Below are 57,671 nucleotides of genomic sequence, written 5' to 3'. Positions count from 1 at the left end.
GCTTGTTTTTATGCGGTAGTTGGCAGTCAATAACAAGAAATAATACATATCGTTGTGTTTGGAGCCTTTTAACTGGCTATAGCCTTCGATATAATCGTTCATCGCCCAGCGGTATCCAAACTCGGCTCCGATAAACCAACGCTTGTCGATTACATACTTTACGCCAACACCAAAGGGTATTACAGGTGCGAGGTTTGTTTCTTTGTAGCTGTCGGCATCGGGCATGTATGTTCCTTTTTCGTGGCTGGCCATGGAATAAGTAAGACCCAAACCTGCAAAACCATAAGCGCTGATAGTAGAAAAGTTATTTATCATCCCCTTTTTGTCGAACACCGCTGCACTGCGCAAGCGAGGATCTTCGGAAAGAAAATAATATTCGGCCTGGCCACTGAATTCAATAAAATTCACCTTATAGCTCCGCCCACGTTCGTTGGGTGTTCCTGCATCAGAGCCTTTGCCGCTGGCATAGGTCAGGTTCGATTTGACTGCGAAACGATTATCGATTTTAAATCCCGCATTGATATGATAGGCTAAACTGGTTTCGTCTATACTAAGGTCTTTTAAACCATACCAGTTGTTTTCGTCAGCAGCTCCTCCTATATCTCCAAAAACTTGTGTGGGGCCAAAACCTGCACCTACATGATAGCGCATAAGCTTCCAACGCTGTGCATCGGCATTTTGAGTAGCCAATAACAAGCCTAAAAATAAAATCGCCAATAGGTTTTTAAAATGCATGCGCATAATTTCAACGGCAGTTTGAATGGTTAAAAATAGTTTATACACATTGATTTTCAAAAAAATACCCAAATATAGCTGCATTAACCTGCATAATTGCGCTTGTCGGCTCCCCACATCAGCTTGTTACGCAGGGTTGAATAGTAATTATTAAAGGGCAAACGTAACATTTGCAATTCGAATTTCGATTTACGCACTATTATGCTTGCCTGGTCTGAGGTCATTTTTTGTATACGATTGTCCACCGTAACCAGAAACGAATTTCCCCGGGTTTTTACATTCAGCCTTATAAGTGTGCTGTCGTGAAACACTATAGGCCTCACTGTAAGGTTGTGCGAGGCAATGGGTGCAATAATGAAGTTATCTGAACCTGGCACTACAACAGGACCGCCCACACTTAATGAATAAGCTGTTGATCCGGTAGGTGTTGCAACAATAAGGCCGTCGGTCCAGTAGGTGTTTAAAAACTCATCGTCGAGCCATGCATCGATAGAAATAAGCGAGGAGTCGTTTTTCTGGATGGTGACCTCGTTGAGGGCAAAATTATAGCCGCCAAATAATTCCATTTCCGATTCAACCCTCAGTAAACTTCGGTATTCTATTTTATATTCGCCATTTAAAATACAATCGAGGGCTTTGCTAATCTCGTCTTTACTAATGTTGGCAAGAAAACCCAACCGGCCGGAATTAAGCCCGATTACCGGAATGGTAGAACTTTTCAGGTAGAGCATACTTTCAAGAAAAGTACCATCGCCTCCAATACTGATAAAAAAATCAACTTCATTCGGAGACTCTTCAGGCCTGGAAAATAAAGAGCAAGGTATATTCAAACCCTTGTCGTGCTGTAAGATAAATTGATAAAAGGGTTCGTAAACTGAAATTTCAACTCCGTTGTGCTGCAATCTTTGGAGCAATTCGCAAATAGTCTGATGAAAGGAGGGTTCGTATTGTTTTCCAAATAGGGCAATCTTCATGAGTCTGAAAAAAAATGTTAAATACTCAGGTATTTCATAAAAAGGTTGTAACGGCTCTCATAAAGACTATTCAAATCGTTCTCGTCTGTAAAGGAAGCTTTTACTTCGTAATTATAGCGGAAAAATGTTTGCAGAATGGCCCCTATTTCTTTTCGGTTAATTTTTAATGTTACTTCCATACGGGTCGATTGAATGGAACTTGTAATGTAACAGCTAAGTATCTTTGCATCGTTACCTTCTACAATCTGAGCTATTTGCGAAAGTGAGTAATCGTTCGCATTCAACTCCAGCACAATAATGCCTCCAGGCTGTTTAAGTGCTGAAACATCGGCAAAATAATGCAGCAGATCGGTAAGGGTAATTAACCCCAGAAATTTATTCTGCTCATCGAGCACTGGAATCACTGTCAATTGCAATTCCGAGGCCAGTTCCATTACTTCGTAAATATGCTGACCCGCCAACACAAAGGGACTGAATAAGGAAAGACTGTGATTGCCAATTGGCTCCTCGGCCATGTTATGGTCGTAAATATCTTTGTCAGAAATGAGCCCTAAAAAATCCTGGTTGTTGACTATGGGCAAATGCGAAATACGGAAAATATCCATCCAATACAATGCTTTCTGTCCACTGTCGGAGGTTTTAAGGGCGGGAACAATATCGGATATTAAATCTTTTGCCAGCATGTACCGAAGTTATCAAAAAAAATACTAGTACTTTTACAAATTCTTCACAATCTATTCCTATGACCCGATTAAGTGTAAATATAAACAAAATTGCCACAATCCGGAATGCCAGAGGGGGTAACATACCCAATGTAGTAGAAGCAGCTATCAATTGCGAAAAATTTGGTGCTCAGGGAATCACAGTGCACCCCAGGCCAGATGGCCGGCATATTACCAGGCAAGATGTGTTGGATTTAAAAAAAGTGGTCCTTACCGAATTCAATATAGAAGGTTACCCCTCGCGCGATTTTATTGAAATGGTCACAAAGGTAAAACCCACGCAAGTTACACTTGTACCCGATCCGCCTGAAGCACTTACGTCTAACCAGGGATGGGATACGATAAAAAACAAAGAGTTTCTTCGGGAAGTTATTGAAGAATTTCAGCGCAACCAGATACGTACTTCTATTTTTATTGGCACCGAACCTGAAATGATAGAAGGAGCTGCTCTAACAGGCACCCAAAGGGTTGAACTTTATACCGAACCTTATGTATCGCATTTCGATAAGAACAAGGAATGGGCAGTGGCACCCTTTATCAATGCAGCCCAAATAGCCCGCGAATTTGGCCTGGGCTTAAATGCAGGCCATGATCTGAGTCTGATTAACCTGAAATATTTTCGCGAGCAGATTTCTGGTCTACTTGAGGTTTCGATCGGGCATGCGCTCATTTCCGATGCTTTGTACTACGGGCTCGAAAAAACTATTCAACTCTATTTGCAGCAGCTGAAATAATGGAGCTTTCTTATAAATCCATTGGCCAGGGGCCACCCCTTGTGATACTGCACGGGCTTTATGGCATGGGCGACAACTGGATGAACATTGCCCAGGCGCTATCGCAGCAATTTACTGTTTACCTGGTCGATCAGCGCAACCATGGTAACTCAGCGCACACTCCCTTGCACAACTACGATGCCATGTCGGCCGACCTGAAAGAATTTACGGACAAACTGAAGTTCGAAAATTTTGTACTGATTGGTCATTCCATGGGTGGCAAAACTGCCATTACTTTTACCCTGCAACATGGCTTGTTGGTAAAAAAACTAATTTGTGTCGATATCTCTCCCTATTCTTATCTTGGACTCGAAGCCTTCCAAAAGAATGTTTCCTTTCATCAAATGGTACTGGAGCGCTACCTCACTGCCCCCATCGACAAAGCAACACGACGCGATGAGATTGAAGCCTATTTTGCTGAAAAAATTACCGACACCTCCATACGCCGATTTCTCCTTAAAAACCTCGCGCGTGGTAAAAACCATTCGTTTTTCTGGAGACACAATGTAAAAACCCTAGCCGATGCTCTTGAAAGCATTATCGATGCAGCACCACCAGTGAAAATGGGGGCGCAGAGCTATGTTCCAACCCTGTTTCTTCGGGGAGGTAAATCGGATTATATTTCGCAGGAAGATGTAGAAAGCATACGCGATGTATTTCCCCGTTCGCAAATAATTACTTATGAAAATTGCGGGCATTGGCTTCATTCCGAGGAGCCGGAAAGATTTATTCAGGATGTGCTGAATTTCCTTCAATGACCTCGATATTGCTTCGCTGAATAAACTCCGGAGCTATTAAAGGCCTGCCCTGGTATCGCATCATAATCTGCATCAGGGCTATTACATCGTTTTCGCAATACCTTTTTATTTTTTCAATATCTTTTTCGATATAAAATACGCGCGCTACCTGACTTCCATCAATTTCGGCCTTGGGACTATCGATATTAAATACATAGGTAAGCAGGTCGAGCGAGGTGTAATGCTTATAATCGCCAAATTTCCACAATTCCAAGGTGTCGAGATGTTTTATTTCCCATGGTTTTTTACCGCCATTGTTGAGTGTTTCGGGCAAAGGCAGGGCGTTGATAAGCAGGCGCCTGGAAAGATAGGGGTAATCGAACTCCTTGCCATTGTGCGCACACAGATACACCGGATGTTTTTTTTCCAGGCGCAGGAGTAAATCGATAAATGAACTGAGAATATCTACCTCATTATCGCCGGCAAAAGACTTTAGTTTGAATCCTGGATTTTGAGTTTCGCCGGTAACAATGCCGACTGAGATACACACAATTTTCCCAAACTCGGCAAATATACCGGCACGGGCATAGACCGTTTCCGGCGATTCGTCTCCACGGAATTGATTCGATTTCTTCTCCCAGAATTCCTTGTAGCGGGCAGGTGCTTCGGAATAATTTTCGTAAAGTGGTACAGTTTCGATGTCAATGAAAAGAATTTGCTTAAGCGGAATGGATTGGTACATGAAATTAAAGGGTTTGGTTTGGTCTATTTTAGCTATTTTTGAGCAAATTTACAGAAAACGATAACATGAACTTTCTCAGTAAAACCTTGAAAAAATACAAATGAATGAATTATACCCATTAAGGTTTCGCCCCATTATTAAAGACAAGATATGGGGAGGATCAAAATTAAAAAACTTATTGCATAAAAAGGAGGCTACTGAAAAATCGGGCGAAAGCTGGGAAATTTCTGGTGTGGAAGGCGATATATCGGAGGTAGCTAACGGTTTTCTGGCCGGCAACAGCCTCGATGAACTAATTGATGTGTATATGGGCGACCTGGTAGGCCAGAGGGTTTTTGAGGAATTCGGCAACCAGTTTCCATTACTGATTAAATACATCGATGCCAGTGACGATTTATCGATTCAAGTGCATCCCAACGATGCCCTGGCAGCCGAAAGGCATCAATCGTTTGGAAAAACAGAGATGTGGTATGTGGTTCAGGCCGACAGCGATGCACGTATGCTGGTAGGATTTAACCAGGCGGTCGATAAAACCATCTACCTCGATAAGCTTCAAAACAACCAGGTACTCGATATTATGAATCGTGACAGTGTGCAGCTGGGCGATGTGTATTTTATACCCGCCGGACGTATTCATGCAATAGGCAAGGGCTGTCTGGTAGCCGAGATACAGCAGACCTCCGATATCACCTATCGTATTTACGATTTCGATCGGCGCGACGAAAAAGGCATTGCACGCGAACTCCATACTGCTCAGGCATTGGATGCCATCGATTTTTCGTTTTCGAAGGAATACAAAACACCTTATAAAAAGAAGTCAAACACTGCCACAGAACTTGTTGATTGCACCTATTTCCAAACTAATCTGCTTCAACTGAACGATGCCCTTGAGCGCGACATGCACGAAATAGACTCTTTTGTTATTTACCTTTGTGTGTCGGGCAAGGCCGAAATTGTAACCGATAACAAAGTACGCACCCCAATAGAAAAAGGCGAGACCGTGATGGTGCCAGCCGAAATTGGCCACTATTATATTTATGCTTCTCCGGCAGCCGAGTTGCTGGAGGTTTATATCGGAAATCCTGGAGAATGAAAATAAACAGTGTTGAGTTCCTGAAAAGCAGTTCGAAAACCGAACAATGCCCCGAAGACGGTAAACCCGAGTATGCTTTTGTGGGCCGGTCAAACGTTGGTAAGTCCTCATTAATCAATGCGCTTACCGGACGAAAAAATCTTGCCCTTACCTCAGCAAAACCAGGAAAAACAAGACTTATCAACCATTACAATGTCGACAACACCTGGTACCTGGTCGATTTACCTGGCTATGGTTATGCACAGGTATCGAAAAAAGACCGCGAAGCATTCGACAAGCTCATTCGCCATTACCTGCTCGAACGTGCCAGCCTGATGTGCCTCTTTTTGCTGATCGATAGCAGGCACCCGCCCTTAAAGCCCGATACGGAGTTCATTACATGGCTTGCTGAAACAGGAGTTCCATTTGTATTGGTGTTTACCAAATCAGATAAATTATCAGCCAACCAGCTTGAAATAGCCTTGACTGAATACAAAGCGCAGTTAACAGAAAACTGGGAGGAATTACCTCGGATTTTTGTTACCTCAGCCGAAAAGGGAACCGGCCTTTCAGAAATTCTTGATTTTATCGGACAAGCCAATCAAACCCACTTTACGAGCGGGGCATAAATATTATGCTGTATTTTTAATCTTAACTTTAGATTTTGATAAGATATTTTTTACTTTTGCTGCGCCAAAAAAGCTTGTCGTAAATTCACTTCGCGAAATGAAAAACAAAGCCCCTATTAAGTTCTTTGCCGGTCGTTCCTCAGCATACCTGGCAGAAAAAATCGCCAATAGTTTCGGATCAGAACTTGGAAAAAGTTCAGTGCTGGAATTCAGCGACGGTGAGTTTCAACCTGCTTATGATGAGTCGGTAAGGGGGTGTATTGTGTTTATTGTGCAATCAACTTTTCCACCTCAGGACAACCTGATGGAATTACTATTGATGATTGATGCCGCCAAAAGGGCCTCCGCTTACAAAGTAGTAGCTGTAATGCCTTATCTTGGATTGGCACGTCAGGATAGAAAAGACCGCCCTCGCTGTTCGATTGGGGCCAAATTAGCTGCCGACCTCCTTACCAGTGCCGGCGTAGACCGCATTATGACTATGGACTTGCATGCCGACCAAATACAAGGATTCTTTAATGTGCCGGTAGATCACCTTTATGCCTCCTCTTTGTTTGTGCCCTATTTGAAAAGCCTTGAGCAAGACCTTGTAATTGCAGCACCTGATATGGGTGGCTCGAAAAGGGCCAATGCTTATGCCCGCTTTCTGAACAGCGACATGGTTATTTGCTACAAATCGCGCAAAAAAGCCAATGTCATTGGCGAAATGCGTATTATTGGCGATGTGGCTGGCCGGAATATTGTAATAGTTGACGATATGATTGACACAGCCGGAACAGTATGCCTTGCGGCCGACATGATGATGAACGAAGGTGCAGCCAGTGTGCGTGTGATGGCTACCCACCCTGTATTATCTGGCCCCGCCTATGAACGCATCGATAAATCGGTTATCAAAGAAGTAGTGGTTTCCGATACCATTCCACTTCGTGGACACTCCGACAAAGTAAAAGTGATTTCGGTGGCAGACCTTTTTGCCGATGTCATTAACAAGGTTTACAAGTACAAATCGATAAGTTCAAATTTTATTTTTTAAACATTTATTAATCATTATATTTGCAGCCCTTTTCACGCAGGGAATTGTTCTAAACAATAGTGTGATGGGGAATTCAATTCCAAGTAGCACAATTTAAATTGTTTTAAAATGAAGACATTTACAATTATTTCAAAAAAAAGAACCGATCTAGGTAAAGCCAGTACAAAAACGCTTCGCAGCCAGGGACTGATTCCCTGTGTAATGTATGGTGGAGAAGAAACCATCCATTTTACTGCCGACGAAGCCGAAGTAAAAAAGTTAATCTACAGCAGCGAAGTATTTCTAATCGAACTTGACTTAGATGGTAAAAAGTATAAGGCTGTAATGCACGAACTTCAGTTTCACCCTGTTACAGATAAGGTTTTACATATCGACTTTATTCAGGTATTCGCAGACCGTCCGGCAGTGGTTTCATTGCCTATAAGACTTACCGGAAGCTCAAAAGGTATTCTGGCAGGTGGAAAACTACGTCTGAAAAAACGCTACCTGAAAGTACAAGGTTTAATCAACAATTTACCCGAAGAGCTCGTTATTGATATTACCGAATTAAAAATTGGTGAAGTTATTAAAGTGAGCAACCTCAAATTCGATAAGCTTGAAATTCTCGAGCCAGGACAATCGATGGTAGTTGGTATCGTAACTTCGAGGGTTGCTGCCAAAGGCACTACAGCTGCTGAGGGAGCTGAAGAAACTGCAGAAAATGAAGCTGCTGAACCTGCTAAAGCCGAGGCATAAACCAGAAGATCCTTTGAAATTCCTGATTGCAGGCCTGGGAAACATTGGTGCAGAGTACCAAAATACCCGGCACAACATAGGATTTAATGTATTGGATGCACTAGCGAGTGCATCCAATATTTCTTTTATAGAGAAGCGATACGCTTCTTATGCCGAATATAAGTTCAAAGGGCGAACCTTTATCCTTATCAAGCCCACCACTTATATGAACCGCAGTGGTCTGGCCATAAACTACTGGTTAAGGCAATCCAATATACCACTCGAAAACTTACTAGTGATTGTTGATGACCTGGCCCTACCTTTTGGCAGTATTCGCATCAGACCAAAAGGCAACCATGGCGGCCACAATGGGTTAAGCCATATTCAACAAACACTCGAAACAACTGATTATCCAAGACTAAGATTTGGTATCGGAAGCGATTTTTCCAAAGGCCAGCAGATCGATTATGTACTTGGAAAGTGGTCGGGTGAAGAAAACAAAGAACTCCCTTTTCTTATAGATCACTGCATTGAGATTATAAAAAGCTTTGGCACACAGGGTCTGGAATTGACCATGACTAAGCTTAACAAAAAATAGAACCTACCCTCTTTTTTATCAAATTACTTATTGTCAAGGAAATTTGAAACCGCCATCCTCCACTTTTTTTTAAAAAATCATCCCGATTGTAGTCCTCTCTTTTTTCAACTTGTCCGTGACACAAAACAATCGTACCATAAAGATTGTTACTGACATAGATTGTAAAAAAATGACCAACAAAGCACTCCATACAATTAGTATCGCAGCCGGAATATCACTTCTAGGAATTCTGATTACACAGGCAACCTGGCTCAAGAAGACTCACGATGCAGCCCAAAAACAATTCAACCACAGGGCTAATCAAATGCTCGAAGATGTAGTCAACGAGCTTCAAACCTATGCCGATACTTCTTCGGTAATTGCTATTCACAACCAGACTGGAAACCTTCATTTTTACGATGTTGTTGACACCCTTTTACTAAAAAATCTGATACAAAAATACGCCATCTATCACACCCTCGATACGGTGTTTCATTATGCCCTGGTAATAACGGAATCTACAGAAATTATACATCGTTCGGAAGGGTTCGAAGATTGGCACGAAAATGAGTCCTACATGGTATGCTTATCGTGTATATGGAAGAAAGAATACATTCATCTTTCAGTGTTTTTTCCGAATAAAGACAAAAGTATACTTAGCAGCTTGATTATTTGGATGTTGCTTTCAGTCGTTTTTACACTGGCCACAATAGGTGCGCTGATTTTAATACTCTTTACGGTTTTTAGACAAAAGAAAATTGCGGAAATAAAAAACGACTTTGTCAACAACATGACGCATGAGCTAAAGACACCCATATCGACCATTTCTGTTGCCTCTGAAGTGCTCATGCAGTTAGAAGAAACTAATCTGGATAAGCGTCTGAAAAAATACAGCAAAATAATTTTTGATGAGAATCAACGTATGCGAAAGTTGGTGGATAAAGTGCTTAACATTGCCACCCTCGATAAAACTCAGCCAAACCTCGACATAGAGGAGGTTAACATGCACACTATTATTTGTAAAACTGTGAACAGCTTTTGCCTTGAGGCTAATAAACAAGATGTCAAGATCGATTATCAGCTTATGGCTGATCGGCCTATTGTATTGGCAGATACTTTGCACATGCGAAATGTGATTAACAACCTCCTGGACAATGCTATCAAATATTCTGTTGATGCCCCGGAAATTACCATTTCTACCCAAAATTCTGAAGGCTATCTGCTCATAAAAGTGGCCGATAAGGGAATTGGCATAGCCAAAGAATCAATCAACAAGGTGTTTGATAAGTTTTATAGAGTACCTGAAGGTAATGTGCATAATGTAAAAGGCTTTGGCCTCGGCCTTTTTTATGTAAAAGCAATTGTAGAGGCACATCAGGGTATGGTGACTGTTCATAGCACTCCCGGAAGTGGATCGGTGATGGAAATTTACATACCCCAATAAATAGTATCTACGGTAAATAACTGAAATATGAAAGATAAAATATTGCTGGTAGAAGATGATGAGAATCTCGGTTTAGTTACCAAAGATTTTCTGGAAATGGCAAATTACGAGGTTACCCTCACCACCAATGGGCACATGGGTCTTGAACTTTTTGCCGAGAACAATTACGATATGGTTATTCTGGACGTGATGCTTCCGCAGGTCGATGGGTTTTCGGTGGCAGAAAAGATAAGAAAATCCAACAAAGATATTCCGCTCATTTTCCTCACAGCCCGATCGATGAAAGAAGACCGTATTAAAGGTTTCAACCTGGGGGCTGACGATTACATTACAAAACCTTTTAGTACCGAAGAATTACGATTAAGGGTTGATGCCATTTTACGTCGGGTAAAATCAGGTTTAAATAAACCCAAAGAAATGGCTATTTACACCATTGGCCCATTCACCTTCAATTACGACGAATACGAATTAAGTTCGCCAGTTCTTGGAAAAAAACGACTTACTAAGCGGGAGGCAGATGTGTTGCGTATGTTATGCCACTATAAAAACAAAACCCTCAAACGCGAAGTTGCCCTTAACGAAATTTGGGGAGAGAATGACTATTTCATGGGGCGCAGCATGGATGTGTACATTACTAAACTCAGAAAACTGCTCAAAGCAGAACCGGGAGTGACCATAAGCAATGTACACAATATAGGCTTTAAACTTCAGGTAGATGAATAAGATGCAAACAGCTTAACCCGGAAAAATTAGTGAGATGCCTTTTGTGGAACCTGAGTAATACTTTTCTTATTACGCAGATAATGATTTAGCTTGCTGAGAATTTCATCGATCTGCACAGGTTTTGAGAGGTAATCGTCGCAACCTGCCGCGATGCAGTTTTCCTCGTCCTGAGGCATAGCAAACGCAGTTTGGGCAATAATAGGAAGGGTATTATTCTTTTTACGAATCTGTTTGGTGGCATCCAGACCATTCATGTCCGGCATTTTAATATCCATAAGTACCAGATCGATATTGGCATTCGTCAGGCATTGATCCACAGCTTCTACTCCATTTCGCACCCACAACACTTTTGCCTTGGTGGGTAAAATGATGCTCTCTAACAAAGTATAATTCGCCACCTCATCTTCAGCAATAAGAATAGTAGAACCCTCCCAGTTGTAGGTAGTATCGAAGGCTATTTTTTCCGGCTTCACTACGTTGCCCGATTTAAGCGGCAATGTAAAATAAAAGGTAGAACCCTTGTTAAGTTCTGATTGCAGCCGAATACTCCCGCCCATAAGCTTTGCCAGGCCTTTTGAGATAGAAAGTCCCAAACCTGTACCGCCATAAAGTTTATTGTACGAGCTGCTTACCTGCCTGAATCGGTCGAAAATAATCTTTTGCTCCTCGTTCGATATTCCAATTCCGGTATCACTCACAAAAAATACTATCTCTTGCTTCTCCGAGTTACAGGTATAACCAAACTGTACCTGTCCGCTTTCCGTAAATTTAATAGCATTACTTAGCAAATTGGAAAGCACTTGCTCCAGCCTGGCTTTATCGCTAATTATCAGATCATTCTCGTCGGACAATTCAATTACCTCTTGAAAATCGATATCCTTATTTTGCTGCTTAATGGCATTTTCGAAATTCTGCTTCAGACTGCGAATTGTTCGGTTAACGTGGAAACTTTTGTTGAAAAGGCTTATTTGGTCAGACTCAATTTTGGAAATATCGATGATGTCAGAAATAATATGCAGCAATTGTCTACAATTGGAATTTATCAGGTTGATAAACTCAACTTGTTTGGATTCTGAGATTTTCCTGTCGCGCAATAAACTGGCAAATCCCAGAATAGCATTCATCGGTGTTCTGATTTCGTGGCTCATGTTAGCCAGAAATGCAGTTTTCAGATGATCTGCTTCTTCGGCCTTGTCCTTTGCCAGTTTTAATTCGTCGTTGATAAGCTTTAACTTTACGTTCTGAACAGCGAGTTTCTCGCTGAAAGCCTTCACCGTTTCTTCTTTCTTTTTGTGCTCGGTAACATCCAGTGCTACACCTGTAACGCCGATTACTACCCCAGAATTATCGAAAATTGGCGCCTTGATTGTTTCCCAGTATGTGTCGTCTGTTTTTTCCTCGACCTGCAATTGATTTTTATTCACTACCACATAAAGGTCGCCATCGCGGTATTGTTGTGCCAAGTCGTATGGATAAAGATCGTAATCGGTACGACCGATAATCTCTTCGACAGATCTTTTGTACCTGCGTGCAAAAGATTCATTCACCGACACATACACTCCATTTAAATCCTTCATCCAGGCCAAATGAGGCAAGTTGTTGAGAATAGCCTTTTTTTGGGCCTCGCTTTCTATTAAAGCCTGCTCAGTAATTTTCCGCTCGGTGATGTCAGTTATGATTCCTTCAATGGCTATTATTTCTTTGCGTTCGTTATAAATGGCCAGGTTTTTTTGCAATACCCAACGTTCTTCGCCGTTTTTCCGAATAATTTTCATTTCGAAATATTCCGGAATCCTGCCAACAATGATATTACGCCAGTGAAAAAAATAATCTTTAATGCTATCGGGATGAATCAGGTGACGAATAATGGCGGGATTTTTATAGAAATCGTCTGGTGTATAACCAAATAGCTTCTGAACTTGAGGTGAAATGTACTCGTATTGCCTTTCCTTGAATCGAAACCGGTACACCACATCGTTCACATTCTCATTGATTCGATAAAACCGGTCTTTGTAAAAATTCTCACCCGGCAGAAAGGATTTGCGTAGCAACTCTATTTCGTGCTGCAATGCCTCTACCTTTGCCTGCAAGGCTGTGTTTTCCTGTTTCAGATTTTCGTAACCGGCATCGCTTGACATGGAAGAAAATTCAAATGTGCGGGTGTAAGATAAATAAAAATTCTATTTGCCTACAATCTGCATTTTCAATTTTTACCAATAGATGCATTTATTTTTCTGATTCACAGCCAGATTGGACGAACGTTGTATTTTCGAAAAAATGCCCTAAACTAAAAAACAGAACCTTTATAAGTAAATTGATGGGGAATTAAGACTTTATTCTTTGTACCAGTCCGCATACATCTTATAGTTCCGGGCTATGCCTTCGATCATTTCGCTGGCTTGCCGGGGATCGACATCCTTAAGGCGTTTTGCCGGGTTGCCACCATAAATGCTGCCGGGTTCTATTTTTGTGCCCGACAACACGATAGCGCCAGCAGCTATAATGGAGTTTTCTCCAATTTCGACATAATCGAGAATTACTGCGCCAATACCGATTAATACATTGTGGTGAATTTTAGCCCCATGAATCACAGCATTATGTGCTATGGTTACATTGTCGCCAATCTCAATGGTTGATTTCTGATAAAGGGTATGCAACACGGCGCCATCCTGCACATTTACATTGTTACCCATTCGTATGGAATTGACATCGCCCCGCAATACCGCACCATACCATATGCTGCACCCATCTCCCATTACTACATCGCCTACTACCACTGCTGTTTCGGCAAAGAAACAATCTTTTCCATATTGAGGTGTAAAACCCCGCACCGGACGAATAACTGCCATATCATTACTTTTTGGTAAAGATATACCAGCCATCTGGTTTGGAAAAATAAAATGCTTTTTTTACCGACTTCTATTATCTCAACAATATTACTTTGGAGGAGCCAATTATGGATGACTATTTGGTTTATCCGATCCTTCGGGCCTGATATACACAAAAGAATAGCGGCGTACAGAGGCTCCGTAAAAATAACCCAGGGCATCGCCCGACAGGTTCGTGAGTATATCGGCTTTGTTGGCATCGAAGGGGCTGCCTGTCCAGTAAGTCATTTGCATATAGGTTGTCCAGAATTCGTAATATGGCTTTGGCAGCGATTCCATTTCTACCAATACCCTGTTTGTATCTCTTTTAATTTCTTCCGGTTCTAACATATAAACAGCAAACGTACTTTCTAGGTATTCATTTCCATCTTTATCAGTTAATGGTGTGGCACCAATGTAATTGCCATTTACAAATTCATCGTCCACAAAGTTGGTTTTAAAGATCGAATCGTTGTACAAGCTGTCGTTGATGTAGAGGTTCCAGAGATAGGCATTGCCCGGCTCTTCAAGTTCCCAACCGTGGTAATAGAGGTTATGGCTGAAAATTTCATAGTTTTCAAATTCCTCGTAAATAAATTTCACCGAATCGATTTCGGGTATATTGGCAATAAAAGTTTCGGCATGGTAGGTTTCACCGCTAGTTAATGTGATGTGCAAGGTGTAATTTGCACCAATTATGCCATAGACATCGGGGTTGGTATAATAATGTCCTGGAACTTCTTCTTGCAGGATAAACTCTCCTCCCGGATGTTCTATGCGCACATCGGCACCTGTTTCCCAAAGAATATCCGATTTATCTATAGTTTGGGTTCTGGAAAGCAGCACATAATGCCGGGTTGTATCGGTAGTAATTTTACCTTCTACCACTAATAGGTTTTCAAGCTCACCCTTAAATTCCGTCTCGAGTGGCTCCTGGCAGGAATTAAGAAAAAACAGAACCGGAACAGAAAGCAGCAAGAATGGAACAAAAGGGCTGCTTAAATTTTGAAAGTATTTTTTGATGCTGGTATACATGATTACTTATGAATTAAAAGGTGAAATTATAGGTTATGGCCGGTATCACTTTAAAGAGGTACATTTTATTCATTTGAATTCCGGAAACACTTTCAGGATCATCGACATAAAGCACAGAATAAAGATTATGCCTGTTGTAGGCATTGTACACCGAGAGCGTAAGGCTTTGCTGGTACTTCCGGTTGGGCACCTTGTTAAGGTCAATGGTGGCAGCCAGGTCGAGCCGGTGGTAATCGGTACCCGGAAAGCGATAGGCATTCCGGTCGGAGAATTTCGGGAGATAATAATTCTGGTAGCGACTGTAAGAAGTGGCTACTGTAAAAGGCATGGCAGTATAATACACCCAGTTGGCCGACACATTCAAACGGCGGGTTGCATCGTAAGAAAGTACTATTTTAATATCGTTGGGCCGGTCGTAGTTGGTAGGGTATTCGTTGTCGTGGTTGATGTCTTCAATTTTTCGACGTGTGAGCGACCATGTATAGCTTACCCACCCTGTTAGTTTGCCCTGACTTTTACGCACATAAAACTCAGCCCCGTAAGCATATCCCACTCCCTGCCTCACTTCTCCATCGAGTTGCTCATTGCCAAAAATCACCGAATGGTCTTTAAAATCGATGGTATTGTTGAGCCATTTGTAATACCCCTCCACCGAAGCTTCGAACATGTTGTTGTTAAAATTCCTAAAATACCCCACAGCTATCTGGTCGGTAAGCTGGGGCTGAATATTCTGGTTGCTGGTAAACCAGATATCGAATGGGGTTGGGGCTTGGCTGTTGGTGGCCAGATGCAGGTATTGAATCATGCGGTTGTAACTGGCCTTTACCGAATTTTTTTCGTTGAGTGTATACCTTGCTCCGATGCGGGGCTCAAAACCATAATAAGTATTGTAAATATTACCTTGCTCATACACTAAACTATCCAGAAATTCACCTTCCTCGTTGTACCTGTTAGCTACTCCGCCGGCATTATTAAACATACTAAAACGCAAACCATATTGAAGCGAAAAACGGTCGCTTATATTTTGTTCGTTGCACACATACACAGCACTTTCGTAGGAATATTCGGTAGGAATCTCCATTTCGTTGAAGGTACTTTCGCCCAGTGGTTCAAACTTACCGGGTAACAGTTTATGGTACATCAACTGCACTCCAAAGCACACCGAGTTGTTGGGGTTGAGGTAGTATGTATAGTCGTTTTTAAAGCTATAATCGTCGATGCGTGAAGTCCAGTCGAAAGCAAAACCACCTGTAGGCTGACCAAGGGAATAATTGTACCGGCTCCCGATAAACATAAAGTTCGAAAACAAGCGGCTATTAAATACATGGTTCCAGCGCAGGGTGCCGGTAGCATTTCCATAGCCCATCTGAAAAAAGCTTCCGAGTTTCACCACATCTTTGCCCGAATAAAGTGAGAGAAAAACACGGTTATTTTCATTAATGTGGTAATTGCCTTTCACATTGACATCCCAAAAAAATACTTTAGTGTCCTGCAATACGGGCTCGTTGAAGAGAGGGAAGAACATATCATAATAGGTTCTTCGTCCCGATACCAGGAAGGAAGATTTTTCATTAATGGGGGCTTCAAGCGTAACGCGGCTGGCAAGCGTACCTACACCGCCTTTGGCAGCAAAACGTTGAGCATTGCCGTCCCGCATTTGTACATCGAGTACAGAAGACTGTCTGCCACCATACTTGGCAGGTATTCCACCCTTAAAGAGTTCCACGCTTTTTATGGCATCGGGATTAAACACCGAGAAGAAGCCGCCAAAGTGCGAGGGATTGTAAACCACTGCCTCGTCGAGCAAAATCAGGTTTTGGTCTACCGCCCCACCGCGCACATAGAAACCAGAGGTGCCTTCGCCTACCACAGAAACGCCGGGTTGCAATTGTATAGCCTTTATCACATCGGCTTCGCCCATAAAAGTGGGTATGCGTTCGATGGTTTTTATGTCGAGTTTTTCGGAACTCATCGATACATCGCGTATATTCACATCGCGCCGCTCGGCGGTAACAGTTACCGATTCGATCATTTCAGAGGTTTCTTTAAGATTGAAAACCAGTTTGGTATCTTTTGAGAGATCGACAACCTGATTCTGCTGCCCATAGCCCATGTAGCTGATTTCAAGGGTATAAGTTCCCTTCGGTAGCGTAATGGAATAAAAACCATAGGGGTTGGTGACAGTGCCAAGAGTTAATTCTTTTACAATTACATTGGCACCCACAAGGCTTTCGCCGGCCTCATCGAACACATGTCCGCTGATGGTAAATTTCTGCGCCTGCACAATCCATGCAAAAAGCAGAAGGAAGAGCACTAAAACAATTTTTTTCATGAGTAAGGAAAGGTGTTAAAAGGTTTCAATTGGTATTTAACGTAATAAAAACAACACAAACTTATACAACCTATCTATCGGGGTATAGGTGAAATCGGTAAACAAGCTTTATCTGTCGGTAACTATAAAGTATTGCCCAATGAAGCCCAGGGTAAATAATGACCGATGTTTCTATTGAGCTTTTAAGTCAGTTAAAACTTGCCAAACTTAAAAATTAATCCTGCCGAATAACTGGTAAGCGCATTTGGAGATACGAGCGCTATATTCTCTCCGTTGTAAAGCTTTGTAAGGCTTATGGTACTGGTATATCGGTAATTGAGAAAGGCTGCGATCCTAAAAAAATGGGTAAGGTTAAATTCCAGCTCAACGCCTGGTTCCAGCACGCCAAAAGTGGCTGTTTGCTCTACCATATTTTCCTGCTCATAGTCGGTTCCTTCATCTTCCCAGGTAGAATAGGCTGCCCCGCCCACACCCACTAAAACCGGAAAGGAAAGGTGCACTGGGCTTCGTCCAAAAGCTATTAGTTCGAGAAAAACACCGCCATAGCCGCCGGCAAGTCCGGCCTTTTTCTGAAAAATCGGGTCGTATTGATATTCGGTTACAAATCCGGCCCCGCCAATGCCCATGGCAAAGGTGTGCCCGAGTATAATACCCCCGCGACCATTGAAAACCATTGCGTTGTCGTAATTAATGGGTGAGTACCCCCCACCAAAGGCTCCATATCCGCCAATGGTACGGCCCTCGAATATGGTTTTAAACTCCTGTTCCTCCTGTCCGGAAAGGGTGATCGCCCAGAGGATACTTAAAATGGCAAGTATTTTTTTCATACAAATAGGATTAGAATCGGTATTTCACAGAAATCGACATGTTAGCCGGACGCAATAAGAATATCCGGTTAATAGAAAACTCAAAAAAAGGTTTTAATTCGCTTGAAACCATAATGGGTACTTCCGGAAAATAATATTCCAGACCAATTATCCCATCCATCCCGAATAAGGGAGAGAGCGTCCAATTGTAATAATAAGTTCGGTTAAGCAGCTGGTGCTTATTGGTGTAAGAAATTCCAGTATGCACGCCATAACCATAATAAAGCCTGAAATTTTCGGAGTATTGTTCAAAAGCAGGTTTGAAATGCTGCTTCATTCCACCAACGCGGAAACCTCTATCCTGAAAAACCAGAAAAAGTTCAAGGGCTAAATCATCCTTCACAAACTGCCGGTAAGCAAATACGGTTCCATCGCCAAAACGTATGCCCGCATCGCGTGTGTAATTTTGTGCGTGAAGCAAACTGCCGGAAAACAACATGCCAATCAGGCACAGCATTCTTATCGCCATCCGCCTTGTCTTTCCCCTTGCTTTCATTGGTTCTGTGCGCTATATGTTTGATCGATTACCTGACCTGAACCTGTAATGCTGGTATTGACCGTGTCCGGATTTCCATAGTAATACACAAAACCAGAACCGCTTAAAATCACATCGAGTGTATCGTAAACATAGGTATGAATATTGCCTGAGCCAGAATGATTGATGGAACAGGAATTTACCCGCATCGATTCGGCATTGATAACTCCCGAACCCGAAAGGTTGATGTTAGCATATTCGGAACGACCTCCTAACCAGATATTTCCTGAACCAATAAGACTTACATCGAGGGTGTTTGCTACCGATAGGTTACGGATGGTGATATTGCCCGAGGCAGAATGCACCACATTGAAATACTCCGAGGTAAAACCATTGACTTCGATGTTGCCTGTACTATTCAGCGAGATATAGTTTAATGCCGGACAGCTAACCACAATCTGGGTCTGATTGCTAAAATTGATGCATCCATCGTGTTCGTTACTAATTACCAATTTCTGGTCTTTTACGATGGTTTTAATGTATTGCTGCAAGTTTTCGTCTGTGGTAACTTTTACCGATGTAGTGGGGCCAAACTCTACAATTACTTTAAACTCGCCGTCGACCTGAATTCCGTTAAAGGAGCCTCCTAATCTTTCTTCGGTTACAACCGCACCACTGCCATCAAGGCAAGGCAACCAGGCTTCGCAGGAATAGAACCATATTGCAACAAAAAGAATGACAAGCCTGGTAAGAATAGAGTTGTTTTGTAAAGTTTTCATTGCTCTGTTACTTGTGTTAACTTTCATTTTTGTATGATGTTAATGTAACACTTACGTTCGGCTAAAATCTTAACTTTTGGCAGATTCTCCGAAGTGCTGGTACCAAGGGTTCCATAAGTTAGCAATAATTTCTCTTCTCCGCCCAGTTCCTTGGTCTGAAGTTTCGAGTTAATTGTAGGCACTGTAAGGTATACTTCCGGATGATGGGTTACATCGAGGTTAAAAGATGATCCCCTGGCAAAACGTAACTCTACATCGGTAAGATCCGAAACTACATTCACCAGACTAAACTGGGTATTGATGTCTTCCACCACCAGGCTATAATATTTATTGGAAAAATTCATCTCGCGCTGCAGGGCGCCAACCCTGAGCTTGGTAAAGTCGCCTGTACCAGACAATACATTTACCTGTCCGATTTTATAATTGTCGCGACGCGAAATTACCTTCATTTGATTCACCTTTTCAAGGGTAATGTTGGAATACTTGGTATCGAGGTCGAGCCGGTTGGCACTGGCAAGTTCAAAATCGGAATACCTTAAGGTGATGGTGCCATTGACAATGCTTTTAATCAGTGCATCGGCCGAGCTTAATTGAATGGAGGTATTGCCTTCGAGCCGGTTCGACTTTAATGCTCCGTTCGAAAGTATTAAACCAAGGTTACCACTAAAATCGTCGATGTACACATCGCCAAATTTATTGTCAATTTTCAGATTGGCATTGGCCGGCAGGTAGACGGTATAATTGATACTCACATTGTTCGAGGGTACCACCGTTTCCACCATATCCGAAAAAATACCCCCCGACTTCGAAAACAAAGTCCGGGCCACTATGTAATAATTTGTGCTGGTAAAGTCGAAAGTGATACTTGATTTCAGTTTCTCCAGTTTTTGCTGGTCGGAGGCTGATACCCGCATATCGACCACAAATTTTACAGAGTCTTTGCTCCAGGTAACCACATGCACCTTGCCATATTTATTGTTTACCTCTATGGTCGATTTGCTTGAGATTGCGAAATTCCTGACCATTTGCTCGGAGTAAACCTGCGCCCCAAGGTAAAGCGGGACTAGCGCGAGAATCCAGACGAACAAGTGTGTCCTATAATTCATATTCTGTTTTATTATTGCTCTTACTATCATCCTGTTCAACATCTAAATAAATTACCATTTCTTCCAGAATATCAATGCGGAGGCGGTAGTTTTCTATCATGGCCTCCAACACATCCTGGTTGGCGATATTGTCTTTAAGGTCTTCTTTTAAACTGGAATAAATACTGTCCAGTTCCATCATATCGGTTTTTAGCTCTTTTTCAAGCTCCGGATTAGCCGAAAGTCCCGATTGGAGTTGCTCCATTTTCATGTGAATTAACCCCGAATAGTAGACCTCTGCTTCCTGTAATTCAGGTATCACTACCTCATTATTTGTAAAGAAGTACTTTTGAATCGTGAAGGAAAGAATAAAAATTGCGGCCACTGCGGCTACCCTTGTAAGAATGTAAGTCAGACGAGTTCTTTTCCGCAGTACTATTTGTCGCTCGATGCCTTTCCATACCGATTCGCCGGGTTCGAATACATCGAACTCTTGCCGGTGATCGCGCACGAAGTTTTCAAGTCGTTTGTTCATCTTTATGGTGTATTTAGCATTTCTTTTACTTTTTGTCTTGCCCTGGAAAACTGCGATTTTGAAGTCGATTCGCTGATCCCCATTATCTGGGCTATTTCTGAGTGGTCGTAACCCTCAATAAGATAGAGTGAGAAGATAACCCTGTATCCATCGGGTAATTTCTCCATGGCCCCAAGTATTTTATTGACTTCGTATTGTATGTCTGTTGGATCGTCTTCATCGTTTTCAGAACTTTCGGGTAATTCTTCCCTGTAATTCAGCTCTACTCGTCGTTTTTTCAAGTGATTAATGCACCTGTTGATGACGATGCGTTTTAACCAGGCGCCGAAAGAAGATTCAAACCTGAAACTGTCGAGCCGGAGAAAGGCTTCCGCAAAAGCCTCCTGGAGTATGTCTTCCGCTTCTTCCCGGCTGTTAAGCATACGGCAGCATATATTGTACATGGCTTTGGAGTAGAGCTTATACAGCTGGAATTGCGCCTTACGGTTTCCGGCTATACTAAGCTCTACTATTTCGCGATGTATGTCTTGATAGGCTACCTCCAATTTGGTTCAGTTTTCGTCCTTAATGACAAGCGGTCGATAGCAGGGTTGCATGGTGCAGCTACTTTTTGAATTTTCAACCTTTAATCATGACTTTTTATTGTCTAATCCAAGCCAGGCTTTCATTCTAAAGCTTAAGAGTAAAACAACCAGTAAAATACCTGTAAAGAATGCCATTCGGCCCAGGTAATCGCCATAGCGAACATAAAAGGTTATTTTATCGTTGGCATTGAGCGTGTCGACAAGTGCACCGCGTTTCCACCAACCTAGTTGCTGCAATACATCGCCCCGCTGATTAATAAATGATGAAATGCCGGTGTTTGCTGAGCGGGCAATGCTTCTTCGGGTTTCGATGGCTCTTATTGAGGAAAGGCTGTTGTGCTGGCGATGACCGGGTGTATTGCCCCACCATCCATCGTTGGTAATCACAAAAATGTAGTTCGCTCCAAGTTTTACATAATCGGTAACGTATTCACCAAAAACCGATTCCCAGCAAATAACCGGGGCAATTCGAATGCTGTCGTTTTTGGCCAGTAAAACTGAACGCTCTGGTTGGGTGGCGTTGCTCCTGAAGGTTCCACCAAGGTTCAACATAATTTTCTTCAGAAACTTAAGCTGGTTGGAATATGGCATTTTTTCGATCCCTGTAACCAGTTGCGATTTATGATAAATCTGAATTTCCCGGGTTGTATCGACCAGAATAGCCGAGTTGAAATAATCGTAATAAAAGCCTTGTTGTGCCAAAGGACGCGCTGTGGTGGGTATGTTATCGCCAGGGCCATACTGCTTGCGGCACACGATGCCGGCTACATAATTACACTGGGGATATTGAGTTAATAGCTGCCTGATGAGTTGTACATCCTCTACCTGCTCAAATTCGCCAATCCAAAAGTTACCTAATAGCGAAGTCTCGGGTGTCACCACAAAATCGGTTTCGCCATCGATATGCTTAGTTGCCTCCTGAATCTGAACCATGGCATGCTCAATGGGTGCAATATCGTTGAATTTGAGATAAGGATCCATATTAGGCTGCACCACCACAATGCGGCGTGGGTTTTCCTTTTCGGTATAAATGTAATACCAAACAAGAGAAACCAGCAGAGGTAGGATAAAAACAAGTACCGCGGCTATTGTGTAGTTTTTTGATTTTACTTTCTGTAGGGTTGATTGCTGAATGGCACTAAAAACAAACACATTCACCAGCAAAATCCAGAGTGAGCCACCCAGCACACCGGTTAGTTCGTACCACTGAATAAGCTTTACTTCGTAGGCAAAGCCATGACCCAGTGTGAGCCAGGGCCACGATATTTCGCCATGCAAATAGGCAAATTCAAAGGCTATCCAGAATACTACAAATGCAAAAAGACCCGCCTTTATTCCCCAGGCGGTGCGCACCTTATAGGTGAGCCACATGGGTATACTCATAAAAAATGTCGATACAAAAACGGCTGCCAGCATTCCGGGGAAGGAAGCATTTTTAACCCACCAGGTTGTAGCAAGGTTCCACACCAAAAATGCCAGCGTAGATAAAAGAAATACCCTTCGCCCGCCATTCTTTTGAGTTACCATTTTTTCGATAAGCCATAACAAGGGAACAAAGGCTATCATGGCAACAATGCCGCTTCCCCATTCGAACCATCCCGGAATGAGCAAAAGACCACTAAACAGAGCCAAAACGAAGTTGTTTGAGAATATCTTTTTCATACAATGCGTATTATTTTTCAATTTGAGCGTAAAACTATAACCTTCGCTACGATTTACAAAACAATAAGTATAGCTCTGAAGAAGAATATTTCAAGGTCACTAAAATCATTTAATTTTTTAATGAACATTCATCAGTATTGTCCGTTCTTGCAAAAGTCTTTTCGATATTTTTGCACCACATAATATTTGCACCATTATTAGTATGAGCAATCCACTCCTTCAGGTTTTCAGCACTCCTTACCAGTGCATTCCTTTCGACCAAATCAAGCCCCTTCATTTCGAATCAGCATTTGAAGAACTGCTCAAAGAAGCACGCGATGAAATAATACAAATTGCAGAAAATCAATCGCCTCCAACCTTCGAAAACACAGTTGTCATGCTTGAGCGCTCAGCTGAAAAGCTTGGCAGGGCATCGACCATTTTGTTTAACCTGAATGTGGCCGAAACCAACAAAGAAATACAGCATATTGCCCGCAATGTATCTCCTTTGCTGGCAGAATACCGGAATGATATCATCCTTAATTCCAGGCTTTTTGCCCGGATAAAAGCCGTGCATGAACAGGCAACTGCCGGTAAATACGACACCGAAGATTGGCGATTACTCGATAAAACTTATAAAAATTTTGTGCGTAACGGGGCTATTCTCGGGGAGGAAAAGAAAGACCGCTACCGCGAAATTACACGTACCCTTTCCAGCCAAACTGTGGACTTTGGTGAGAATGTGCTGGCAGAAACCAACAACTATACATTGCATATAATCAATAAAGACGATTTGGCCGGCCTGCCTGCCGACCTGATTACCCAGGCACGTATGGATGCCGAAAGCCGCCAACTCGAAGGCTGGATTTTTACACTGCAATTTCCGAGTTTCGGTCCCTTTATGAAGCATGCCGAAAACCGCACACTGCGTCGCGAAATGTATATGGCCTATCAGACCCGATGTTTAAAAGACAATACACATAACAATACGGGCATTATTAAGCAAATAGTAAGCCTTCGCTCGGAACTGGCCATGATGCTGGGCTTTAAGCACTATGCCGATTTTGTGTTGAGCAACCGAATGGCCGAAAATACCGAAAATGTCGAGTCGTTTCTTCAAAAACTACTCGAGGCCACCATGCCGGTAGCCCGCAGAGAGTTTGACGAAATGAAACAATTTGCTGCTGCGCAAGGATTGCAGGACGAACTTCAGGCGTGGGACTGGTCGTTCTACTCCGAAAAATTACGTAAACAAAATTTCGACATCGACGACGAAATGACCCGGCCTTACTTTCAACTCGATAAAGTAGAAAAGGGAGTATTTGAACTGGCAACAGTGTTATTTGGTCTCAGCTTTAAAAGAAACCAAAAGATTCCTGTTTACCATGCAGATGTAATAGCTTATGAAGTGTTCGACCGCGATGGTTCTTTTCTTTCGCTGCTTTATATGGATTATTTTCCGCGCGAAAGCAAAAAAGGAGGTGCCTGGATGACTGAATATGTGCAACAACACATCGATGCCATTGGGAACAATATCCGCCCTCATGTTTCGCTGGTATTCAATTTTACAAAACCTACCCCTTCAAAACCTTCCCTGCTTACTTTTAACGAAGTAACAACTCTCTTGCACGAATTTGGTCATGCCCTGCATGGTATGCTGAGTAACTGCAAATACGAAGGACTAGCCGGCACCAATGTCTACCGCGACTTTGTAGAGCTTCCCTCACAGCTTCTCGAAAACTGGGCTACCCAGAAAGAATGGCTCGATAAAATTGCATCGCACTACCAGACAGGTGAAAAAATTCCGAACGAACTCATTGATAAGCTTATTGCTGCCCGCAATTTCCAGACAGGCTATTTTTCTGCACGCCAGTTAAGTTTTGCAATTTCCGATTTGAGGTGGCACACCCTTACTAGCCCTTTTGAAGGTAGCGTGGAAGATTTTGAAAAACAAGCCACTCACACCACCAGGCTGCTGCCTGCAATAGAAGGTACGGCAATGAGCCCGGCTTTTAGTCATATTTTCTCCGGCGGTTATGCAGCTGGTTATTATAGCTACAAATGGGCCGAAGTATTGGATGCCGATGCCTTTGCCCTGTTTGTGGAAAAAGGAATCTTTGACACTGATACTGCAACAAGTTTGCGTGAAAATATCCTTTCGAGAGGTGGAACCGAGCATCCGATGGATTTGTATATCCGTTTCAAAGGCAAACAACCCGACATTGAAGCCTTGCTGGAAAGAAGCGGATTGAAAGCATAATCTGATGGCCCTGGTAAAAAAGGGGCTTAGTTTTGTTGTTCCCTTTCTGCCTCGGCTTGTTGACGCAGATTAATCGAAAAGTCCCAGATAAAAATTAAACTAAATAAATCAGCAAGCTGTTCCTCTGTAGCTGTTTGATGCACATATATTGCGGTGCGATCCGGCAAATAATTGAGCAGGGCTATCATTTGGTTACCCGAGTAAACTTCGGAGCAAAAGTATAAGGTATTAAATTGCACCCGATACTCTTTCGACCGCAACCGACCAGTAAGGGCTTCGTCCCAGTTAAAGGTAAAATTTCCGATTTCTGTTTTTTCCATATCCCGGAATATCACTTCCACAGAGGAGACTGCTGTAGCAAAGTTGAAGAAAGTGGTTTCTCCACCCTTTAACTTTACCAAATACTCCTCATTGTTTAAATGATTTATCATGTGGTATCCTTCTTTAAGCCAATTGCCACTTACAACCCCCTCGAAATTGTAACTACTTCCGCTGGTATTCCAAAAATTGTTTTTAAATGTTAGCACATCCTTCATTTCGACCATATCCCGACCATAGGCATAGCCCTTCGGAATGCGGACCATATAGAATTTCTCGGTGGCTGAGACAAAATCTTTGTAATACCCTGCAGTTGGTTTCATTACAAATCGTTTCTCTATCTTTTTGTCTTCATGTGCAAATGCTTGTTCCAATCCTTCGAAATAAAATGCATAAAAATCTTCCTCGCCCATCATTACCTGGTCGGCAATTTCTTCTCCGCGCATGGTTTCGAAAGGAATGGTAATTTTCGATTGATAAATCTCTTTCCCCTTGAAGTTAAAGGCTTTTACAAAAGTATGAAAACCATATACCGGGATGTCATTGGTAATATGCCTCAGGTTAAGAAAAGTTAGCACTTCGATGTAAACTGTTTCCGGATTTTTCTCAGTCAGAGCAATTTCCTTGGCGTTTAAAGAAGGACGAAAAGAATTGAAACTAGTTTGCACCTGCATCGGTTCGGAAAAAACAACTGTATCGACATTAAACTTCGATTGGGTATATTTTTCAATGTCACTAAAAATGTCTTGTGTAAACTCCTTGTGTTGAAAATAAAAAGGAAAGGCTTCTCCCATGGATGCCTCAGAACTTTGCTGCACACTATAATGTACTGCGGTAATTACAGCTTTTTTGTAGGTTTGCGATGACAATTGACCAACAAGGCACAAGGAGAATAGCACGAGATAAATCTTTTTCATAGGGTTTATTTTTTGCATCCTTAAGCAAAGTTGGTGCCAGACTAGCCTTATATCGAATTTACTACAAAAAAGATTTATTATTATTGGCCTATTGCCCGGCCACAACAAACAATACACTTGTCGCCACTATTCCTCCCAATAAAAAATAAAAACGCGATTTTCTTAGCTGCATGTTTTCGTAATGCAAAGTTTCTTTATCAATGCGCACTTTTTCCAGTTCGCGGTCGTTGTTTTCGAGTTGCATTTTCCAATAACTGGCTTCATAATTTCGTAAGCTCACTGCACTGTCAGTTTCAACAATTCTAAGCTGCATGTTTTTAACCAGTTCTTTGTATTGTTCCACGCGCATGGAGTCGAACTCTGCTTTGGTTTGGTAATCGAGCAACTTAATAACCTTAGCCCGTGGCATGTAAAAAACTACCTCGCCCGACTGGTTTGTATATGTCTCGCCCGGATTAAGCTTACCCGTAGTGGGTTGCTGCGCATTTAAGCTCCATAAGGGTAATAGAAGGAAAAACAGAATAAAATTTCTCATTGAAATGAATTTATAGGTTATTCAGGCGGTCGAGTATTTCGGCATCGGATAGGTTGCTGTTCTTCTTAAGTGCTTCCCTTTCCGATTCGTCCAGTTTGCTAATCTGCTCGGTAAGTTTGGCCGAGCGGTAATCGAGGTAATCCATGCGGGCTTTCATGGCCCGGAACTGATTATCAAAATCAGCTTTTACCTGGTCCCAATCGGCCCGCTTTACAGCATGCTCCGATTCTATGCTCTGGATACGTTGCGAGAGAGGTTCGGTCTGAAACAGCTTGGCTTTTACAGCAGCAAAGAAACCAGCTGCACCAGCCACAATTGACCCCAGCCCAATTTTGTCGCTAAAAACTAAAAGCGACATAGCCCCCAGAATCAGGGCAATTATAAGTATATACTTTACGGTTTTCGACATGGCTTTGCTCCTTATTATTTGCTGTCGGGTTCGTCACCTACAACTTCGGTTCCATCGGGCCTAAACCTCGAATTGTTTGTTGTTGCATTCTTCGAATCGGCCAAAATGGTTGTAAGTACTTGTTTGCTCTGTGCTTGTTTGTCCAGAGCTTCTATTTCGGCTTTGTCTTTTCGTTCTGTAATACGGTATACTTCTTTCATGCCAAAAATAAGGGCCCAAATGGTGGTATTAAAAGTAACCCATTGCGCACCGTTAATACCACGCTCAAACACATTTTCGCCTATCTCGTAAGGTACATTGTTTTTATGAATAAGTAAGAGCCAGGTAGAAATTCCCATACTGGTAACCAGACCCCATACTTTCACACTGATAATGCTAAACAGGAATTTCGACAAAAATTTGTTCCAGAAGCCCTGTTCTCCAAGGGTATAAAACTCTTTCTCTTGTTGCATGTTGGTTGATTTAGTTGTTTTAATATCGATTCGATCTGCAGGTCCTTTTCATTCGCTCAGGCTGTGAGGACTAAAAGGCGTTTCCAGGTTTGGGGCCCTACAATGCCATCTACCTCCAATTGATTATCGGACTGAAATTTACGGATAGCAGCAAGGGTATTCACTCCAATAACTCCATCGGCCTTGCCACTTGCATAGCCCAGCTGGTTGAGACGTTTCTGTATTTCTTTCACTGTTTTGTCCACTTGTGGGGTCGAGTTCGTTTCAGCTATGTTGTTGCGGTAGCTCTCAATCCATTCCTGTACGATATAACCCGGGCAGGCAGGCTTTCCGAAGTGGTAGTGCCCGTACACATCCTGATTCGTTAGTTTAAAGGCATTTTGAAGGTAACTCACAAGTTCAGCAAGAGCATTCATTTGCTCCGGTTTGGGTTCAGAAGTACCCACCGAGTGGCCGGGTCCTGCAAAGTTTCCAACTAACATAATACCGATTGAAACTGCATTTTGCCCACTGGTATGCCAGGTAATGGCCGAAAGCTCATTCGCCTGAGTCACTTCGCCTTCTTTGCTGATACCATAATGGTAGCAGAAATGCGGGCAACCTTGCGGCGAAATGTGGTTGGGCCGGATGTGGTAGCGGTTTACTGCCTCGATGGGGCTTTCGCCCAGCTCCTGGTGAATGATTATTTTATTCACACGGCTGAGCTCTCTGACCGACCAACGGCGTGTAGCATGCCATTCAAGGTCGGCAATCATGTTTTTAATGTTCATTTTTTTTGAAGTAGGTTTGTGTTGGTAAGATTCCTTAAGGTGTGGTAAGTTAGATAATTATAGTTTTTATTACAACAGCTTTTTGATGATTGGAAATAAAATCCGGAAAGAAAAATAGAAAACTACTTAAGCAATCAACCTATTCGTTGTATTTTTTGTTAATGTATTGGCAAATAAATCTAAATGTACCAGAACAACCAGATTTCGATTCCGGCTTTCGACTTACAGCACGAAAACCATAAAGTAGACTTTGCCCTGCGGACAATGGAAGAAATTCATGCGCGCCAGGGGAATAAACCAGACTTACCTCACCGGCACAACTATTTCACCATTCTTTGGGCCAGCAAAGCCTGCGGCCAGCATTTTATCGACTACCGCGAACACTTGATTACCCCTCACCTAATTTTTTTTGTGAACCCCGGACAGGTTCACCAGGTAATTACCTTTGGTGAGCCGGAAGGATTGGTAATTATGTTCACTCGCGAATTTTTACAACAAAATAACATACCCGAAGAATTTATATCAAACCTGGGTTTGTTTTCCGAAACTGCCGATACTCCGCCACTTAAGCTGGATAAAAATTCTTCCAACCGATTGCATGAGATTGCCAGCCAAATGAGAAATTCTTTTAACAGCGATGACCGTTACAAATCAGAAAGTCTTGGCGCCTATCTTAAGCTATTTCTGATTGAATGCAATAAAATGGCACCACAACTGGCTACTAACAATACACAAACCCTGCAATCAGGGCGTATCATTCTAAAATCGTTTAAAGCTTTGGTCGAGCAATACTTTCATCAATGGCACAAAGTTTCGGAATATGCTTCAAAGCTCCACATCACTTCTGACTACCTGAATAATGTGGTAAAAGCATCGATTGGCAAAACTGCCAAAGAGTTTATTCAGGAAAGAATTATTCTTGAAGCCAAACGCATGGGTCTGCATACCGACCTAAGTAACAAAGAAATTGCTTTCAGACTAGGTTTCGATGACCCTTCACATTTTAGTAAATTTTTCAGTACCAGCCATGGGGAGTCTTTTTCCGATTTCCGTAGTTCGCTCGAAAAAAGCATGGCAGGCACCAATTAAAAGAATGATTCAATTCAAGTTGTCGGGGTTTTTACATCTATTGTTCCGATTTTTCCATTGATGCCATTTGGTTTTGGCTATACCTTTGTTCTGAAAGAAAAATGAAAATGAAACATGTATTTCACAAATCGGACAGCAGAGGCCACTTTAATTACGGATGGCTCGATACGAGGCATACGTTTAGTTTTGCCCGTTATTATAATCCCGACCGCATTAGCTTCGGAGCCCTGAGGGTGCTCAACGATGACATTGTTCAACCCTCGGAAGGATTTGGAAAACACCCGCATGACAACATGGAGATTATTACCATTCCTATTACGGGATACCTGCTTCACCGCGATTCAATGGGTCACGAGCAAGTGTTGCATGCCGGCGAAGTTCAGGTAATGAGCGCAGGGAAAGGATTGTTTCATGAAGAATACAACGGTAGTTCCGAATCAGCATCCAACTTTTTGCAGCTTTGGATTCACCCCAATAAATATCACATAGCTCCACGCTATGACCAACGTGCTTTTAATCCAGAATTGGCAAAAAACACCTGGCAAAGTCTTGTAGGACCCATGGGGTCAGAATCCTTAAATATTTATCAAAATGCGTATATATCGCGCACATTTCTGTCGGCAGGAAAATCTTCTGAATATAAATTAAACAGTTCGCGAAATGGCTGTTACCTTTTTATCGTGGAAGGTAATGTAAGGCTTGGAGAAATTCCTCTTGAAAGCCGCGATGGATTAGGATTATGGGATACCGGAAGCTTCAGGATCGAGGCCGAAACAGATGCATATATTATCAACATGGAAATACCGATGAAATCGGACTGATATACACTTTTTATAAATAAAAACCAAAAATTAAAGAACATGAAAACATTTGCAAATTCAATCTTATTGGCAGCATTCCTGATCGGAACCAGCGCATTTGCCCAGGACCTGAAAGTTGACCTCTCCAAATCGAGTCTGAAATGGACCGGTAAAAAGATTGGTGGTGCCCACAATGGGCAAATCAGCCTGAAAGATGGCAGTATGAAAATTGCCGAAAATCAGATTACCAGTGGCACATTTGTCATTGATATGACCACAATTACCTGTACCGACCTTACTGGCGAATGGAACGAAAAACTGGTTGGTCACCTCAATTCCGATGATTTCTTCAGCACAAGCAATTTTAAAACTGCTACTCTTGTAATATCCAGTGCAACAAAATTTAGCAATGGTGTTGCTCAGGTAAAAGGAAAACTCACCATAAAAGGAATGACACACCCAGTAAGTTTTGATGTAAAGCAATCGGGAAAGACCTATACCGCAACTGTGAATGTAGACCGCACACTGTATGATATCCGCTATGGATCGGGAAAATTTTTCGATAACCTTGGCGACAATACCATCGACGATATATTTACCCTCGATGTAGCCATTACAACACTCTAACAGCCAGTACATAAACTTTTAGTTTTGCGAAAAGCAAGATTTGGAACAGCTTGTTCCGGTCTTGCTTTTTTATTTATCACAAGCCGATAGGCAGAGATATGAATCGGTCACTTTTCATTCTTTTTTAAGACGAATCTGTATTCAGCAGATAAATAATTGAATCTTTTATGCCATTATGGCGTTATTTTAAATATTTATATGCCATAATGACTTGTTTTGTAGAGTGGTATACAAATTGAAAAATGTTTGTCACGAAACAAAAAACAAATTACAAACAAAATAATAGGAGGAAAGAACCATGTTAGCCACACGAAAAAACACCACCATGCCGGCAAACTTTCTGAATAGCTTTTTCAACGATAGTTTCTGGCCAATGCACACAAGCTGGAACAATGAGCAGAAGCATAGCAACATGCCAGCTGTGAACGTGGAAGAAACCGAACGTGAATACCTTATTGAAGTAGCCGCACCCGGTTTAGACAAAAAAGATTTTAAGGTAAGTGTAGACAAAGACGTACTTACCATTGCATCGACTCTTGAGGGAAAAAGGGAAGAAAAGAATGCTGATTTCATTCGCAGAGAATTTAACTATTCATCGTTCAGCCGTTCTTTCAGACTCCCCGAAGGCACCAATGCAGAGAAAATCAAAGCTGTTCATAAAAATGGCGTGCTCACTATCAGCCTCCCTAAAAGCGAGGAAAAAGTAAAAAAAGCCATTGAAATAAAAGTTAACTAACCAACAAGCCAATAAGAGGTGCGTCAGATTAAAAACAAACAATTTTAATAACAATTTAATACATATACACATGATACCAATTGTAAGAACTTACCGTAGTAACCCCGTTTTCCTGAGCAACATTTACCGCGATGAATATTGCGGAGGGAAGACTGAAAACTTTACTCAAAAAGTAAATATCAGCGAAACCGAAAAAAATTATCTTATCGAAATCCTTGTTCCTGGATTTGAAAAATCAGAAATAAAGGTTTCGGTAGATAAAAATGAACTCACTATAGCCTCTTTGGATAACAAAGAACAAAACACAGAAAATAAGTTGAACTATTTACGCCACGAGTACCAAAAAGGAACTTTTAGTCGCAGCTTTCTTTTGCCAGAACACGTTGAAACTGACAAAATAGAAGCACTGCACCAGAATGGAATTCTTAGTATTTCAATTCCGAAAAAAGCCAAAGTTGAAATTCCGGTACAGGAAATCGAAATCGCATAAACACAAGGCCCTTGCCAATCGAAACACCCGCCTGATCTTTAAATAGGCGGGTGTTTTTTATAATGCCCGGCACATCAACATGCCTCTCTCAAAATTGCAGAAGGAATCTTCTTTTATCTTCGAACTACTTTTCTACCTTTGCAACCTTAATATATAACCATAAAAATATGAAGGCATATGTTTTTCCCGGACAGGGAGCGCAATTTGTAGGTATGGGAAAAGATTTGTACGAATCTTCACCTTTAGCCAAAAAATTGTTTGATCAGGCCAACTCAATTTTAGGATTTAACATTACCGACCTTATGTTTGCCGGTACCGACGAAGACCTCAAACAAACCAAGGTAACACAACCTGCAATCTTTCTTCATTCAGTAATTCTGGCTAAAACGCTAGGCGACAGCTTTCGGCCCGAAATGGTGGCAGGACACTCCCTGGGCGAATTTTCTGCCCTGGTAGCCGCAGGAGCACTTTCTTTCGAAGATGGATTAAAACTGGTGGCCGCCCGTGCTTATGCCATGCAAAAAGCCTGCGAATTAAACCCATCTACAATGGCAGCGATTTTAGGTCTCGATGACGAAATTGTTGAAAAAGTATGTGAAGAAATTGACGAGGTGGTTGTATGTGCCAATTACAACAGTCCGGGTCAGCTTGTAATTTCGGGTACCAATGCGGGCATAGACATTGCATGTGAAAAACTTACAGCTCTGGGGGCAAAAAGGGCATTGAAATTACCCGTAGGTGGTGCTTTCCATTCACCCTTAATGGACCCTGCAAAAGTGGAACTTGCTGCAGCCATTGACAATACAGAATTTAAAAAACCTGTATGCCCCATTTACCAAAACGTAACAGCTACGGCCGTTTCGGAGCGGGAAGCTATTAAGGAAAACCTAAAAACTCAGCTTACAGCGCCGGTAAAATGGACACAAACAGTAAAAAACATGTTATCCGATGGAGCTACTTCGTTCACGGAGGTGGGACCTGGAAAAGTCTTACAAGGCCTCATTAAAAAAGTAGACCGTAACATCCCGGCCGAAAGCGCTTAGCAAACTTTAGAATTGAAAAGCATGAAATGGGGGCCAATGTCCCCATTTTTCATTTAGACTGGGCGTTTTTTGGCAATATTGTGTATTTTCGCAGCTTTATGATAAATATCAATTATAGCCTTTTCGATACCAATCCATATTAACAGCGCACATCATGATTGTACTTAAGTTCGGTGGTTCATCGGTCGAGTCGCCGGAAGGTCTCAGGCAAATAGAAAAGATTATCGCATCTTATCCAAAACCCATAATTATAGTGGTTTCGGCCTTTCATAACGTTACTAATCTACTCGAAGAAGCTACCAGTCTGGCCTCGTCAAAAGATATTCGATACAGCGAACTTTTGAATCAGATTGCCGAAATATACCACAATTCCGTCAAACAAAACCATGCCCCGAAAGAGCAAAACCATGTACTTTTAAGCCTACAGCCCCTGCTCGACGAACTAAAAAACCTTTTAGAAGGCGTATACAGATTAAACGATCTGACACCAAAAATACACGACCGGATATTGAGTTTTGGCGAATTACTTTCATCCACCCTTATCTGCAAATCGTTCAGTGATGCAAGTTATTCCGACTCACGTACTCTAATTAAAACCAATAGCCAGTTTGGTGCGGCACGTATTGATTTTGAGACTACTTTCACTCTTATTCAAAAAGAATTTTCCGGATTTAAAGGAGTGTGTATCGTGCCTGGATTCATTGCCTCCGATGCATCGGGCGCCACAACTACCATCGGTCGTGGTGGTTCTGACTTTTCAGCTGCCATTTATGCTGCAGCCCTCCATGCAAAAAGGCTCGAGATATGGACCGATGTAGATGGGTTTATGACTGCCGACCCACGCAAAGTTAGTAAAGCACTTCCCATTCAGCATATGACTTATGCCGAAGCTATGGAGTTATCGCATTTTGGTGCCAAGGTTATTTATGCTCCAACCATTCAACCAACCTTCCAAAAGAAGATACCCATACTGATTAAAAACACATTCAATCCCGAATCTGTTGGCACTTTGATTTCTGATAAACCAGAATCACCCCTGATTGACGCTCCGGTGAAAGGAATTTCGTCTATCGACGACATCGACTTGATAACCCTGCAGGGACCAGGCATGGTAGGAACAAAAGGCACTTCCTCTCGCCTGTTCAGCGCCATGGCACATGCCGACATTAATATTATCCTTATCACTCAAGCTTCGTCCGAATATTCCATCACTTTTTCCATATCGCCACGTGATACCGAAAAGGCAGTGAAATCAATTGAGATTGAATTCGAAAAGGAAATACACCTGCGAAACGAGGTGAATATTTTGGTAGAAAAAGATCTTTCCATTATTGCCATTGTAGGCGAGGGTATGAAGAATGTACCCGGCGTTTCGGCTACCCTCTTTCATGCACTTGGACGCAATGGTATTAGCGTAATTGCCACAGCGCAGGGCTCATCGGAATTGAATATTTCGGTTGTAATTCGCAAAAAGCTACTTCGCAAAGCACTCAACGTCATTCACGAAGGATTTTTTCTGAGTAATTTCAAAGACCTTAATCTTTATGTAGTGGGCACCGGCACGGTAGGAGGTAGCTTTTTACAACAGATAAAACAACAGCGCAATCATTTGCTGCAAGAACACAAATTAAAGGTGAATGTAATTGGTATCAGCCGCTCGCGCAAAATGGTCATCAACCCCGAAGGTGTTAATCTGGAGAATTACCTCGCTGAAATTGAACAGGGGGATACAGCCAACCTGAATAAATTTGTGGAGGCCATACGTGAACTGAACCTACGCAACAGTGTGTTTGTCGATTGCACTGCGGATGAAAATGTGGCTAAAGTGTACAAAAAAGTACTGGACTCTTACGTTTCGCTGGTCACAGCCAACAAGGTAGCCTGCTCATCGGACTATGCTGAATACAAGGAGCTCAAAAAAACCGCCCTGCACAACAATGTTAAATTCATGTACGAAACCAATGTGGGTGCAGGTTTGCCTATCATTAATACCATCAACGACCTCATTCGTAGTGGCGATAAAATTCTCAAGCTCGAAGCGGTTCTTTCCGGCACACTCAACTTCTTGTTTAATGTGCTCAGCGAAGAAGTAAGTTTAAGCGCAGCTATTCGCATGGCAAAAGAAAAGGGATATAGCGAACCAGACCCTCGAATCGACCTGAGCGGTATCGATGTTGTGCGCAAACTCGTAATTCTAGCCCGCGAAGCAGGTTACCCGATTGAGCAGCGCGATGTAAAAGTGAATGCTTTTTTGCCTGCCGATTGCTTTGAAGGTTCAATTGATACCTTTTGGCACAAGGTGGCCGATTTCGACAAAGAATTTGAAAACAAACGAAAAGAATTATCGGCCAAAGGGCTTAAATGGCGCTTTATTGCAAGCCTTAATTGTGGCGTTGCTGAAGTCGGGCTGCATGAAGTAGATATGTTTCATCCTGCTTATCCGCTAGAGGGCAGCAACAACATACTGCTTTTAACTACTGAGCGTTATAAAGATGCGCCTATGATGATACGAGGTTATGGTGCTGGCGCCGATGTTACGGCAGCAGGGGTTTTTGCTGATGTTATAAGGGTTGCCAATATTTAACATTGTAATAGTTAAAATAATTCGAACTAAGTAAAAGGAATAAATTTTTATCAACCGCAAGTTGGGTTAAACTCTAATGTTTATATTAGTTTTAGTATGATACAAGGAATATTATTTGATCTGGATGGAACGCTGGTAAACTCCGAGCCTTTGTGGCAGGAAGCCGAAATTGAGGTTTTTAAAGAACAAGGGCTTAACCTTACCCATGCCGATTGTCAGCAAACAAAAGGTCTGCCCTCTGTAGAAGCCGTGAAGCACTGGTACGATAAAATCTCCCATCCTACCAAAGAAATTGGCTTGATTACCCAGGAGCTTAATCAGCGTGTAATCAGCTTGCTAAAAGAAAAGGGAGAACTAAAAGAGGGCGCAATGGAAATTCTTGATTTTTTCAACCATAAAAAACTTCCTCTCGGAATTGCTTCGGCCTCTTCCATGGCGCACATTCGCAGCGTAACTGACAAATTTAATCTGAATAAATATTTCAAATTAATTTATTCGGGCGATTTCGAACGCTATGGCAAACCTCATCCGGGCATTTTCATTTCGGCCTGCAAGAAACTAAAAATTGACCCCATATTTTCCCTCGCTTTCGAAGATTCGTTCAATGGTTTGTTGGCAGCCAAATCGGCACGAATGAAGGCTGTTGTTTTGCTCGACGAAGGTCAAATCGACGATACTCGCTATAATTTTGCCAATCTAAAAATAGAATCGTTAAAAAACTTCGGAGAAGCCGAGTTCGAATTGCTTCAAAATCATCATTAAAAATAATTTCATGCCCAACATTCTATATTCATCCACTAGTTTAAAAGCTCCAGCAGTTAATTTCGGCGAAGCACTTCTCAAAGGACTTGCTCCTGACGGTGGGCTTTACATGCCACAGCACATTCCCCAGCTTAGCCGCGCTGAGATTGACCGCTTTGCACAAATGGATTACCACCAAATTGCGTTTGAGGTCTTGAATAAATTCCTGCATCAGGAGATTCCTGCGGATGAACTGGCTCGTATGACGCGCGAAGCTTACAATTTCGAGGTTCCACTCGAAAAAGTTTACGACCGTAAATACATTATGCGGCTCGATCAGGGACCTACTGCATCTTTTAAAGACTTTGCTGCCCGCATGATGGGGCAATTGATGGAATATTACCTCGAAAAATCGGGAAAACATCTGCTTATCCTCACTGCCACTTCGGGCGATACGGGTAGTGCCATGGCCAATGCCTTCCATGGTCTTGAACGAATAGAAATTTGCATTCTATTTCCTGAAAAGGAAGTAACCGAGCGCCAGCGCAAGCAAATGACTACCCTGCATGGCAATGTTAGCATACTCGCCCTCGATGGTAAATTCGACGATTGCCAGGCGCTGGTAAAAGATGCTTTTAACGACAAAGAACTTGAATATCTGAACCTTTCTTCGGCAAATTCCATCAACATTGGCCGTTTATTGCCGCAATCGGTTTATTATTTCTGGGCCTATTCAAGACTCTGCCGGATAAGCCAAAACGAAGAAATAGTATTTTCAGTACCCTCCGGAAATTTCGGCGACCTGATGGGAGGATTGCTCGCCAAACAGATGGGCTTGCCAGTGAAGAAATTTGTGGTGGCCACCAACGACAACGACGAGGTACCCCTGTATTTACAAACAGGCAAGTATGCTACAATAAATCCTTCAAAAGCCTGCATATCGAGTGCCATGAACGTGGGGCACCCCAGTAACATGGCGCGTGTGGTAGCCTTGTATGGGGGCGAAATGAACCCATCTGGCCAGATTCTGAAAAATCCAGACCTTGAAACACTGCGGGCTGACCTCTTTGCTGTGAGCGTCAACGATGCCAATACCCGTGAGGCTATCCGCCGTGTGTACGAAAGACACCAGGTATTGCTCGAACCACATGGAGCCGTAGGTTGGGAAGGCTTGCGCCAGTATTTATCCAACCAGAAGGACATCGACAACAATCAATGTTGTGTATGCCTCGAAACCGCTCATCCGGCAAAATTTCCGCAAGAAATACAACATGTGTTGAATATCGAACCTGAATTGCCAGAAAGCCTGCTCCATTTAGAGGCTAAAGAGGAAAGATTCGATAAAATAAATACGAACTACTCGGCCTTTAAACAATACTTAAAAGCACACTATTCCTAGATATACATTCAACATACAAAATAAATTAACCTAAAGAAACATGCCTGTAATCAAGCAGGAAGTTTAAAAAATAACAATACAATGCACACGATCTGCTGCGACCTCGAAGGGGTTTGGATTCCTGAAATATGGATTAACGTATCGAAAAAAACGGGTATCGAGGCCTTGAAGCTTACTACACGTGATATTAAAAACTACGACGAACTGATGCTTTACCGCATTAAAATTCTCAAAGAACACGGCATTACCCTGCACGATATACAGCAGGTAATTGCCAGTCTGAAACCGCTGGATGGCGCATTTGAAATGCTTCATTGGCTAAAATCGAAATCGAGGGTAATTATCGTCAGCGACACCTTTGTCGAATTTGCCGATCCGCTGATGAAACAACTGGATTACCCCACTCTTTTTTGCCACGAACTAGAGGTTGATGCCAACAACATGATTATTGGTTACAAATTGCGTCAACCCGACCCAAAGAGACAGGTAGTAAAAGCTCTCCAAAGCCTGAAATACGAGGTAATTGCATTTGGCGATTCCTACAACGATATCAGCATGCTGGAACAGGCCGACAAAGCTTTTTTATACCGTCCACCCCAGGCTGTGAAAGACGACTATCCAGAATTTCCGGTTGCACTCGATTACGACGAAATGCGTCTGCAGCTTGAGTTGATGTTTTAATACCTTCGAAATTTTTAAGAAACTCTACGCTGGCGAGGATCCAATGTCGTTAAGTTAAGTTAAGAAAAGGTACCTCATCGCGAGGAACGAAGCGATCTCATTACCCGTTATCCATATCTTTTGGCTTCGGATTTATTAATTATGCAACAGTTTTAGGATTTAGTAGTTGTTTCCGCAGGCAGGGCCATACGGACAAAGTTTTGGTTTTTATTTTTCCATGCTACAAAAAACAGACTGCTTCGTCGATAAGATTTCTTTAGTTGTTATGACTTTTTTAACGCCTCGCAGAGACGAAAACCACAACTGGCGCATATGCTTGTGCCGAATTTTCTGTAAAACAAAAAGGCCAGGCTCTGTTTATTCCATTTCATTATACGGTACAACCGTCTAAAATTCACTCTTACTTTTTAATCATTCTGTTCTGAAGATTTGGGTTGCAAACCCAAATCAGCGGGGTATACATGCCCAGGCGGGACTTATAAAAGTTATTTTACTAGCTCTTCGCTAAGTAATAGTGTGTTTTTAGCCTCGTGCGTAGGGTGTCCACGGCTCGCGCGAAATCCGGCTTGTTCGGCCCATGCAAGCGCCGGCCTGGTGCGACAGAAACAAGGCCGGATTTTTAGCCGTGGTGGGTTTTTGGTTCTTTTGGGCGGCAGCCAAAAGAACAAAAGATTTTAGAAAAAAGTACGCAGGCAGAGCCATACGGACAAGATTTTTGTTTTGCTATGCTTCGAAGAACAGGCACTATTTCTAAAATCATCACGCGTTACGCAAGCTAAACGCGCGCTAGTGGGGAGCTTAAGCTGCAAAAATAAAAAAGCGTAGTAAAAACTACGCTTAGTCTCTTCGTTTATTTGTTGTGCCTGTTATTTCGGCAAACTACGCTTAGTTAGGGGATTTAAAACGTAAAACGATTAACTAAAAATAAATGAAAGCTTGGAAATACTAGCATAAGTGTTTGAAGGCCTAAAAACAAAAGCATTGATAGATACGTGAATACCCTTTTTTCTTTTTTGTGTTCCAACCAAAAAGGAATAATAAAAAATACAACTAAAAGTACCAACAATAAATTTGGCAATGAGCTAGAATATTTTCTATCAAGTAAGGCATTTTGCAGGTAACCTAAAGGCAAGAAAATGATTAAAGCTACAATAAAGAGATAATTGTCTTTAGATCTAATAACCATAACAGTAATATTTAATAATTAATTTCTTTAAATAATTCCCCTCTCAGCGTAGTATTCACTACGCTGTTATATTTTTTGCAATTGATTACAAGACTTTATCCTACCACACCTTACCAAAAAATCATGTTTCAATCAACTTTAATACAACCAATTCAGGTTAATGTATAAACCTGTGTTCCCGTCGCGTTTGTCAAGCGCTTTTCCATAATCCACCGCAATAATAAAATTTTCGTTTAAGGCAAAACGGAAACCAGCCCCCACACTCTGGTGCAGGCTTTCTTTGGTGTCGGGGAAAAATTCAGGTTCTGTGACATTACTGGTATTTACCTCATAGCCTCGGGTAACCATGCCCATGTCGGTGAAGCCACTCAGCGCAAGGTACAGGTTCTGGTTAAAGACAACTCCGCGGTAAAATTTCCAGCGAAGCTCAAAATTACCATAAGCCATGTCATCGCCTACTACCCTGTTGCGCAAAACGCCCCGTATGGTTTTCGAGCCACCAAGTCCATCGCGGTCGGTATACCGGCCGTTGTTAAACAGGAAGGGCAACATGTACGAGGGTGTGTGGCCATACAATTTACCCTGGTAGGCCAGGCGGTAGGCAAACGATAAGCGATTGGGCAAAAGCGTAAAATATTGACGGTGCGTAAGGATGTACTTTCCATAAGCAGCACTCTGGCTTCCAATAAATCCCGGATCCATCACAAACAGCAGTTCGGTCCACATGCCTCTCATGGGGTTGGGTTCGTTGTCGCGGCTGTCGAAAACCACCCCGGCTTTAAACAGAGTACTCTGCCCGCCATCGTATTCATGGGCCGGAAGCACACCCCAATCGCGGTAGTCACCAAACAGACCACCGTTTACAGGCCTGAGTTTTTCTTCTTCCGACTGGCCTTTGTTCAGTTTGTTGATATCAACGGTGTCGAGTTTGATGTCGTAAAATACCGTCCCCAGTATCCAATTTACACGGTCGTGTTTTAACCTGCCACTAAAATCAGCTCTTACCCGAAGCATCTTTCTTTCCTGGCGGTAAAAAACACGCGATTCGTAAAGCGTATTTTCCGGGCTGTCGTCTTCGTACACATGGTCGTAAAGAACTTCGTAACCGTTAAATCCATAAAAATCGAGGGTTTGCTCGGTTAAATAGCTCAGCTCGCCCGAGGTTCTTACACCGGGTATCAGGTATTTCGAATCGTAAGTAATTTGGTTTATTCCGCTTCCCTTGGTTGTTCTCGACCACTCGAGGTAAATGGAATGCTTGTAAGCGGGATAAATATCCCCATCGCCATAATGAAAAAAGTTAACCAATCCACCATATTTTAAGCCGATATCGGTTTCGTAGGCAATAACGGGTATCGCTCCAAAACTCCATCCCGATTTAGTCTTTTGTCCTGTCGAAAGGGTATCGTTGGCCACCATGGCAGCCGACCAGCATGTAATAAGGCTGATGATAGAAAGACGGATGAAAGAGTAGTTCATTATCTGTTGGTATTTATTTACAGAAAGATAATGTACCCGATTGAGATAAACAAGCTATGGGGTGTAGAAGCTTATTCCGGTTGAATGGATTTTCTTCCCCCCATGGCAATATTTACCTGAAATTTTTGGCTGTAATCCCTCACACCACCTGGTTGAATATGTACCGAGAATTCAAGAAAACCCTTTACTCTTGGGGAGTTTATAAAGGTATAGATGAAATCGGTTCGACTATAAGCTTCTGCAAGGTACATGCGGTCTCCCGCAATAAGATTAAGCCCGGTTCCAAGCGATAGTGTGGAGCGTAAGCCAAGGTTGTTATGCCGCAGGTATATTTCCGAATAACTTCCATAACCGAATCGAAAATCGTAGTAGGTTCTATACCTATCGTACGAACCAGCAAAACCAGTGCCTATTGTAATGGTATCGAAAAATGAAGGAGTGGACTTGCTCATTCCTGCTAACACTAAAAGACCACCATTATCGCGAATTTCTGAAGGTCCTTCGGCCACTCCGGCTACATGCGACATCATAAAATCGTAACGGACAAAGTATTTTTGATGGTTGAGCCCCCCGGAAAAGCCAGCCATAAAAGCTTCGTTTACCTCGGTCGTCTGTCTCGATGTCCAGTCGATCCAGATATTCTGATACGCATTTTTATAATTTAAATTAAAATAAAGCCCTTCGAGGTATGGATTGTAATAAGCGAAAGTATCATTTTGCAGCACCGAAGGCAAGTGATATACTTGATTCCGTGGAAAAGCACCCATCCAGAGTTGCTTGTTATCTTTGCGGTACTTGTAATACAATATAGGTTGAAGGTTACGGATGTCGGGTGAAGACCCAAATTCGTACAAAAAATCGACGCCTGTATGAAATTCGCTTTGGTCGTCGACTTTTATGCCAACACTCGCAAAGGTTCTCGCCCCAAAAATAGTCTGCGGTATTGCGTAAGGGTTAAAATACTCACGATTATCCAGAAAACCATTGAAACCAGCATTCCATAGTATTTCTTGCGCTTGGTTTTTTAAACCAAAAAAGGCGATAAAAAGAAGGAGGACGAATTTTTTGTTCATGCTACAAACCATTAAAACGAAACAGGGTGCTAAATTAAAAAACACTATTTTTGAAACAAGTAATTATGCTAAAGAATTAGAAATACGCAGAATGATAGAAAAAGTTGGCCTTAAGTTAGATGATATTAAACAGCCTCGCCGGGTTATGTTTGTATTTCTGTTAATCTGGCTGGTAATAAACTTGCTGCAGGCATTCTTTACCGAACTAGCCCACGATGAAGCTTATTATTGGTTATATGCCCAGCACCTGGCGTGGGGTTATTTCGATCACCCACCGCTCATTGCCTTACTCATAAAAGCTGGCTACTCAATTTTTCCCAATGAACTTGGCGTTCGTTTATTTTCCCTTCTGATGGGGGCAGGAACTCTTTATTTGATTTTTTTATTGTCCGAAGAAACACTCAAAAGTATTTCGACACTCATCATGCTATTGGTATCGGTTGTCATGATACATTCGCATGTAGGGGGCTTTCTGGCGATTCCCGATTTGCCGGTTATCTTTTTTGCCGCCCTGTTTTTATACCTCTACAAGAAATACCTTAAGTATAATACCTATGGTCTGGCCTTATTGCTTGGCTTGGCAGGAACTGCCATGTTATACAGTAAATACCATGGTGTACTTGTGTTAATATTCACGCTTGCTGCCAATGTTTCAATTCTGCGCCGGCGAAGCTTTTATATTATTCCGGTTGTGATAGCAGTAGGCATGCTGCCGCATCTTTTCTGGCAAATGCAAAATAATTTCCCCACTTTCGAGTACCATCTGGTGAGTAGGTCGCAAGCCTACAAAATAGAATATACATTGAATTACCTTGTGGGGCAAGTTCTTTTGGCAGGCCCTTTTATAGGTTTATTGTTGTTTTATTTTGCGGCGAAGGCTAAATCCGCACCAATTTCTTTCGATCGCGTTCTAAAAGTAAACTTCTACGGGTTCTTTATTTTCTTTCTGTTTATGAGTTTTAAAGGGCATGTCGAAGCACACTGGACAGCCATTGGTTACATACCACTTTTGCTGCTTGCCGTAAATAATATAGCAGCAAAGGAGAGGGCCAAAAAATGGGTTAGGATTCTTTTTATTCCAACTTTTATTCTCTTCCTGATTACACGTATTTTGCTTGTGGTCGATCTTCTTCCTCCGCATATAAACCTTGGAAAGGAATTTCATAATTGGGACTCCTGGGCTAAAGAGATTAAGGCGGCTTCGGGTGAACGCAAGGTAATATTTACAAGCACTTTCCAGCGTCCGGCAAAATACAGCTTTTATACCGGGGGGGAATTTGCCCACTCGCTCAACATGATCTGGTACCGGAAAAATCAATTCGATCTGTGGGGCTATACCGATAGCGTGCAAGGTAAGGATGTTATTCTTTTTGGAATGGGTCCTGCTGAAGACAGCTTAAAAACATCTGCCAATGAGTCCTATTCCTACAGGCTAATCGATAATTTTGTTTCGTACAACAACATTCCTGTTCTGATAGAAAAAAAGGATATTGGGGCCATAGCCTCAGATTCTGTGAGCATATCGGTTAAAGTAGTGAACAATCGACCCGATAGCATTTTCCTTGATCAGAACAAGGGTCTATCGCCGCGGTTTTGCATGGCTCTCTATAATGGAAAGAAATTTTTACCATTGCAGTACCTCGACTTTATTCAAGAACCACTTTCACCCGGCGATACCTTATCTTACAATCTGAAATTCATAGCTCCTTCTATGATGGGAAAGTATAGTTGTTACCTGGCCATTGTCAGCAACGGCATTCTGCCTGGCTTTAACAGCAAAGCATTTATCTTAGAAGTGGAGGAGTAGCTAGTTTTTCGAAATCAACTGACATTTATTTTTTGATGAACGAAAAAAAATATCTGGTTTTGTTGAAAGAATAGTTCTAAATTTCACCCCCCAAAGTGCAGGATGATTTTTTGTGTATTCAGTTCCGTGCCTGTTGATGTGTAGAAGTATTTGTTTGTGGCGGGTTGTATCAGGTAAAAGGAAATAGTTGGATGGGCAGGTTATAAGTTACCTGAATGAATAAACTATTTCAGACAAAATTGTTGCATGACTTTTTTGTCGCTTAATATGCTTACAGCTTTGAACAACGTTAAGTTTGATTGGACAGGGTTCACTTTTTTAATTGCAGACGACGATGTGTATAGCCATCTTCTTCTGGAGAAATCATTTAAAAATACCGGAGCACACCTTCTTCATGCCTACAATGGTCTGGAAGCCATTCACCTTGTAAAAAATCATACTATTTCTCTGGCACTTATCGATATTGTGATGCCTATGGCCAATGGATACGACGTGGCTAACAGTTTATTCGATTCACAACCTCAAACAATTGCGATGGCATACACTGCCGACGTCATGCGCATGGATCAGGAATATTGCCGTAAAATCGGTTTTCATAAATGCCTCATCAAACCTATGCTACCGGTTCGTTTGTTTAAAGAAATTGATGATGCACTCAAAATAATGACCCCTCACAAAAACTCAATTATCCGCTCCAATTGATTTGCCCTCGATCCTTTTATTAAAATCAAATTGTTTTCTATCTGGCTTTTTTTAATGTAATTAATTAGGCTTGGGGTATCTGCAAAATATTTTTCTTTGTTCAAATTAAGCATCGAAAACTCTTCACCTACCAGCAAACATTCAACGGCATCGATAAGCCTTGCCTGATTCAGAAGAGCCAGATGTTCATGTTCGGAGCTCTCGCCCAGCTCTTTCATGCTGCCTAAGATCAGAATCTTGTGAGTTGATGGGTGGTTCTGGAAACTTCCTAGCGCTGCTTGCATGCTGCTCGGATTGGCATTGTAGCAATCGACAATCAGGCTGTTGCCTTTGCCGGTTTGTATAAACTGTGAGCGGTTGTTCTCAGGCTTGTATAGTGTAAGCGCCTCAAGACAATCCTCAACCGGTATATCGAAGTAGAGACCAATACGCAAGGCTGCCAGTAGGTTGGACACATTGTAATTGCCAAACAAATTTGTATGGAGCGTGTAGTCTTCGCCATTGACCGATAAAACAATGGATAGTCCTTCACGGGCAAGGATTTGTTTTAGGTAACAGGCCGATTCAGAATTGCCATACGAAACAACATTTGCATAGTCTTTTATCAGGCTTTTAAGAAGTGTATCGGTTTCGTGCAGAAAAATGGTACCCTTCCTTTGCATCAGGAATTGGTAAAGTTCAGATTTAGCCCTGATTACGCCCTCGACTCCGCCAAAACCTTCGAGATGTGCCTTCCCTATATTGGTAATCAGCCCCATATCAGGCAGTGCAATCTGGCATAGTTGTTCAATCTCTTCGATATGATTGGCTCCCATCTCGGTTACCAGAATTTCAGTATCCTTCGGAGCCGATAGAATCGTAAGAGGAACACCAATATGATTATTCAGATTTCCTTTCGTCACATGGCACTTGAATTTTTTTTCTAACACCGCACGAATTAACTCCTTGGTGGTTGTTTTTCCATTTGATCCGGTAAGTGCAAGAGTTTTAAAAAGTTGTTTCTGTCTATAGGTTCTTGCAAGTTCCTGCAAGGCAGTCAGCGAATTGCTTACAAGGATGCAACCATCCTTATGGCATGCCGGATTGTCAATTACAACCGCCAGAGCTCCTTTTTGCAAGGCATCTTGTGCATATTGGTTCCCGTCGAAATGTTCTCCCTTTAGAGCAAAGAAGAGCGAACCGGGGGTAATATTGCGAGAATCGGTGCAAACCTTATAGTCTGCCTCTTCAAGTTTTTTGTGGAGTAATTCAATCATGCTTTAGCGTTCGATAGAGTCTATAATAAACTTATGATGTGTGGCTATTCCGAATTCTTTTTGTCCGCAAAGGCAAAAAAAAGGGTGTTTCAATTCGATGAAACACCCTTTATATTCTATTAAGCAGATATTATTTTTGTCCTGCAGGGCTACCTACCCGAATCATTGCACAGCGGAATCCTAAGTCGTCGCGAGATGATTTCTCATCTAAATAGCGGCGTGCTCCTGGGCTTAACCAATAGGCTCTGTCTCTCCACGATCCGCCTTTGTATACACGGGTATTGTCGGAAATAAGCGAACCTTCGTCGCCGGGTGCTAGTTTATACATACGGCTGGAACCTCTTTGTTGCTCTTTGGCTCCTGCATACCAGTCTCCACCTTCAATGATGCTTGATTCATGATCGCCATCGCGGTAGTTACGGTAATCGGCTTTTTTGTAGTTCCAACGGTTAATGGCTTCTTCTTCAGGAACTTCGACGTATTGCAAACGGCCAAGGCTGTCTTTCTCGGCTATATTGCCTTCTTCGTCGCGTTTTAGTTGAGTAAATACGTTTCCACGGAAGGGGTTAAACTCATCAAACTCTTCGAAAGTCTGTGGTCGGTATACATCCTGAACCCATTCATTCACATTACCAGCCATGTTGTAAAGGCCATAATCGTTTGGCCAGTATGAATTAACCGGACCAGGGATAGAAGCATTGTCATTCAAATCGCCGGCAACACCCATCATATCACCACGTCCGCGAACATAATTGGCGCGCATTTCACCACGATTGTCTTTCATATCCTGCCTTAAATGGTGACCATTCCATGGATAAATACGACGTTCGTATACTCTTTCTTCGTAGGAATTGCCAATAAGAGCAAGGGCAGCAAATTCCCATTCAGCTTCGGAGGGGAGGCGGTATTTAGGTAAAAGAATGCCGTCTTCAAGCATAACCCGTCTGGAGTCTTTATTGGGGTCAAGACTTGGACGGTTCTGACGCACAACGCCTTCGTATTGTCCGGCAAGATAAGCTTCTGTATTGTAGTTTTCTTCGTTTATCTGGTTAGGATCTGCTTCGAGAATTCCTTCACGGATTAATATCATTTCATTTACACGGTCGGTACGCCAGGCGCAATAGTCGGTAGCCTGAAGCCAGCTAACTCCCACAACAGGATACTCGTTGTAAGAGGGGTGACGGAAGTAGTACTGAACATAAGGTTCGTTGTAAGCCATCGCTCTGCGCCAAACCAGTGAATCTGGCAACGCATTGCGGTAAACCTGCGGGTAATCGACAAAAACACGTGAAATCCAATGCAGGTATTCACGGTAATCGACGTTGCGTACTTCTGTTTCATCGAGGTAAAAGGAAGAAACAGTTACCCGACGGGGTGAGTTGTTCCATTCGTACATTACATCTTGTTCGACACGTCCCATGGTAAAGTTACCACCCTGAATTAAAACAAGTCCCGGACCTGTTTCTTGCTCAATGGCACTAATGACTTCGAAACCACCATTGTCCGGATCGTTATATTCCCAGTTAGTGGTAGAAGAAACTCCTTTACCTTTACCACCACCACATGAGGTGAGAATCGCAGCCAGGATAGCAACAATTGCAAAAGCAGACAGCTTAAATTTCATGATAAAACGTTTTATGTTCTTTACTTACTAAATTACAATTATTTTCATTTATAACTATATGTCCGGGCATTTTATTGCCCCCTTTCGTTTACTTCTTGCTTTATACTTAAATTTCGCTAAAAAAGTTACTTCATGTGCTGCCATTTTTGGGTTGACAGAAACCACTCCAGACAAATTTATATCATTGGTGTAAACAATATCGTAGTTTTCAAAAGAAATTCCTAACAAAATTATTAACGTATTCAGGCGAAACATATTTTGGCGAAGGATTAATCCGCCTTTTAAGCCGGAATAAACTACCGACATGCCGTAATAAGCTTCGGTTTTGATTAAATTGGAACTAATATTCACAAGGGGTTCATACTGTAAGTCGTTGTAATATCCCCGAGGTTGTATTAATCCCCGATAGCTTACCTGCAAGCGGATTTCTTCGGATAAATTAGTTGCGGTGGGTAATAAATTGAGAACGGAAAAGCCTATAAAATGTTCTTCGTTGAGTAACAGGCCAATTCCACTTGAAATTGAGGTATAACTACTCTGTTGGTTTGCTGGCACTGCTGCAGCAGGGTTTTCAAATACCAGACGTGAGTAATTCGCTGAAGCCAGGTTATAATAGGCCTGGAGGCCGAATAGCAAATGGCTCCGGTGTCCTGTTTGCATTTTGTAGGCATAGTTACCTCCAATGGCAGTTCGGGTAAATGTACCCTGGTATTCGTTGTCGTAATTTACTATGGCACCAAAGCTGCTGTTGAGATTTTCAACCACATAAAAGCCGGCAGCACCGTAGCTGGTGTACTGCGTGCTCGAGGGCCATTGGTTGCGGTAATTCAGATGCACCGTAGAAAAATCGGTATAAAGGGCATAAGCCGGGTTGGAAAAAACCAGGTTGTGGTATAGATTGGATACAAAATAGTTTTGCGCCAGGAGTTTGCTGTTGCCTGGAACAAAAAAAAGAATTGCAAGTAGAAGCCACTTTATGCTAATCATTTGTTAATAGCAATATATAAATGAAACTAACGTTAAAAATATTGTTTTATTAAATAATGATGCCGATAACATAAAATAAAATGAATTTCAGACAAACGCTTTTTATACTGTTAACTGTTGTTTCCATTTCTGTTTTTGGGCAGCAAGGCTTTAAAGCCGGCTCGGTTTTATCAACCGGAAAGTGGTATAAGGTTAAAATCTCTGAGACGGGAGTATACAGGATTAGCTACAGCGAGCTAAAAAGTATAGGGTTCGAAACACCCGAAAATATAAGGATTTATGCAGGAAACAGCCGCCAATTGTCGGAAAAAGTAAACGATGCCTTTGTCGACGACCTCGAGGAACTATCCATTTATTCAAGTAACGATACCGATTTTGGGTCAGACGATTACTACCTATTTTATGCCGAAGGGGTTAAGGGTATGTATTACAATGCAACCGACCAAAGTTTTAAACAAGATGTGCACGATTATGCACTCGCGAATTATTATTTTCTCACTACCTCATTCGGCCCTGGAAAGCGCATTGAGACTTTAAGCGGTGCTGGTTTGAATCCTGACTTTACTCAATCGACTTACGATTGGATAGATTTTTATGAAGAAGAAAAAATTAACCTGATTAATTCAGGAAGATTATGGTTTGGCGATCAAATTGCAGGCGATAACCTAACGAAACAATTCGTAGCAAAAAACTATGTGTCCGGGCACCCGGTTCTGGTTGAAACCATGGTGGCGGTGAGGTCTGAATATTCACAAACAGTTGAAGTTTATGCTAACGGGAGTTTTCTTTCACGAATGAACTTTACCCCTGTAAATATTAACGATGTCGAAGCTACCTATGCCCGTTCCAGTGCAACATCAACAGAGTTTGTTTCCAATTCTGAACAATTGAACATAAACTTTCGGTTTAGCGCAAGCGATCCGAATTCCTTGTCTTATGTCGATTATATAAGAATGCATACCCGTTGCCAGCTTATTATTGAGGGTGATGAATTTTATTTTCGCGACAGAGAAACGGTTGGAGAGGGAAACATAACCAGATTCAACCTGCAGAATGCCACTTCTGGCCACCAGGTTTGGGACATTACAAGTCCGACCGAAATTGTAAAACTCAATTCTACTTTGAATGGAACGCAATTGAGCTTGACAGCCGAAAGTTCGGAATTACGTGAGTACCTCGTTGTAAAAAACTCCGGAAGTTTTCCTTCGCCCATATTTGCCGATACAAAGCTTCAGGATGTAGGTTGGGTAGCTAACCAAAACATACATGCCATGGAAATGCCAGCTTTTTTAATTGTCACTCACCCGGCATTTCTAAAACAGGCTGAACAGCTTGCTGATATCCATCGAACCAAAGACGAAATGAGTGTAGAAGTAGTTACAACCCAGCAGGTTTATAACGAATTTTCTTCTGGCAAACCCGATGCAGCCGCTATACGCAATCTTGCGAGAATGTTCTACGAAAAATCCACAGCCTCCGATTCCCTCAAATACCTTTTATTATTTGGCGATGGGTCTTTTGATAACCGCACACTTAACGGCATCAATCCCAGTTACATACCTACTTTTCAATCGGTAAGTTCTCTTGATCCAACAAGCAGTTATGTAGCCGACGATTTTTATGCATTTCTGGGCCCTGGAGAAGGAGGTATTGTCGGAAAATTGGATATTGGTGTTGGGCGGTTTCCGGTGAACTCCGATGGTAAAGATGAATTGGAGGCCCAGACATTGGTTAACAAAATAGAAGAGTATTATGCCGCGGCTAATATGACCGATTGGCTGAACCGCATGTTGTTTCTGGGCGACGATGGTGAAAGCGGTTGGGATAACATTGTTTTTATGAGCGATTCGGATGGCTTGGCTAAAATAGTGGAGCAGGAAGCCCCGGCTGTGAATATTTATAAAATCTACCTCGACGCCTACAAGCAAACCAGTTCCTCCACCGGTGCCTCTTACCCTGAGGTCGAACTGCTTTTGCAGGATTCGTTTAACAAGGGCATGCTCATATTTAATTATATGGGTCATGGAGGAGAAAATGGGATTACCCAGGAACAGGTGCTTAAAAAAACGGATTTTGAAAACCTTAAAAATGCACCTTACTACCCCTTGTTTATTACGGCTACCTGCCAACTAAGTCGATACGACAATGTGAGTATTACCGCCGGAACGCAATATGCCCGAAGGGTTTCTGCTGGTGAAGCTGCTTTGCTAAATCCTGATGGAGGTGCTATCGCTTTGCTTACAACAACGCGTTTGGTTTATCAATCCAGTAACAAATTGTTAAGCGAAGCCTTATATCGCAATGTATTTCGTAAAGATTACCAGGGAAATCCTTACCGTCTCGGCGATATTCTGAGGCATTCGAAAAACAATACAAGTGCTTCAAAAGAAAATACATTAAAGTTTACACTTCTGGGCGACCCAGCCTTGCGCCTGATGTATGGCGAACATAAAGTGCTTGTCGATTCCATAAATGGATTTTCAGTAAATAATTTCTCTGATACAGTCAATGCCCTCGAAGAAGTCTTTGTTTCGGGGCGAGTAACTTCCGACGATAGTACACTTATGAATGAATTTAACGGGATTGTTTACATCAATGTTTTCGATAAGGCCTATTTGGTTACTACCAACGGAAACGATGGCATTGAGAAAATTGATTTCAGTTTGCAGGACAGGCTTCTTTTTAGAGGAAAAGCTTCGGTTAGCAATGGTAAGTTTCGTTTAAACTTTAAAATTCCCAAAGACATCGTTTATAATTTTGGCACCGGAAGGCTCTCATTTTATGCCGAAAATGGGCAACTCGATGCAAAAGGCGAATATTCTGATTTTATCATTGGAGGAACTTCTGATAATCCCGAAATAGATATGGATGGCCCGGAGATAAGTTTATTCATGAACGATTGGGCTTTTGTGGATGGAGGTGTAACCGATGCAAATCCGTTACTGCTTGCCAGTTTGTACGACCAGAATGGTATTAATACCACCGGCATAGGAATAGGACACGACCTCGTGGCTCTGCTCGACGAAGACTACTCGCGAAGTTATATGCTCAACGATAATTTCGAAAGTGAACTTGACGACTACCAGCGTGGTACTGTTCGTTACCCGCTTTCCGATCTGGATGGTGGACAACATACCATTAGCCTGAAAGTTTGGGATATTTATAACAATTCGTCCTACGAAACCTTGAACTTTTATGTGGAATCCTCACCCAATACAATAGTTAACACCCTGGTGAACTTTCCAAATCCGGCTACCATGCAGACAACATTTCAGTATACCCACAACAAAGCCGGTCAAGAACATCGTGTTAACATTGATATTTATGATATCAGTGGAAGAATGGTGCATCAGTTGCAACGAAACAATAACGAAACCGGATTTGTTTCCGAACCCATTACCTGGAACATAAAGAGTAACGGGATCAATAAAATAGAACCGGGGGTTTATCCTTACAAGTTGAGGGTGAGCACCTCCGATGGCTCGGAAGGGATTAAAACCGGAAGCTTAATAATAATTCCCTGACAATGTCGTTTACTAATTAAATTTTTTACTTTCGCACTTTAAAAATTAAAACAGATTATGATAAAGCAAATATTTGCACTAGGTCTATCAGTTTGTGTAGGTTTAACATATACAATAGCCCAGGATTCTAATGGTCAGGAAATTTCGAATAGTGTCATCCGCACTTCAGTTCCCTTCTTAACCATTGCACCTGATTCCAAAGCCGGAGCTATGGGCGATGCCGGGGTTTCTACCTCGGGCGATCTAAGCTCGCAACATTGGAATTCGGCGAAGTACGTTACTTTAAAAGAAAACTTCGGGCTTGCTTTATCTTACACGCCATGGCTTCGCAGCCTAGGGGTAACAGATTTGAACCTTTTGTACCTTTCGGGCTATAAAAAGTTTGGAAGGGATCAGGCAGTAAGTGCGAGTTTACGGTATTTTAATCTGGGTGAAATTATTGAACTGGACGGTGTTGGGAATGAGACTGGCCAAACTATCAGACCTAACGAGTTTGCATTGGATGCAGGTTATTCCCGTGCATTTTCTGAGTATTTTAATGGTGGTTTGGTATTTCGGTTTATCTATTCCGACATCGCTGCAGGAACCAGCAGTACAGGCCTTGCCGGCGGAGCACAATACGAACCCGGCACTTCGTTCGCTGCCGATATCTCAACTTATTTTCAAAAGCCTGTAAACGTTGGCGGATACGATGCAAGCTATGCCTGGGGTGTGAATATCTCCAACATAGGAACCAAGATGACTTATTCCGAAGACAACGAGAGCCAGTTTATACCTACTAACCTGCGCGTGGGGGGTCGGTACGAAATGGAAATCGATGAATACAACTCCATTGGCGGCACACTCGATTTGAATAAATTGCTTGTTCCTTTGAACGATACAACCAACATGGGGACTATTGAAGGTATGTTCAAATCTTTTTCCGATGCTCCTGGAGGTTTTAAGGAAGAAATGCAGGAGATCATGTGGTCATTTGGCTTGGAATACATGTATATGAAACAATTTGCCATTCGTGCCGGATATTTCCACGAAAACGAAAACAAAGGAAACAGAAAGTATTTTACTGCCGGCGTTGGACTTTATTTAAATGTATTTTCGCTCGATTTCTCTTATTTATTTCCCACTCAGGGAGGTCAGAATAACCCGCTTTCTAACACCATGCGGTTTACCCTCGGCTTTAAATTCGAGTAAGCATGAAAATGAGAGTTGGGTTCGGATTCGATGTGCATCAGTTGGAACTTGGACGAAAATTTGTGCTGGGCGGAGTGCCTGTTCAGCATGAAAAAGGATGTGTAGCCCACTCCGATGGTGATGTGTTAATCCATGCCATTTGTGATGCATTGTTAGGTGCTGCTTCCCTTGGCGACATTGGTGTTCATTTTCCGGATACTTCTAAGGAATTTAAAGATGTCGACAGCAAACAATTACTAAAAAGCACTTTAGGGTTGATTCAGGAGGTGGGATATCACATTGGAAACATAGATAGCACTATTTGTTTGCAGCGGCCAAAAGTGAAAGAATATATTCCTGAGATGCGGCAAACCCTTGCCAATGTTTTAAATATGATTCCAGAAGACATTGGCATCAAAGCAACTACTACTGAAAAACTAGGGTATGTCGGGCGCGAAGAAGGCATATCGGCTTATGCAGTTGTGTTGCTTTATAAAGAATAATTGATGAACTTGGCAGAATAAAATTCTGCTTATGCCAACATACCTGGTTTTTGGTGCAAGTCTTAATCCTGTCAGACATTCGAATAAAGCTGTAAAAAGTCTTGTGAGGCATAACCGCAAGGTAATGGCAATCGGACTCCGGGAAGGAACCATTTTGGACGTGCCTGTGATGACCGGTTTACCCCTTTTAAAAGGCATTGATACCATCCTGCTTTACATTGGTACCAGAAATCAGCTACCTTTTTACGATTACTTTATTAAACTTAAACCGCGCAGGGTTGTTTTTAATCCTGGTACGGAGAACCGGGAGTTTCAAGAGATTTTAGCAAAAAACCAGATCGAGGTTATTGAGGGATGTGCACTTTTAATGATTAATTCAGGTCAGATTTAAAATAAATATGATCAACAAAAAAAAATATTTTATCAATAACCTGTTGGTGGGAACCCTCTGGCTATTAGCTTACGTGTTGCTTTATTTTATTTTTAATCGATATGTGCAGACAGATTTTCTTGCCTGGTTGCAACCTCTGTTCGATCGTGAGTTGGCGATGTTTATTATTTTCCTGGTATCTGAAGTGATTATTGGTATTATTCCTCCAGAAATCTTTATGATTTGGGCACTTCGGTTCGAAGTGGCATCCAGTTACTTTTTTGTGGTTGCTCTCTTGTCGTTAGTCTCCTATTTGGCAGGTGTTTTAGGCTATTTTATTGGCCGATATATGAATCGCACCTATTTTTATCAATACCTCAGAAAGCGCTGGCTCCGTAAACTTGATCAAAGACTTGAGTCAATCGGTTTTTTTCTGATTATTATAGCAGCCCTTACACCTGTGCCTTTTTCCGGTGTGGCTATGTTGGTAGGTTCAGTAAAATATTCTTTTAAAAAGTACCTCTTTTACTCCTCAACACGGTTCTTACGATTTGTAATATTAGCCTTGGTGTTTTGGGAAGCGCATTTTATAGTATAACATCAGCTTACTCGTGAAATACCATCAGAGGTATATTCGTGTGGTAGAAAATTTTCTTGGTTACACTGGGTTTGAATACCATCTCAATTAGTTTACGTTTTCGATGTGTAAGGGCAATTAGATTGATACGGTTGGCAACTGCAAAATCGTCGAGCGTTTGCAACAAATTAATTGATTGGGGTATAATTTGGCATTGAACGGAATCTTTTCCATACACAGACTTAAAATACTCCTTCAACCCCTCCATTTTAAGTGATTCCCATTTATCTTCCTTACTTGCCAGATGAATGCAATAAATACTCATTTGAAACAAGTCTGTAAATTGCATCAGGTGCTTTATTGAAGCAAAATCCGATTCGTCAAAATCGGTAAGGTAAACCAGTTTGCGCATATTTTCTTCGCCCACGAAAGTATAATCCTCGGGAATGGCTATTACAGGCAATTTCAGTTTCATAATCACATGCTCGGTAATGCTGCCCAGGATAGAAACATTTTTTTTATGGGCGCCCCGGGTTCCCATAATTACCATGGTGGCACCACATTCGTGGGCATACGAAATAATTTCGTCCCTGGCCAAGCCGGGTTTAAGTGCGGAAGAAATGTCAGATTGATTATAGTTTTTAAACTCTTTGTAAGTAAGAATTTTGTCGATAAAACGGTTAAGTTCTTCCTGTTCGCCCTCGATAAGTTTTTCTGTTACATCTTCCCTCAGCTGTTGTTGCGTATTAAGACTTCCCGTAAGCTCGATCATGTCGAATGCGGGTGAGTAAAACGCATGAAAAAGAAAGACTCGGCCTTTAGATTTGCTTGCAATTTTTGCGGCATATCGACAAGCTAGTACGCTGCAATCGGAGTAATCTACCGGAACCAAAATCGTTTCGGGATGCGGAGTGATTTCTTTGTTTTCCATGGCAGGGATATTATGAAACCTGCCAATAAGTTACAAAAAAAAAGCGACTAAATCAATCTAAAATGGTATATGTAGCCTGAACCTGATCAACTTCACCACTGCCATCGTCGATGGAGTAGTTCCAGGTAATAACATTAAGATTTTTATTGATGGTGCCTGAACCTTGTACAAGAGTGAAATCATTATCGAGCGATTGATTGTTGAGAAGTTGTAAGGTGTAGCCATTCACTCTAGCACTTGCTACCGAATTATTTCCCAAGCCATAAAAGTTCTCAATTAAAATCTGTGTGGGATCCGATTCAGAGACAGAAATAAATACTGTCTGGCTTTGCATCGCTGCTTTGAAAATGGAAGAAGATTCATCTACTGTCCATTGACCCTCTAATTCGAGTGCAATTTGTTCATCGGTAAGGTCATTTAAAAGATTTTCGCAACTCATGCCCATGGTTAACAGAATTGCTATTGCAAGTATTTTTATGGTTTTCATAGGAGTAAGAATTATTTTTTTCTAATTACACTAAAATTATGCCACAAACAAAGATTCTCAAATAGGTATTTAAATCGGAACAAAATTAAATAAAAAAAACAGTTCAACCTTCTCAGCTCTTATTTACGAAATAGCCAGATGTTTGTTACCTTAGCCGCATTATCTTATTTTTGTCAACACAAAAAGAATAAAACATAAAATATGAAAAAATCGAATTTAACACTAATTATAGTAGCCTCTATAATTGGGGTGTTTATACTCTTCGGAGTTATTATTGGTCTAGCCTATATGCGTATGTACAACAAAGTTGTGAGCATGGAAGAAACAGTAAGCTCTCAATGGGCAAACGTGGAAACTGCCTACCAGAGAAGGCTTGATCTTATTCCCAACCTTGTGAATACAGTGAAGGGCTATGCCGATTTTGAGCAGGAAACACTTACACAGGTTATCGAAGCCAGAGCCAAGGCTACTTCAGTAACTGTTGACCCAACCAATCTGGATGCCAACTCATTGGCTCAGTTTCAACAAACACAGGGAGCACTTTCATCGGCCCTCGGACGATTGATGGTGGTGGTGGAAAAATACCCTGATTTAAAGGCCAATCAGAATTTTCTTGAGCTTCAGGCTCAACTCGAAGGCACAGAGAACCGTATTAGTGTTGAACGCTTAAAATACAACGATACTGTTCGCTCCTATAATACCTACATCAAACAATTCCCCCGAAATATATTTTTTGGAAGCCGCGAACAAAAAGGGTATTTTGAATCGGAGGAAGCAGCTGCTGAAGCACCTGTGGTTGAGTTTTAATAGAAGTTTACTATTTACTCCTTCCATATAAATGGGTTTGCAGCCCTTTGTTTATCTTTTCAACGTGAATCAATTATTACGTTTACGTGCTTTATTATTTTTTTGCGAAAGTGAAGTATAAAATTTATACCAGATGAAACCAGAAAATTTCTTTTCTCCAGAAGAAAAAAATAGCATACTCGCTGCAATACGCGAAGCTGAAACCCAAACATCGGGCGAAATAAGGGTGCACATCGAAAGTAATTGCAACGAAGATGTGTTGG

At 42.0% G+C, this 57,671-nt stretch carries 57 protein-coding genes (2 of these 57 cut by a window edge); 29 read left to right on the top strand and 28 right to left on the bottom strand.

Annotated features, from left to right (window positions below):
• The 3 genes in view from IPM71_04105 to IPM71_04095 are tightly spaced (at most 35 nt apart) and all read right to left on the bottom strand, a layout consistent with a single transcriptional unit that may run on beyond the window.
• A protein-coding gene (locus IPM71_04105) for an outer membrane beta-barrel protein (protein ID QQS51918.1) crosses the window boundary here: on the bottom strand, positions 1 to 783 show its 5' portion. 51 nt of this gene lie to the left of the window's left edge; 783 of the gene's 834 nt are visible here — the first part of the coding sequence; the start codon lies at positions 781 to 783; its stop codon lies off the left edge, out of view.
• Positions 784 to 818: 35 nt separating this feature from the next.
• Positions 819 to 1,709, bottom strand: coding sequence for an NAD kinase (locus IPM71_04100; GenBank protein QQS51917.1), 891 nt, complete (start codon positions 1,707 to 1,709; stop codon positions 819 to 821).
• A 17-nt stretch (positions 1,710 to 1,726) separates the two neighbouring features.
• A complete protein-coding gene (locus IPM71_04095; protein ID QQS51916.1) occupies positions 1,727 to 2,392 on the bottom strand; it encodes a CBS domain-containing protein in 666 nt (221 codons plus the stop codon).
• Positions 2,393 to 2,451: 59 nt separating this feature from the next.
• Between IPM71_04095 and IPM71_04090 the strand changes: the two genes are divergently transcribed.
• Together IPM71_04090 and IPM71_04085 are read left to right on the top strand one after the other, a co-directional pair.
• On the top strand, positions 2,452 to 3,165 hold the full coding sequence (locus IPM71_04090) for a pyridoxine 5'-phosphate synthase (GenBank protein ID QQS51915.1): 714 nt from the start codon (positions 2,452 to 2,454) through the stop codon (positions 3,163 to 3,165).
• Positions 3,165 to 3,962: an alpha/beta fold hydrolase gene (locus IPM71_04085; GenBank protein QQS51914.1), complete on the top strand. Its 798-nt coding sequence runs from the start codon at positions 3,165 to 3,167 to the stop codon at positions 3,960 to 3,962. The genes IPM71_04090 and IPM71_04085 overlap by 1 nt, the downstream gene beginning before the upstream one ends.
• Here IPM71_04085 and IPM71_04080 read toward each other — a convergent pair.
• On the bottom strand, positions 3,931 to 4,683 hold the full coding sequence (locus IPM71_04080) for a 3'-5' exonuclease (protein ID QQS51913.1): 753 nt from the start codon (positions 4,681 to 4,683) through the stop codon (positions 3,931 to 3,933). The genes IPM71_04085 and IPM71_04080 overlap by 32 nt on opposite strands.
• A gap of 100 nt (positions 4,684 to 4,783) precedes the next feature.
• Between IPM71_04080 and IPM71_04075 the strand changes: the two genes are divergently transcribed.
• The 7 genes from IPM71_04075 to IPM71_04045 all read left to right on the top strand — a co-directional run bounded on the left by IPM71_04075 (position 4,784) and on the right by IPM71_04045 (position 10,875).
• Positions 4,784 to 5,776, top strand: coding sequence for a class I mannose-6-phosphate isomerase (locus IPM71_04075; protein QQS51912.1), 993 nt, complete (start codon positions 4,784 to 4,786; stop codon positions 5,774 to 5,776).
• Positions 5,773 to 6,384 carry a YihA family ribosome biogenesis GTP-binding protein gene (locus IPM71_04070; protein ID QQS51911.1) on the top strand — a complete coding sequence of 204 codons (612 nt, stop codon included), beginning with the start codon at positions 5,773 to 5,775 and terminating at the stop codon, positions 6,382 to 6,384. Before IPM71_04075 ends, IPM71_04070 begins: the two co-directional genes overlap by 4 nt.
• 97 nt (positions 6,385 to 6,481) lie before the next feature.
• The gene (locus tag IPM71_04065; protein ID QQS51910.1) at positions 6,482 to 7,417 is read left to right on the top strand and encodes a ribose-phosphate pyrophosphokinase; all 936 of its coding nucleotides are present in this window, start codon (positions 6,482 to 6,484) and stop codon (positions 7,415 to 7,417) included.
• A gap of 108 nt (positions 7,418 to 7,525) precedes the next feature.
• Positions 7,526 to 8,152, top strand: a complete 627-nt coding sequence (locus tag IPM71_04060; GenBank protein ID QQS51909.1) for a 50S ribosomal protein L25/general stress protein Ctc — start codon at positions 7,526 to 7,528, stop codon at positions 8,150 to 8,152.
• A 13-nt stretch (positions 8,153 to 8,165) separates the two neighbouring features.
• The gene (locus IPM71_04055) at positions 8,166 to 8,729 is read left to right on the top strand and encodes an aminoacyl-tRNA hydrolase (protein QQS52779.1); all 564 of its coding nucleotides are present in this window, start codon (positions 8,166 to 8,168) and stop codon (positions 8,727 to 8,729) included.
• 169 nt (positions 8,730 to 8,898) lie between these two features.
• Positions 8,899 to 10,152, top strand: coding sequence for a HAMP domain-containing histidine kinase (locus IPM71_04050; GenBank protein ID QQS51908.1), 1,254 nt, complete (start codon positions 8,899 to 8,901; stop codon positions 10,150 to 10,152).
• A gap of 27 nt (positions 10,153 to 10,179) precedes the next feature.
• Complete coding sequence (locus IPM71_04045; GenBank protein ID QQS51907.1) at positions 10,180 to 10,875, top strand: response regulator transcription factor; 696 nt, start codon at positions 10,180 to 10,182, stop codon at positions 10,873 to 10,875.
• A gap of 26 nt (positions 10,876 to 10,901) precedes the next feature.
• Here IPM71_04045 and IPM71_04040 read toward each other — a convergent pair whose 3' ends face one another.
• From IPM71_04040 to lnt, 11 genes are all read right to left on the bottom strand, one after another.
• Positions 10,902 to 13,013 (bottom strand): response regulator, encoded by a 2,112-nt coding sequence (locus IPM71_04040; protein QQS51906.1) that lies wholly within the window; start codon positions 13,011 to 13,013, stop codon positions 10,902 to 10,904.
• Between the two features lie 195 nt (positions 13,014 to 13,208).
• Positions 13,209 to 13,724 carry a gamma carbonic anhydrase family protein gene (locus tag IPM71_04035; protein QQS51905.1) on the bottom strand — a complete coding sequence of 172 codons (516 nt, stop codon included), beginning with the start codon at positions 13,722 to 13,724 and terminating at the stop codon, positions 13,209 to 13,211.
• A 105-nt stretch (positions 13,725 to 13,829) separates the two neighbouring features.
• Positions 13,830 to 14,777 carry a DUF4249 domain-containing protein gene (locus IPM71_04030; protein QQS51904.1) on the bottom strand — a complete coding sequence of 316 codons (948 nt, stop codon included), beginning with the start codon at positions 14,775 to 14,777 and terminating at the stop codon, positions 13,830 to 13,832.
• 13 nt (positions 14,778 to 14,790) lie between these two features.
• Positions 14,791 to 17,109: a TonB-dependent receptor gene (locus tag IPM71_04025; GenBank protein QQS51903.1), complete on the bottom strand. Its 2,319-nt coding sequence runs from the start codon at positions 17,107 to 17,109 to the stop codon at positions 14,791 to 14,793.
• A gap of 191 nt (positions 17,110 to 17,300) precedes the next feature.
• Complete coding sequence (locus IPM71_04020; protein ID QQS51902.1) at positions 17,301 to 17,936, bottom strand: hypothetical protein; 636 nt, start codon at positions 17,934 to 17,936, stop codon at positions 17,301 to 17,303.
• A 10-nt stretch (positions 17,937 to 17,946) separates the two neighbouring features.
• Positions 17,947 to 18,444, bottom strand: coding sequence for a hypothetical protein (locus tag IPM71_04015; protein ID QQS51901.1), 498 nt, complete (start codon positions 18,442 to 18,444; stop codon positions 17,947 to 17,949).
• A 23-nt stretch (positions 18,445 to 18,467) separates the two neighbouring features.
• Positions 18,468 to 19,229: a DUF2807 domain-containing protein gene (locus IPM71_04010; protein ID QQS51900.1), complete on the bottom strand. Its 762-nt coding sequence runs from the start codon at positions 19,227 to 19,229 to the stop codon at positions 18,468 to 18,470.
• Positions 19,230 to 19,252: 23 nt separating this feature from the next.
• Positions 19,253 to 20,335, bottom strand: a complete 1,083-nt coding sequence (locus IPM71_04005) for a hypothetical protein (GenBank protein QQS51899.1) — start codon at positions 20,333 to 20,335, stop codon at positions 19,253 to 19,255.
• A complete protein-coding gene (locus IPM71_04000) occupies positions 20,325 to 20,849 on the bottom strand; it encodes a hypothetical protein (protein QQS51898.1) in 525 nt (174 codons plus the stop codon). Before IPM71_04000 ends, IPM71_04005 begins: the two co-directional genes overlap by 11 nt.
• A 2-nt stretch (positions 20,850 to 20,851) precedes the next feature.
• Positions 20,852 to 21,394, bottom strand: a complete 543-nt coding sequence (locus IPM71_03995) for an RNA polymerase sigma factor (GenBank protein QQS51897.1) — start codon at positions 21,392 to 21,394, stop codon at positions 20,852 to 20,854.
• Between the two features lie 84 nt (positions 21,395 to 21,478).
• Positions 21,479 to 23,095: an apolipoprotein N-acyltransferase gene (gene lnt / locus IPM71_03990; GenBank protein ID QQS51896.1), complete on the bottom strand. Its 1,617-nt coding sequence runs from the start codon at positions 23,093 to 23,095 to the stop codon at positions 21,479 to 21,481.
• Between the two features lie 202 nt (positions 23,096 to 23,297).
• Here lnt and IPM71_03985 point away from each other — a divergent pair, with 202 nt between their 5' ends.
• Positions 23,298 to 25,334 (top strand): M3 family metallopeptidase, encoded by a 2,037-nt coding sequence (locus IPM71_03985; GenBank protein QQS51895.1) that lies wholly within the window; start codon positions 23,298 to 23,300, stop codon positions 25,332 to 25,334.
• A gap of 26 nt (positions 25,335 to 25,360) precedes the next feature.
• Here IPM71_03985 and IPM71_03980 read toward each other — a convergent pair whose 3' ends face one another.
• The 5 genes from IPM71_03980 to IPM71_03960 all read right to left on the bottom strand — a co-directional run bounded on the left by IPM71_03980 (position 25,361) and on the right by IPM71_03960 (position 28,735).
• Positions 25,361 to 26,569, bottom strand: a complete 1,209-nt coding sequence (locus IPM71_03980; GenBank protein QQS51894.1) for a hypothetical protein — start codon at positions 26,567 to 26,569, stop codon at positions 25,361 to 25,363.
• 88 nt (positions 26,570 to 26,657) lie between these two features.
• The gene (locus IPM71_03975; GenBank protein QQS51893.1) at positions 26,658 to 27,104 is read right to left on the bottom strand and encodes a hypothetical protein; all 447 of its coding nucleotides are present in this window, start codon (positions 27,102 to 27,104) and stop codon (positions 26,658 to 26,660) included.
• Positions 27,105 to 27,114: 10 nt separating this feature from the next.
• Positions 27,115 to 27,513 (bottom strand): hypothetical protein, encoded by a 399-nt coding sequence (locus tag IPM71_03970; GenBank protein QQS51892.1) that lies wholly within the window; start codon positions 27,511 to 27,513, stop codon positions 27,115 to 27,117.
• 14 nt (positions 27,514 to 27,527) lie between these two features.
• Positions 27,528 to 27,965 (bottom strand): hypothetical protein, encoded by a 438-nt coding sequence (locus IPM71_03965; protein ID QQS51891.1) that lies wholly within the window; start codon positions 27,963 to 27,965, stop codon positions 27,528 to 27,530.
• 56 nt (positions 27,966 to 28,021) lie between these two features.
• A complete protein-coding gene (locus IPM71_03960) occupies positions 28,022 to 28,735 on the bottom strand; it encodes an N-acetylmuramoyl-L-alanine amidase (protein ID QQS51890.1) in 714 nt (237 codons plus the stop codon).
• A 183-nt stretch (positions 28,736 to 28,918) separates the two neighbouring features.
• On the opposite strand from IPM71_03960, the gene IPM71_03955 reads away from it, so the two are divergent.
• From IPM71_03955 to thrH, 10 genes are all read left to right on the top strand, one after another.
• A complete protein-coding gene (locus tag IPM71_03955; GenBank protein QQS51889.1) occupies positions 28,919 to 29,824 on the top strand; it encodes a helix-turn-helix domain-containing protein in 906 nt (301 codons plus the stop codon).
• 107 nt (positions 29,825 to 29,931) lie between these two features.
• Entirely contained in the window at positions 29,932 to 30,645 is a 714-nt protein-coding gene (locus IPM71_03950; protein QQS51888.1) for a pirin family protein, read from the top strand.
• Between the two features lie 39 nt (positions 30,646 to 30,684).
• Positions 30,685 to 31,251: a YceI family protein gene (locus tag IPM71_03945; protein QQS51887.1), complete on the top strand. Its 567-nt coding sequence runs from the start codon at positions 30,685 to 30,687 to the stop codon at positions 31,249 to 31,251.
• A gap of 298 nt (positions 31,252 to 31,549) precedes the next feature.
• A complete protein-coding gene (locus IPM71_03940) occupies positions 31,550 to 31,987 on the top strand; it encodes an Hsp20/alpha crystallin family protein (protein QQS51886.1) in 438 nt (145 codons plus the stop codon).
• A gap of 70 nt (positions 31,988 to 32,057) precedes the next feature.
• Positions 32,058 to 32,477, top strand: a complete 420-nt coding sequence (locus IPM71_03935; protein QQS51885.1) for an Hsp20/alpha crystallin family protein — start codon at positions 32,058 to 32,060, stop codon at positions 32,475 to 32,477.
• Between the two features lie 167 nt (positions 32,478 to 32,644).
• A complete protein-coding gene (gene fabD / locus IPM71_03930; GenBank protein QQS51884.1) occupies positions 32,645 to 33,520 on the top strand; it encodes an ACP S-malonyltransferase in 876 nt (291 codons plus the stop codon).
• Between the two features lie 154 nt (positions 33,521 to 33,674).
• Entirely contained in the window at positions 33,675 to 36,104 is a 2,430-nt protein-coding gene (thrA, locus tag IPM71_03925) for a bifunctional aspartate kinase/homoserine dehydrogenase I (GenBank protein ID QQS51883.1), read from the top strand.
• 96 nt (positions 36,105 to 36,200) lie between these two features.
• Positions 36,201 to 36,866 (top strand): HAD-IA family hydrolase, encoded by a 666-nt coding sequence (locus IPM71_03920; protein ID QQS51882.1) that lies wholly within the window; start codon positions 36,201 to 36,203, stop codon positions 36,864 to 36,866.
• Between the two features lie 10 nt (positions 36,867 to 36,876).
• Positions 36,877 to 38,244 (top strand): threonine synthase, encoded by a 1,368-nt coding sequence (thrC, locus tag IPM71_03915; protein QQS51881.1) that lies wholly within the window; start codon positions 36,877 to 36,879, stop codon positions 38,242 to 38,244.
• 81 nt (positions 38,245 to 38,325) lie between these two features.
• Positions 38,326 to 38,925, top strand: coding sequence for a bifunctional phosphoserine phosphatase/homoserine phosphotransferase ThrH (gene thrH / locus IPM71_03910; protein ID QQS51880.1), 600 nt, complete (start codon positions 38,326 to 38,328; stop codon positions 38,923 to 38,925).
• Positions 38,926 to 39,447: 522 nt separating this feature from the next.
• On the opposite strand, the gene IPM71_03905 is transcribed toward thrH, so the two are convergent.
• From IPM71_03905 to IPM71_03895, 3 genes are all read right to left on the bottom strand, one after another.
• Entirely contained in the window at positions 39,448 to 39,627 is a 180-nt protein-coding gene (locus IPM71_03905; GenBank protein QQS51879.1) for a hypothetical protein, read from the bottom strand.
• A gap of 622 nt (positions 39,628 to 40,249) precedes the next feature.
• Positions 40,250 to 41,590 carry a BamA/TamA family outer membrane protein gene (locus IPM71_03900; protein ID QQS51878.1) on the bottom strand — a complete coding sequence of 447 codons (1,341 nt, stop codon included), beginning with the start codon at positions 41,588 to 41,590 and terminating at the stop codon, positions 40,250 to 40,252.
• A gap of 71 nt (positions 41,591 to 41,661) precedes the next feature.
• A complete protein-coding gene (locus tag IPM71_03895; GenBank protein ID QQS51877.1) occupies positions 41,662 to 42,663 on the bottom strand; it encodes a hypothetical protein in 1,002 nt (333 codons plus the stop codon).
• Between IPM71_03895 and IPM71_03890 the strand changes: the two genes are divergently transcribed.
• A complete protein-coding gene (locus IPM71_03890) occupies positions 42,662 to 44,470 on the top strand; it encodes a glycosyltransferase family 39 protein (protein QQS51876.1) in 1,809 nt (602 codons plus the stop codon). The two genes, IPM71_03895 and IPM71_03890, sit on opposite strands and share 2 nt — an antisense overlap.
• Before the next feature lie 246 nt (positions 44,471 to 44,716).
• Positions 44,717 to 45,172: a response regulator gene (locus tag IPM71_03885; GenBank protein QQS51875.1), complete on the top strand. Its 456-nt coding sequence runs from the start codon at positions 44,717 to 44,719 to the stop codon at positions 45,170 to 45,172.
• Here the strand turns inward: IPM71_03885 and IPM71_03880 are convergent.
• The 3 genes from IPM71_03880 to IPM71_03870 form a co-directional block, all read right to left on the bottom strand.
• Positions 45,142 to 46,428: a UDP-N-acetylmuramoyl-tripeptide--D-alanyl-D-alanine ligase gene (locus IPM71_03880; GenBank protein QQS51874.1), complete on the bottom strand. Its 1,287-nt coding sequence runs from the start codon at positions 46,426 to 46,428 to the stop codon at positions 45,142 to 45,144. The genes IPM71_03885 and IPM71_03880 overlap by 31 nt on opposite strands.
• 130 nt (positions 46,429 to 46,558) lie before the next feature.
• A complete protein-coding gene (locus IPM71_03875) occupies positions 46,559 to 48,052 on the bottom strand; it encodes an SUMF1/EgtB/PvdO family nonheme iron enzyme (GenBank protein QQS51873.1) in 1,494 nt (497 codons plus the stop codon).
• Positions 48,053 to 48,106: 54 nt separating this feature from the next.
• On the bottom strand, positions 48,107 to 49,039 hold the full coding sequence (locus IPM71_03870) for a PorP/SprF family type IX secretion system membrane protein (protein ID QQS51872.1): 933 nt from the start codon (positions 49,037 to 49,039) through the stop codon (positions 48,107 to 48,109).
• Positions 49,040 to 49,119: 80 nt separating this feature from the next.
• Between IPM71_03870 and porU the strand changes: the two genes are divergently transcribed.
• Genes porU through IPM71_03845 form a run of 5 tightly spaced genes read left to right on the top strand, consistent with a single transcriptional unit; the run spans position 49,120 to position 55,204 of the window.
• Positions 49,120 to 52,563, top strand: coding sequence for a type IX secretion system sortase PorU (gene porU / locus IPM71_03865; GenBank protein ID QQS51871.1), 3,444 nt, complete (start codon positions 49,120 to 49,122; stop codon positions 52,561 to 52,563).
• Between the two features lie 57 nt (positions 52,564 to 52,620).
• Positions 52,621 to 53,754 carry a type IX secretion system outer membrane channel protein PorV gene (porV, locus tag IPM71_03860; GenBank protein QQS51870.1) on the top strand — a complete coding sequence of 378 codons (1,134 nt, stop codon included), beginning with the start codon at positions 52,621 to 52,623 and terminating at the stop codon, positions 53,752 to 53,754.
• A gap of 2 nt (positions 53,755 to 53,756) precedes the next feature.
• Positions 53,757 to 54,236 carry a 2-C-methyl-D-erythritol 2,4-cyclodiphosphate synthase gene (locus tag IPM71_03855; protein QQS51869.1) on the top strand — a complete coding sequence of 160 codons (480 nt, stop codon included), beginning with the start codon at positions 53,757 to 53,759 and terminating at the stop codon, positions 54,234 to 54,236.
• 31 nt (positions 54,237 to 54,267) lie between these two features.
• Complete coding sequence (locus tag IPM71_03850) at positions 54,268 to 54,627, top strand: CoA-binding protein (protein ID QQS51868.1); 360 nt, start codon at positions 54,268 to 54,270, stop codon at positions 54,625 to 54,627.
• 7 nt (positions 54,628 to 54,634) lie between these two features.
• Positions 54,635 to 55,204 (top strand): VTT domain-containing protein, encoded by a 570-nt coding sequence (locus tag IPM71_03845; protein QQS51867.1) that lies wholly within the window; start codon positions 54,635 to 54,637, stop codon positions 55,202 to 55,204.
• A 7-nt stretch (positions 55,205 to 55,211) separates the two neighbouring features.
• On the opposite strand, the gene IPM71_03840 is transcribed toward IPM71_03845, so the two are convergent.
• Both IPM71_03840 and IPM71_03835 read right to left on the bottom strand, forming a co-directional pair.
• Complete coding sequence (locus IPM71_03840; GenBank protein ID QQS51866.1) at positions 55,212 to 56,114, bottom strand: universal stress protein; 903 nt, start codon at positions 56,112 to 56,114, stop codon at positions 55,212 to 55,214.
• A gap of 52 nt (positions 56,115 to 56,166) precedes the next feature.
• Complete coding sequence (locus IPM71_03835) at positions 56,167 to 56,601, bottom strand: hypothetical protein (GenBank protein ID QQS51865.1); 435 nt, start codon at positions 56,599 to 56,601, stop codon at positions 56,167 to 56,169.
• Between the two features lie 201 nt (positions 56,602 to 56,802).
• On the opposite strand from IPM71_03835, the gene IPM71_03830 reads away from it, so the two are divergent.
• The gene (locus IPM71_03830) at positions 56,803 to 57,408 is read left to right on the top strand and encodes a LemA family protein (protein QQS51864.1); all 606 of its coding nucleotides are present in this window, start codon (positions 56,803 to 56,805) and stop codon (positions 57,406 to 57,408) included.
• 133 nt (positions 57,409 to 57,541) lie between these two features.
• Positions 57,542 to 57,671 carry the beginning of a TPM domain-containing protein gene (locus IPM71_03825; GenBank protein ID QQS51863.1) on the top strand. It continues 311 nt past the right edge of the window, so the window shows 130 of its 441 coding nt (coding positions 1-130); its start codon is at positions 57,542 to 57,544; its stop codon lies off the right edge, out of view.

This window comes from Bacteroidota bacterium (assembly GCA_016699695.1).
Taxonomy (GTDB): Bacteria; Bacteroidota; Bacteroidia; order Bacteroidales; family UBA10428; genus UBA10428.
The sequence above is the reverse complement of the archived record's forward strand: the minus strand, read 5'-3'. Positions and strand labels throughout refer to the sequence as shown.

Coding starts and splice junctions, on each gene's coding strand:
- IPM71_04100 (QQS51917.1), bottom strand. CDS start 1,709: ATGAAGATTGCCCTATTTGGAAAACAATACGAACCCTCCTTTCATCAG.
- IPM71_04095 (QQS51916.1), bottom strand. CDS start 2,392: ATGCTGGCAAAAGATTTAATATCCGATATTGTTCCCGCCCTTAAAACC.
- IPM71_04090 (QQS51915.1), top strand. CDS start 2,452: ATGACCCGATTAAGTGTAAATATAAACAAAATTGCCACAATCCGGAAT.
- IPM71_04085 (QQS51914.1), top strand. CDS start 3,165: ATGGAGCTTTCTTATAAATCCATTGGCCAGGGGCCACCCCTTGTGATA.
- IPM71_04080 (QQS51913.1), bottom strand. CDS start 4,683: ATGTACCAATCCATTCCGCTTAAGCAAATTCTTTTCATTGACATCGAA.
- IPM71_04075 (QQS51912.1), top strand. CDS start 4,784: ATGAATGAATTATACCCATTAAGGTTTCGCCCCATTATTAAAGACAAG.
- IPM71_04070 (QQS51911.1), top strand. CDS start 5,773: ATGAAAATAAACAGTGTTGAGTTCCTGAAAAGCAGTTCGAAAACCGAA.
- IPM71_04065 (QQS51910.1), top strand. CDS start 6,482: ATGAAAAACAAAGCCCCTATTAAGTTCTTTGCCGGTCGTTCCTCAGCA.
- IPM71_04060 (QQS51909.1), top strand. CDS start 7,526: ATGAAGACATTTACAATTATTTCAAAAAAAAGAACCGATCTAGGTAAA.
- IPM71_04050 (QQS51908.1), top strand. CDS start 8,899: ATGACCAACAAAGCACTCCATACAATTAGTATCGCAGCCGGAATATCA.
- IPM71_04045 (QQS51907.1), top strand. CDS start 10,180: ATGAAAGATAAAATATTGCTGGTAGAAGATGATGAGAATCTCGGTTTA.
- IPM71_04040 (QQS51906.1), bottom strand. CDS start 13,013: ATGTCAAGCGATGCCGGTTACGAAAATCTGAAACAGGAAAACACAGCC.
- IPM71_04035 (QQS51905.1), bottom strand. CDS start 13,724: ATGGCAGTTATTCGTCCGGTGCGGGGTTTTACACCTCAATATGGAAAA.
- IPM71_04030 (QQS51904.1), bottom strand. CDS start 14,777: ATGTATACCAGCATCAAAAAATACTTTCAAAATTTAAGCAGCCCTTTT.
- IPM71_04025 (QQS51903.1), bottom strand. CDS start 17,109: ATGAAAAAAATTGTTTTAGTGCTCTTCCTTCTGCTTTTTGCATGGATT.
- IPM71_04020 (QQS51902.1), bottom strand. CDS start 17,936: ATGAAAAAAATACTTGCCATTTTAAGTATCCTCTGGGCGATCACCCTT.
- IPM71_04015 (QQS51901.1), bottom strand. CDS start 18,444: ATGGCGATAAGAATGCTGTGCCTGATTGGCATGTTGTTTTCCGGCAGT.
- IPM71_04010 (QQS51900.1), bottom strand. CDS start 19,229: ATGAAAACTTTACAAAACAACTCTATTCTTACCAGGCTTGTCATTCTT.
- IPM71_04005 (QQS51899.1), bottom strand. CDS start 20,335: ATGAATTATAGGACACACTTGTTCGTCTGGATTCTCGCGCTAGTCCCG.
- IPM71_04000 (QQS51898.1), bottom strand. CDS start 20,849: ATGAACAAACGACTTGAAAACTTCGTGCGCGATCACCGGCAAGAGTTC.
- lnt (QQS51896.1), bottom strand. CDS start 23,095: ATGAAAAAGATATTCTCAAACAACTTCGTTTTGGCTCTGTTTAGTGGT.
- IPM71_03985 (QQS51895.1), top strand. CDS start 23,298: ATGAGCAATCCACTCCTTCAGGTTTTCAGCACTCCTTACCAGTGCATT.
- IPM71_03980 (QQS51894.1), bottom strand. CDS start 26,569: ATGAAAAAGATTTATCTCGTGCTATTCTCCTTGTGCCTTGTTGGTCAA.
- IPM71_03975 (QQS51893.1), bottom strand. CDS start 27,104: ATGAGAAATTTTATTCTGTTTTTCCTTCTATTACCCTTATGGAGCTTA.
- IPM71_03970 (QQS51892.1), bottom strand. CDS start 27,513: ATGTCGAAAACCGTAAAGTATATACTTATAATTGCCCTGATTCTGGGG.
- IPM71_03965 (QQS51891.1), bottom strand. CDS start 27,965: ATGCAACAAGAGAAAGAGTTTTATACCCTTGGAGAACAGGGCTTCTGG.
- IPM71_03960 (QQS51890.1), bottom strand. CDS start 28,735: ATGAACATTAAAAACATGATTGCCGACCTTGAATGGCATGCTACACGC.
- IPM71_03955 (QQS51889.1), top strand. CDS start 28,919: ATGTACCAGAACAACCAGATTTCGATTCCGGCTTTCGACTTACAGCAC.
- IPM71_03950 (QQS51888.1), top strand. CDS start 29,932: ATGAAACATGTATTTCACAAATCGGACAGCAGAGGCCACTTTAATTAC.
- IPM71_03945 (QQS51887.1), top strand. CDS start 30,685: ATGAAAACATTTGCAAATTCAATCTTATTGGCAGCATTCCTGATCGGA.
- IPM71_03940 (QQS51886.1), top strand. CDS start 31,550: ATGTTAGCCACACGAAAAAACACCACCATGCCGGCAAACTTTCTGAAT.
- IPM71_03935 (QQS51885.1), top strand. CDS start 32,058: ATGATACCAATTGTAAGAACTTACCGTAGTAACCCCGTTTTCCTGAGC.
- fabD (QQS51884.1), top strand. CDS start 32,645: ATGAAGGCATATGTTTTTCCCGGACAGGGAGCGCAATTTGTAGGTATG.
- thrA (QQS51883.1), top strand. CDS start 33,675: ATGATTGTACTTAAGTTCGGTGGTTCATCGGTCGAGTCGCCGGAAGGT.
- IPM71_03920 (QQS51882.1), top strand. CDS start 36,201: ATGATACAAGGAATATTATTTGATCTGGATGGAACGCTGGTAAACTCC.
- thrC (QQS51881.1), top strand. CDS start 36,877: ATGCCCAACATTCTATATTCATCCACTAGTTTAAAAGCTCCAGCAGTT.
- thrH (QQS51880.1), top strand. CDS start 38,326: ATGCACACGATCTGCTGCGACCTCGAAGGGGTTTGGATTCCTGAAATA.
- IPM71_03905 (QQS51879.1), bottom strand. CDS start 39,627: ATGGCTCTGCCTGCGTACTTTTTTCTAAAATCTTTTGTTCTTTTGGCT.
- IPM71_03900 (QQS51878.1), bottom strand. CDS start 41,590: ATGAACTACTCTTTCATCCGTCTTTCTATCATCAGCCTTATTACATGC.
- IPM71_03890 (QQS51876.1), top strand. CDS start 42,662: ATGCTACAAACCATTAAAACGAAACAGGGTGCTAAATTAAAAAACACT.
- IPM71_03895 (QQS51877.1), bottom strand. CDS start 42,663: ATGAACAAAAAATTCGTCCTCCTTCTTTTTATCGCCTTTTTTGGTTTA.
- IPM71_03885 (QQS51875.1), top strand. CDS start 44,717: ATGACTTTTTTGTCGCTTAATATGCTTACAGCTTTGAACAACGTTAAG.
- IPM71_03880 (QQS51874.1), bottom strand. CDS start 46,428: ATGATTGAATTACTCCACAAAAAACTTGAAGAGGCAGACTATAAGGTT.
- IPM71_03875 (QQS51873.1), bottom strand. CDS start 48,052: ATGAAATTTAAGCTGTCTGCTTTTGCAATTGTTGCTATCCTGGCTGCG.
- IPM71_03870 (QQS51872.1), bottom strand. CDS start 49,039: ATGATTAGCATAAAGTGGCTTCTACTTGCAATTCTTTTTTTTGTTCCA.
- porU (QQS51871.1), top strand. CDS start 49,120: ATGAATTTCAGACAAACGCTTTTTATACTGTTAACTGTTGTTTCCATT.
- porV (QQS51870.1), top strand. CDS start 52,621: ATGATAAAGCAAATATTTGCACTAGGTCTATCAGTTTGTGTAGGTTTA.
- IPM71_03855 (QQS51869.1), top strand. CDS start 53,757: ATGAAAATGAGAGTTGGGTTCGGATTCGATGTGCATCAGTTGGAACTT.
- IPM71_03850 (QQS51868.1), top strand. CDS start 54,268: ATGCCAACATACCTGGTTTTTGGTGCAAGTCTTAATCCTGTCAGACAT.
- IPM71_03845 (QQS51867.1), top strand. CDS start 54,635: ATGATCAACAAAAAAAAATATTTTATCAATAACCTGTTGGTGGGAACC.
- IPM71_03840 (QQS51866.1), bottom strand. CDS start 56,114: ATGGAAAACAAAGAAATCACTCCGCATCCCGAAACGATTTTGGTTCCG.
- IPM71_03835 (QQS51865.1), bottom strand. CDS start 56,601: ATGAAAACCATAAAAATACTTGCAATAGCAATTCTGTTAACCATGGGC.
- IPM71_03830 (QQS51864.1), top strand. CDS start 56,803: ATGAAAAAATCGAATTTAACACTAATTATAGTAGCCTCTATAATTGGG.